General features: G+C 61.7%; 56 protein-coding genes, 1 tRNA gene and 3 pseudogenes (2 of these 60 running past the window's edge). 23 read left to right on the top strand and 37 right to left on the bottom strand.

Annotated elements, in window-relative coordinates; genetic code table 11:
* A protein-coding gene (locus V8P77_RS05605) for a glycoside hydrolase family 2 protein (protein WP_335911169.1) crosses the window boundary here: on the top strand, positions 1-2,295 show its 3' portion. The gene continues 162 nt to the left of window position 1, outside the view; the window shows 2,295 of its 2,457 coding nt (coding positions 163-2,457); its start codon lies beyond the left edge, outside the window; it ends in the stop codon at positions 2,293-2,295.
* 227 nt (positions 2,296-2,522) lie between these two features.
* Here the strand turns inward: V8P77_RS05605 and V8P77_RS05600 are convergent, their stop codons facing one another.
* On the bottom strand, positions 2,523-2,915 hold the full coding sequence (locus tag V8P77_RS05600; protein WP_168283781.1) for a PRC-barrel domain-containing protein: 393 nt from the start codon (positions 2,913-2,915) through the stop codon (positions 2,523-2,525).
* 248 nt (positions 2,916-3,163) lie between these two features.
* Between V8P77_RS05600 and V8P77_RS05595 the strand changes: the two genes are divergently transcribed.
* The 3 genes from V8P77_RS05595 to otsA all read left to right on the top strand — a co-directional run bounded on the left by V8P77_RS05595 (position 3,164) and on the right by otsA (position 8,588).
* Complete coding sequence (locus tag V8P77_RS05595; RefSeq protein ID WP_335911200.1) at positions 3,164-4,864, top strand: long-chain fatty acid--CoA ligase; 1,701 nt, start codon at positions 3,164-3,166, stop codon at positions 4,862-4,864.
* 142 nt (positions 4,865-5,006) lie between these two features.
* Entirely contained in the window at positions 5,007-6,632 is a 1,626-nt protein-coding gene (pgi, locus tag V8P77_RS05590) for a glucose-6-phosphate isomerase (RefSeq protein WP_335911168.1), read from the top strand.
* A gap of 549 nt (positions 6,633-7,181) precedes the next feature.
* On the top strand, positions 7,182-8,588 hold the full coding sequence (gene otsA / locus V8P77_RS05585; RefSeq protein WP_335911167.1) for an alpha,alpha-trehalose-phosphate synthase (UDP-forming): 1,407 nt from the start codon (positions 7,182-7,184) through the stop codon (positions 8,586-8,588).
* Positions 8,589-8,670: 82 nt separating this feature from the next.
* Here the strand turns inward: otsA and V8P77_RS05580 are convergent, their stop codons facing one another.
* Complete coding sequence (locus tag V8P77_RS05580) at positions 8,671-9,633, bottom strand: acyl-CoA desaturase (protein ID WP_335911166.1); 963 nt, start codon at positions 9,631-9,633, stop codon at positions 8,671-8,673.
* A 152-nt stretch (positions 9,634-9,785) separates the two neighbouring features.
* Between V8P77_RS05580 and V8P77_RS05575 the strand changes: the two genes are divergently transcribed.
* Positions 9,786-10,166 (top strand): metalloregulator ArsR/SmtB family transcription factor, encoded by a 381-nt coding sequence (locus tag V8P77_RS05575; protein ID WP_041935453.1) that lies wholly within the window; start codon positions 9,786-9,788, stop codon positions 10,164-10,166.
* 172 nt (positions 10,167-10,338) lie between these two features.
* Here the strand turns inward: V8P77_RS05575 and V8P77_RS05570 are convergent, their stop codons facing one another.
* The 3 genes from V8P77_RS05570 to V8P77_RS05560 form a co-directional block, all read right to left on the bottom strand.
* Positions 10,339-11,265: a carbohydrate kinase family protein gene (locus V8P77_RS05570; protein WP_335911165.1), complete on the bottom strand. Its 927-nt coding sequence runs from the start codon at positions 11,263-11,265 to the stop codon at positions 10,339-10,341.
* A 62-nt stretch (positions 11,266-11,327) separates the two neighbouring features.
* Entirely contained in the window at positions 11,328-12,017 is a 690-nt protein-coding gene (locus V8P77_RS05565; RefSeq protein WP_335911164.1) for an orotate phosphoribosyltransferase, read from the bottom strand.
* Between the two features lie 71 nt (positions 12,018-12,088).
* A complete protein-coding gene (locus tag V8P77_RS05560) occupies positions 12,089-12,745 on the bottom strand; it encodes a TetR/AcrR family transcriptional regulator (RefSeq protein ID WP_222040817.1) in 657 nt (218 codons plus the stop codon).
* Between the two features lie 101 nt (positions 12,746-12,846).
* Here V8P77_RS05560 and V8P77_RS05555 point away from each other — a divergent pair, with 101 nt between their 5' ends.
* Complete coding sequence (locus V8P77_RS05555) at positions 12,847-13,671, top strand: NmrA family NAD(P)-binding protein (protein WP_335911163.1); 825 nt, start codon at positions 12,847-12,849, stop codon at positions 13,669-13,671.
* Positions 13,659-14,156 carry an anthrone oxygenase family protein gene (locus tag V8P77_RS05550; protein ID WP_335911162.1) on the top strand — a complete coding sequence of 166 codons (498 nt, stop codon included), beginning with the start codon at positions 13,659-13,661 and terminating at the stop codon, positions 14,154-14,156. Before V8P77_RS05555 ends, V8P77_RS05550 begins: the two co-directional genes overlap by 13 nt.
* A 691-nt stretch (positions 14,157-14,847) precedes the next feature.
* Here V8P77_RS05550 and V8P77_RS05545 read toward each other — a convergent pair.
* The 7 genes from V8P77_RS05545 to V8P77_RS05515 all read right to left on the bottom strand — a co-directional run bounded on the left by V8P77_RS05545 (position 14,848) and on the right by V8P77_RS05515 (position 21,705).
* Positions 14,848-15,384, bottom strand: coding sequence for a glyoxalase superfamily protein (locus V8P77_RS05545; protein ID WP_335911161.1), 537 nt, complete (start codon positions 15,382-15,384; stop codon positions 14,848-14,850).
* 190 nt (positions 15,385-15,574) lie between these two features.
* Positions 15,575-16,753 carry a GGDEF domain-containing protein gene (locus V8P77_RS05540; protein WP_335911160.1) on the bottom strand — a complete coding sequence of 393 codons (1,179 nt, stop codon included), beginning with the start codon at positions 16,751-16,753 and terminating at the stop codon, positions 15,575-15,577.
* A gap of 180 nt (positions 16,754-16,933) precedes the next feature.
* Positions 16,934-17,980 carry a dihydroorotase gene (gene pyrC / locus V8P77_RS05535; protein WP_335911159.1) on the bottom strand — a complete coding sequence of 349 codons (1,047 nt, stop codon included), beginning with the start codon at positions 17,978-17,980 and terminating at the stop codon, positions 16,934-16,936.
* Positions 17,981-18,052: 72 nt separating this feature from the next.
* Entirely contained in the window at positions 18,053-18,685 is a 633-nt protein-coding gene (locus V8P77_RS05530) for a nucleoside triphosphate hydrolase (RefSeq protein WP_179038681.1), read from the bottom strand.
* Positions 18,682-19,464 carry an ATP-binding cassette domain-containing protein gene (locus V8P77_RS05525; protein WP_335911158.1) on the bottom strand — a complete coding sequence of 261 codons (783 nt, stop codon included), beginning with the start codon at positions 19,462-19,464 and terminating at the stop codon, positions 18,682-18,684. The genes V8P77_RS05530 and V8P77_RS05525 overlap by 4 nt, the downstream gene beginning before the upstream one ends.
* Positions 19,465-19,466: 2 nt before the next feature.
* Entirely contained in the window at positions 19,467-20,531 is a 1,065-nt protein-coding gene (locus V8P77_RS05520) for an ABC transporter permease (RefSeq protein WP_168337641.1), read from the bottom strand.
* A 154-nt stretch (positions 20,532-20,685) separates the two neighbouring features.
* Positions 20,686-21,705, bottom strand: a complete 1,020-nt coding sequence (locus tag V8P77_RS05515; RefSeq protein ID WP_017958798.1) for a sugar ABC transporter substrate-binding protein — start codon at positions 21,703-21,705, stop codon at positions 20,686-20,688.
* A 225-nt stretch (positions 21,706-21,930) separates the two neighbouring features.
* Between V8P77_RS05515 and V8P77_RS05510 the strand changes: the two genes are divergently transcribed.
* Positions 21,931-23,178: an ROK family transcriptional regulator gene (locus V8P77_RS05510; protein ID WP_335911157.1), complete on the top strand. Its 1,248-nt coding sequence runs from the start codon at positions 21,931-21,933 to the stop codon at positions 23,176-23,178.
* Complete coding sequence (locus V8P77_RS05505) at positions 23,162-23,632, top strand: RbsD/FucU family protein (protein WP_335911156.1); 471 nt, start codon at positions 23,162-23,164, stop codon at positions 23,630-23,632. The genes V8P77_RS05510 and V8P77_RS05505 overlap by 17 nt, the downstream gene beginning before the upstream one ends.
* 108 nt (positions 23,633-23,740) lie before the next feature.
* On the opposite strand, the gene V8P77_RS05500 is transcribed toward V8P77_RS05505, so the two are convergent.
* On the bottom strand, positions 23,741-24,223 hold the full coding sequence (locus tag V8P77_RS05500; protein ID WP_335911155.1) for a RidA family protein: 483 nt from the start codon (positions 24,221-24,223) through the stop codon (positions 23,741-23,743).
* Positions 24,224-24,242: 19 nt separating this feature from the next.
* The gene (locus tag V8P77_RS05495) at positions 24,243-24,689 is read right to left on the bottom strand and encodes a cupin domain-containing protein (protein ID WP_335911154.1); all 447 of its coding nucleotides are present in this window, start codon (positions 24,687-24,689) and stop codon (positions 24,243-24,245) included.
* A gap of 118 nt (positions 24,690-24,807) precedes the next feature.
* On the opposite strand from V8P77_RS05495, the gene V8P77_RS05490 reads away from it, so the two are divergent.
* From V8P77_RS05490 to V8P77_RS05480, 3 genes are all read left to right on the top strand, one after another.
* A complete protein-coding gene (locus V8P77_RS05490) occupies positions 24,808-26,340 on the top strand; it encodes a winged helix-turn-helix domain-containing protein (RefSeq protein WP_335911153.1) in 1,533 nt (510 codons plus the stop codon).
* Positions 26,341-26,439: 99 nt separating this feature from the next.
* Positions 26,440-26,565, top strand: coding sequence for an RbsD/FucU domain-containing protein (locus V8P77_RS05485; RefSeq protein WP_373694651.1), 126 nt, complete (start codon positions 26,440-26,442; stop codon positions 26,563-26,565).
* Between the two features lie 166 nt (positions 26,566-26,731).
* Positions 26,732-27,394 carry a hypothetical protein gene (locus tag V8P77_RS05480; protein ID WP_335911152.1) on the top strand — a complete coding sequence of 221 codons (663 nt, stop codon included), beginning with the start codon at positions 26,732-26,734 and terminating at the stop codon, positions 27,392-27,394.
* An 81-nt stretch (positions 27,395-27,475) separates the two neighbouring features.
* On the opposite strand, the gene V8P77_RS05475 is transcribed toward V8P77_RS05480, so the two are convergent.
* Together V8P77_RS05475 and V8P77_RS05470 are read right to left on the bottom strand one after the other, a co-directional pair.
* On the bottom strand, positions 27,476-28,444 hold the full coding sequence (locus tag V8P77_RS05475) for an SDR family NAD(P)-dependent oxidoreductase (RefSeq protein ID WP_335911151.1): 969 nt from the start codon (positions 28,442-28,444) through the stop codon (positions 27,476-27,478).
* Between the two features lie 50 nt (positions 28,445-28,494).
* Positions 28,495-29,253: an SDR family NAD(P)-dependent oxidoreductase gene (locus V8P77_RS05470; protein ID WP_335911150.1), complete on the bottom strand. Its 759-nt coding sequence runs from the start codon at positions 29,251-29,253 to the stop codon at positions 28,495-28,497.
* A 152-nt stretch (positions 29,254-29,405) separates the two neighbouring features.
* On the opposite strand from V8P77_RS05470, the gene V8P77_RS05465 reads away from it, so the two are divergent.
* The 4 genes from V8P77_RS05465 (at position 29,406) to V8P77_RS05450 (ending at position 31,468) form a co-directional block, all read left to right on the top strand.
* On the top strand, positions 29,406-30,014 hold the full coding sequence (locus tag V8P77_RS05465) for a TetR/AcrR family transcriptional regulator (protein WP_222421289.1): 609 nt from the start codon (positions 29,406-29,408) through the stop codon (positions 30,012-30,014).
* A gap of 140 nt (positions 30,015-30,154) precedes the next feature.
* Positions 30,155-30,736: a TetR/AcrR family transcriptional regulator gene (locus tag V8P77_RS05460; RefSeq protein WP_335911149.1), complete on the top strand. Its 582-nt coding sequence runs from the start codon at positions 30,155-30,157 to the stop codon at positions 30,734-30,736.
* Positions 30,733-31,095 (top strand): nuclear transport factor 2 family protein, encoded by a 363-nt coding sequence (locus V8P77_RS05455; protein WP_335911148.1) that lies wholly within the window; start codon positions 30,733-30,735, stop codon positions 31,093-31,095. Before V8P77_RS05460 ends, V8P77_RS05455 begins: the two co-directional genes overlap by 4 nt.
* Positions 31,088-31,468: a TfoX/Sxy family protein gene (locus tag V8P77_RS05450; protein ID WP_335911147.1), complete on the top strand. Its 381-nt coding sequence runs from the start codon at positions 31,088-31,090 to the stop codon at positions 31,466-31,468. Before V8P77_RS05455 ends, V8P77_RS05450 begins: the two co-directional genes overlap by 8 nt.
* Before the next feature lie 89 nt (positions 31,469-31,557).
* Here the strand turns inward: V8P77_RS05450 and V8P77_RS05445 are convergent, their stop codons facing one another.
* Positions 31,558-32,298: an SDR family NAD(P)-dependent oxidoreductase gene (locus tag V8P77_RS05445; protein ID WP_025392972.1), complete on the bottom strand. Its 741-nt coding sequence runs from the start codon at positions 32,296-32,298 to the stop codon at positions 31,558-31,560.
* Between the two features lie 81 nt (positions 32,299-32,379).
* Between V8P77_RS05445 and V8P77_RS05440 the strand changes: the two genes are divergently transcribed.
* On the top strand, positions 32,380-33,048 hold the full coding sequence (locus tag V8P77_RS05440; RefSeq protein WP_335911146.1) for a TetR/AcrR family transcriptional regulator: 669 nt from the start codon (positions 32,380-32,382) through the stop codon (positions 33,046-33,048).
* Between the two features lie 291 nt (positions 33,049-33,339).
* Here the strand turns inward: V8P77_RS05440 and V8P77_RS05435 are convergent, their stop codons facing one another.
* The 10 genes from V8P77_RS05435 to V8P77_RS05390 form a co-directional block, all read right to left on the bottom strand.
* Positions 33,340-34,377: a 4-hydroxyproline epimerase gene (locus V8P77_RS05435; RefSeq protein WP_335911145.1), complete on the bottom strand. Its 1,038-nt coding sequence runs from the start codon at positions 34,375-34,377 to the stop codon at positions 33,340-33,342.
* 15 nt (positions 34,378-34,392) lie between these two features.
* Positions 34,393-35,103 (bottom strand): SDR family oxidoreductase, encoded by a 711-nt coding sequence (locus V8P77_RS05430; protein WP_335911144.1) that lies wholly within the window; start codon positions 35,101-35,103, stop codon positions 34,393-34,395.
* Positions 35,104-35,112: 9 nt separating this feature from the next.
* A complete protein-coding gene (locus tag V8P77_RS05425) occupies positions 35,113-36,363 on the bottom strand; it encodes an NAD(P)/FAD-dependent oxidoreductase (protein WP_335911143.1) in 1,251 nt (416 codons plus the stop codon).
* Positions 36,364-36,545: 182 nt separating this feature from the next.
* Positions 36,546-37,823: an alpha/beta hydrolase gene (locus V8P77_RS05420; protein ID WP_335911142.1), complete on the bottom strand. Its 1,278-nt coding sequence runs from the start codon at positions 37,821-37,823 to the stop codon at positions 36,546-36,548.
* 597 nt (positions 37,824-38,420) lie between these two features.
* Positions 38,421-39,317, bottom strand: coding sequence for an aldo/keto reductase (locus tag V8P77_RS05415; protein ID WP_335911141.1), 897 nt, complete (start codon positions 39,315-39,317; stop codon positions 38,421-38,423).
* A 309-nt stretch (positions 39,318-39,626) separates the two neighbouring features.
* Positions 39,627-40,262 carry a TetR family transcriptional regulator gene (locus V8P77_RS05410; RefSeq protein WP_335911140.1) on the bottom strand — a complete coding sequence of 212 codons (636 nt, stop codon included), beginning with the start codon at positions 40,260-40,262 and terminating at the stop codon, positions 39,627-39,629.
* Between the two features lie 19 nt (positions 40,263-40,281).
* Complete coding sequence (locus tag V8P77_RS05405) at positions 40,282-40,953, bottom strand: class I SAM-dependent methyltransferase (protein ID WP_335911139.1); 672 nt, start codon at positions 40,951-40,953, stop codon at positions 40,282-40,284.
* 331 nt (positions 40,954-41,284) lie between these two features.
* Positions 41,285-41,590, bottom strand: coding sequence for a hypothetical protein (locus V8P77_RS05400; protein ID WP_335911138.1), 306 nt, complete (start codon positions 41,588-41,590; stop codon positions 41,285-41,287).
* A 154-nt stretch (positions 41,591-41,744) separates the two neighbouring features.
* The gene (locus V8P77_RS05395) at positions 41,745-42,116 is read right to left on the bottom strand and encodes a cell surface protein (RefSeq protein ID WP_335911137.1); all 372 of its coding nucleotides are present in this window, start codon (positions 42,114-42,116) and stop codon (positions 41,745-41,747) included.
* A 188-nt stretch (positions 42,117-42,304) separates the two neighbouring features.
* Positions 42,305-42,625, bottom strand: coding sequence for a hypothetical protein (locus V8P77_RS05390; RefSeq protein ID WP_025392960.1), 321 nt, complete (start codon positions 42,623-42,625; stop codon positions 42,305-42,307).
* Positions 42,626-42,823: 198 nt separating this feature from the next.
* On the opposite strand from V8P77_RS05390, the gene V8P77_RS05385 reads away from it, so the two are divergent.
* Positions 42,824-43,546, top strand: a complete 723-nt coding sequence (locus V8P77_RS05385) for a class I SAM-dependent methyltransferase (RefSeq protein WP_020048253.1) — start codon at positions 42,824-42,826, stop codon at positions 43,544-43,546.
* A gap of 46 nt (positions 43,547-43,592) precedes the next feature.
* On the opposite strand, the pseudogene V8P77_RS05380 reads toward V8P77_RS05385, so the two are convergent.
* Positions 43,593-44,084: pseudogene (locus V8P77_RS05380) on the bottom strand (LysR family transcriptional regulator); the annotation flags it as partial.
* A gap of 131 nt (positions 44,085-44,215) precedes the next feature.
* On the opposite strand from V8P77_RS05380, the gene V8P77_RS05375 reads away from it, so the two are divergent.
* Positions 44,216-45,631, top strand: coding sequence for an FAD-binding protein (locus tag V8P77_RS05375; protein ID WP_335911136.1), 1,416 nt, complete (start codon positions 44,216-44,218; stop codon positions 45,629-45,631).
* A 136-nt stretch (positions 45,632-45,767) separates the two neighbouring features.
* On the opposite strand, the pseudogene V8P77_RS05370 reads toward V8P77_RS05375, so the two are convergent.
* A pseudogene (locus V8P77_RS05370) lies at positions 45,768-46,357 on the bottom strand (hypothetical protein).
* Between the two features lie 211 nt (positions 46,358-46,568).
* Here V8P77_RS05370 and V8P77_RS05365 point away from each other — a divergent pair.
* On the top strand, positions 46,569-47,033 hold the full coding sequence (locus tag V8P77_RS05365; protein ID WP_335911135.1) for a hypothetical protein: 465 nt from the start codon (positions 46,569-46,571) through the stop codon (positions 47,031-47,033).
* 177 nt (positions 47,034-47,210) lie between these two features.
* The gene (locus tag V8P77_RS05360; protein WP_335911134.1) at positions 47,211-48,689 is read left to right on the top strand and encodes a preprotein translocase subunit SecD family protein; all 1,479 of its coding nucleotides are present in this window, start codon (positions 47,211-47,213) and stop codon (positions 48,687-48,689) included.
* Between the two features lie 105 nt (positions 48,690-48,794).
* Here the strand turns inward: V8P77_RS05360 and V8P77_RS05355 are convergent.
* Positions 48,795-49,090 (bottom strand): annotated as a pseudogene (locus V8P77_RS05355) (hypothetical protein).
* Between the two features lie 27 nt (positions 49,091-49,117).
* Positions 49,118-49,300, bottom strand: coding sequence for a hypothetical protein (locus V8P77_RS05350; protein ID WP_131715503.1), 183 nt, complete (start codon positions 49,298-49,300; stop codon positions 49,118-49,120).
* Between the two features lie 197 nt (positions 49,301-49,497).
* Here V8P77_RS05350 and V8P77_RS05345 point away from each other — a divergent pair, with 197 nt between their 5' ends.
* Together V8P77_RS05345 and V8P77_RS05340 are read left to right on the top strand one after the other, a co-directional pair.
* The gene (locus V8P77_RS05345; protein WP_335911133.1) at positions 49,498-50,019 is read left to right on the top strand and encodes a hypothetical protein; all 522 of its coding nucleotides are present in this window, start codon (positions 49,498-49,500) and stop codon (positions 50,017-50,019) included.
* A 176-nt stretch (positions 50,020-50,195) separates the two neighbouring features.
* Entirely contained in the window at positions 50,196-50,441 is a 246-nt protein-coding gene (locus V8P77_RS05340) for a DUF982 domain-containing protein (protein WP_012755837.1), read from the top strand.
* A 94-nt stretch (positions 50,442-50,535) separates the two neighbouring features.
* Here the strand turns inward: V8P77_RS05340 and V8P77_RS05335 are convergent, their stop codons facing one another.
* The 6 genes from V8P77_RS05335 to V8P77_RS05310 all read right to left on the bottom strand — a co-directional run.
* A complete protein-coding gene (locus V8P77_RS05335; protein WP_335911132.1) occupies positions 50,536-50,760 on the bottom strand; it encodes a hypothetical protein in 225 nt (74 codons plus the stop codon).
* 7 nt (positions 50,761-50,767) lie between these two features.
* Positions 50,768-52,639, bottom strand: a complete 1,872-nt coding sequence (locus V8P77_RS05330) for an adenylate/guanylate cyclase domain-containing protein (protein WP_335911131.1) — start codon at positions 52,637-52,639, stop codon at positions 50,768-50,770.
* A 269-nt stretch (positions 52,640-52,908) separates the two neighbouring features.
* Positions 52,909-53,130, bottom strand: coding sequence for a hypothetical protein (locus tag V8P77_RS05325; RefSeq protein WP_335911130.1), 222 nt, complete (start codon positions 53,128-53,130; stop codon positions 52,909-52,911).
* Between the two features lie 71 nt (positions 53,131-53,201).
* A tRNA-Arg gene (locus V8P77_RS05320) sits at positions 53,202-53,278 on the bottom strand.
* Positions 53,279-53,400: 122 nt separating this feature from the next.
* A complete protein-coding gene (locus tag V8P77_RS05315; protein WP_335911129.1) occupies positions 53,401-54,921 on the bottom strand; it encodes an ATP-binding protein in 1,521 nt (506 codons plus the stop codon).
* 365 nt (positions 54,922-55,286) lie between these two features.
* Positions 55,287-55,748: the final stretch of a methyl-accepting chemotaxis protein gene (locus V8P77_RS05310; RefSeq protein WP_335911128.1), read on the bottom strand. 1,536 nt of this gene lie beyond the right edge of the window; 462 of the gene's 1,998 nt are visible here — the last part of the coding sequence; the start codon falls outside the window, past its right edge — the gene reads right to left on this strand; it ends in the stop codon at positions 55,287-55,289.

Here is a 55,748-nt window from a genome sequence, read left to right as displayed (position 1 = left end):
ATCACCAATGACTGGATCGGCAAGACCGACTGGACCTATCGCTGCAGCTTCGAGGCGATGCCTGGCGATGGCAGGGTGCAGGAACTGGTCTTCGACGGGCTCGATACGGTTGCGGTGATATCGCTCAACGGCGAAGAGATCGGCCGTACCTTCAACATGCACCGCACCTATCGTTTCGATGTTTCGGCACTGCTGAAGGCCGGCGCCAACGAACTCACCGTCACCTTCCGCTCCGCTTACGCCTATGGCGCGGAAATGGAAAAACATTACGGTTACCGCCCCAACAACTATCCGGGACCGGGCAATCTGATGCGCAAGATGGCCTGCAATTTCGGCTGGGACTGGGGGCCGACGCTGGTAACAGTGGGCCTCTGGAAGCCCGTCCGGCTGGAAAGCTGGCACCGGGCGCGGCTTGCCGAAACCAGGGTGTCGGCAACACTTGCCGGCGGCGACGGGCTGGTGAAGGTGCATGCCCGGTTGGCACGGCATGGCGACAAGAGGCCGTTGAGGCTCGTCGCCGAAATCGGCGGCGTGACCACAACGGTGGCCATTCGGCCTGACGAAGACGCCGTTTCCTTCGAGCTTGCCCTCCCCTCGCCGCAGCTCTGGTGGCCGCACCATCTCGGCGCGCAGCCGCTCTACCCGATGGCCGTCAGGCTCATCGACGATGCCAGCGACGATGTGCTCGACAGCTATCAGCGCGAACTCGGTTTCCGTTCGCTGCGGCTCGATACTTCGGCCGACGAGCATGGCTCGGCCTTTACCTTCGTCATCAACGACGTACCGCTCTTCATCTGCGGGGCGAACTGGATTCCGGACGATTGTTTTCCCTCGCGGGTGACGGCCAAGCGTTATGCCGCGCGGATCGAGGAGGCAAAGGCCGCCAATATTCACATGCTGCGCGTCTGGGGCGGCGGCATCTTCGAGGCCGACGAGTTCTATGAGGCCTGCGACCGCGCCGGCATGCTGGTCTGGCAGGATTTCCTCTTTGCCTGCGCCGCCTATCCCGAGGAAGAGCCGCTCAGAAGCGAGGTCGAGGCAGAGGTGCGCGACAATGTCGTGCGGCTGATGCCGCATGCCTCGCTCGTCCTCTGGAACGGCAATAACGAAAACATCTGGGGCTTCGACGAATGGGGCTGGCGGCCGATCATCAAGGCGGGCGAAAGCTGGGGGCTTGGCTACTATCTCGACCTGCTGCCGAAACTCTGCGCCGAACTCGATCCGGACCGGCCCTATTATCCCGGTAGTCCCTATTCCGGCTCGATGGAGATCGAACCCAATGCCGACCGCCATGGCTGCAAACATATCTGGGACGTGTGGAACGATGTCGGCTACGAGATCTACCGCAACTATATCCCGCGCTTCTGCTCCGAATTCGGCTGGCAGGCGCCGGCCGCCTGGGCGACCATCGAAGAAAGCGTGCACGACGCGCCGCTGACGCCGCAATCAAACGGCGTCTTCCACCATCAGAAGGCGACGGAGGGCAATGACAAGCTGATCCGCGGCCTCTCCGGCCATCTGCCCGAGCCGAGGACGATGGACGACTGGCACTTCGCCACCCAGCTCAACCAGGCGCGCGCCATCCGCTTCGGCGTCGAGCACATGCGCTCGCATCGCAATATCTGCAAGGGTGCGGTGGTCTGGCAGTTCAACGATTGCTGGCCGGTGACCTCCTGGGCCGCCCTCGATTCCGCCGGGCGCCGCAAGCCGCTCTGGTACGCGCTGAAGGCGGCCTATGATCCGCGCCTGCTGACGATCCAGCCGCGCGGCAGCGGACTTGCGGCGGTGGCCGTCAATGAACGAACGCTGTTCTGGCGGGCGAAGATCGGCGGCAAACGCATGAAGCTCGACGGCACCGTGCTTGCCGAATTCGAATTCTGGCGCCTGCTCTGCGACCGTTTCGAGGCAAAGGAATTTCCGCTGCCCGAGGATATCGTTACCGCCGACTTACCGAAGGACGAGGTGATCGTCGTGCAGATGCTGGACAGGCGGGCCTTCCATTATTTCGTCGAGGATATCGAGCTTGCCTTACCAGCACCGCGGCTGACGGTCGATGTCGTCGGGATCGATGGCGGGTACGAGGTCAAGGTAACGGCGCAGAATTTCCTGAAGGATCTCTGCCTGATGGTCGACCGGCTGGATCCGGAGGCCGTCGTCGACACGATGCTGGTGACGCTGCTGCCGGGCGAGAGCCATGTGTTTACTGTGAGGACGGCAAGGGCGATTGAAGCAGGTGACATTGTCGTCGGCACCGTATTGCGCTCGGCCAACGATCTTGTTGTCGGTTCGCGCTAATGGGCTGCCCCTCACCCTAACCCTCTCCCCGTAAAAAACGGGGAGAGGGGACGTGCCCTGCGAGAGGCTGGCGAGGGACGGAGAGCTTACGGCATGGTCCCTTCGCCCCGTTTACGGGGAGAAGGTGGCGGCAGCCGGATGAGGGGCGCGAGCGACGACGTTTGTCGCCAAACACCAAAAAGGCCCCGCATCCGCGGGGCCCTTCCAGCTCGGCCTATCGGACGACGTTACATCCAGTAGGGCGGCACGCCGTAGTAATCATAGACCCGGCGGCCATTGTCGTTGTACCAGGTGTCGTCATCGTCCGAATAGCTCGGGGCGCCTTCGATCTGTTCCTTGGTCAGGTCGATGCGATAGCCATCCAGCTGGGTGTCGTAGTTCAGCTTTTCCCAGGGAAGCGGATAGTGATCGTCGCCGATGCCCAGGAAGCCGCCGAAGCTCAGCACGGCATAGGCAACGCGGCCGTCGCGCTTTCCAATGATCAGCCGTTCGATCGAGCCGATATGCCTGCCATCGGCGCCATAGACGCGGGTGCCTTCGACACGGTCGCTGGCGATCAGCGACGGTGTATCCTTGACATTCGGGTCGCGGCGATTGGCGTCGGTATCCTGGTTCAACATTGTGCACCTCCTTCTTGGTGTTCCTCATGATGAGTGTGCAGGATCAACGCCATGGCGAACGCAAAGTTCCCACTCTTCCCAAGATCGCGCGACACCACAATGTTGACGTTTACGTCAAGGTTAGTATAGCGTCATTCGGCTTGAACCGTTCAAGCAATGGCATAAGCTGCCGGACTGGAAGATGGAGGATGCTTCTGGTCGATTGCCGGCTCGGCGCCGGCGGTGACAGCAAGGGAGAGAGGACAAAGATGAACAGCATTTCCGTCCATCCGAACGGAGCCAAGCCCGACAAACCGTGGCTTGCCGCCTATCCCGATATCGTTCCGGCAGAGATTCCGCCGCTGGAATATGCCTCGCTTACAGAACTGCTCGAAAAGTCCTGCGCCCGTTACGCCGACCGGACCGCCTTTTCCAGCATGGGCAAGGCGATGCGCTATCGCGAGCTGGAGAGCCAGACGCGCAAGGTCGCCGCCTGGCTGCAAAGCACCGGCCTTCAGAAGGGCGACCGCGTCGCCGTGATGATGCCGAACGTGCTGCAGAACCCGATCGCGACCTACGCCATCCTGCGCGCCGGCCTCGTCGTCGTGAACGTCAACCCGCTCTATACGCCGCGCGAACTCGAACACCAGTTGCGGGATTCCGGCGCCAAGGCGATCTTCGTGCTGGAGAATTTCGCCCGCACCGTGGAGCAGGTCCTCAACAAGACGGATCTGCGCCATGTCGTCGTCACCTCGCTCGGGGAAATGCTGGGGCCGAAGGGGCTGATCGTCAATTTCGTCGTGCGCAAGGTGAAGAAGCTCGTTCCCTCCTGGTCGATCCCACAGCACAAGAGCTTCGGCCAGGTGCTGCGCGAAGGTGCGGGAAAAGAGCTCCAGCCGGTCACGCTTGCGAGTGGCGATATCGCCTTCCTACAATATACCGGCGGCACGACGGGCGTCGCCAAGGGCGCGGTGCTGACGCATGAAAACCTGCTCGCCAACAAGCTGCAGCTGTCGCTCTGGCTGCGATCGGCCTTTGAGCGCAAGAAAGAGCCGGAGGTGCTGAATTTCCTCTGCGCCCTACCGCTCTACCATATCTTCGCGCTGACGGTGAATTCGCTGATGGGCATGTCGCTTGGCGCCCATAATATCCTGATCGCCAATCCGCGCGACATTCCCGGCCTCGTCAAGGAATTCGAAAAATCGAAGGTGCATATCTTCCCCGGCCTCAACACGCTGTTCAACGCGCTGATGAACAATGCCGATTTCGCCAAGCTCGACTTCTCCTCGCTGATCATGTCGCTCGGCGGCGGCATGGCCGTCCAGCGCCCGGTCGCCGAACGCTGGCTGAAGATGACGGGCACGGCGGTGACGGAAGGCTACGGCCTTTCCGAGACATCGCCTGTTGCCACCGCCAACCGCTTCGATTCGCCTGAGTTCACCGGCACGATCGGACTGCCGCTTCCCTCCACCGACCTCGATATCCGCGACGAGGAGGGCAATTCACTGCCATCAGGCCAAGTCGGCGAGATCTGCATCCGCGGGCCGCAGGTGATGGCGGGCTACTGGCAGAAGCCGGAAGAGACGGCGCGGGCGATGACCAATGACGGCTACTTCCGCACGGGCGACATGGGTTTCATGGACGAACGCGGCTATACCAAGATCGTCGACCGCAAGAAGGACATGATCCTGGTCTCAGGCTTCAATGTCTATCCGAACGAGATAGAGGAAGTCGCCGCCATGCATGCCGGCATTCTCGAGGCCGCGGCCATCGGCGTGCCGGATGGACATTCGGGCGAGGCTGTGAAGCTCTTCGTGGTCAGGAAGGATCCGAACCTGACGGAAGCCGAGGTGAAAGCCCATTGCATCGCCAACCTCACCAACTACAAACGCCCGCGCTTCATCGAATTCCGCACCGAGCTGCCGAAGTCGCCGGTCGGCAAGATCCTGCGCAAGGACCTGCGCGGCTGAATCTGACGATTTGGAGCCTTTCCTAAATTGGCCATCCGCTCGCCGCGGGTGGCTTTTTCTATTTTGGCAGGTGGCTGAACTTGATTTGCGGGTGAGAAAGCGAATAGTTTCCGCAACCTTTCCGCCTCCAAAGGAGCCTCCCATGAACGCCATCGTCGAACAGCTGAAAAGCACCGCTGATGCCACCAAGGCAACCGATATCCGTGCCGCCTTCGCCGCCGATTCGCAGCGCTTTTCGCGCTTTTCCGTTTCGCTTGACGACCTGCTGATGGATTTTTCCAAGACGGCGGTGAATGACGACATCCTCAAGCTCCTGGTGAAGCTCGCCGAAGAAGGCGGCGTCGAGGCAAAGCGCGAGGAAATGTTTTCCGGCAAGGCGATCAACTTCACCGAGGATCGCGCCGTTCTGCACACCGCGCTGCGCAACCGTTCCAACACGCCGGTTCTGGTCGACGGCAAGGACGTCATGCCCGACGTCAATGCGGTGCTTGCCGCCATGGGCAAATTTGCCGACGACGTCCGCTCCGGCACGCTGAGGGGCGCCACCGGCAAGGCGATCACCGATGTCATCAATATCGGCATCGGCGGCTCGGATCTCGGGCCGGTGATGGCGACGCTGGCGCTTGCGCCCTTCCATGACGGCCCGCGCGCGCATTTCGTCTCCAACATCGACGGCGCCCATATCGCCGACATCCTGAAGCTGGTGCAGCCGGAAACGACGCTGTTCATCGTTGCCTCGAAGACCTTCACCACCGTGGAGACGATGACCAATGCGCAGACGGCGCGCAATTTCATCGCCAAGGCGCTCGGCGAAGCGGCCGTGCAGCACCACTTCGCCGCCGTTTCGACGGCGCTCGACAAGGTCGCCGCCTTCGGCATCGACAGCGCCCGCGTCTTCGGCTTCTGGGACTGGGTCGGCGGCCGTTATTCGATCTGGTCGGCGATCGGCCTGCCGCTGATGATCGCCGTCGGGCCTGACAATTTCGGCAAGTTCCTCGACGGTGCCCATGCCGTCGACAATCATTTCCGTAAGGCGCCGATTACCGAGAACCTGCCGATGCTGCTCGGCTTGATCGGCTTCTACCATCGCAACGTGCTCGGCTATCCCACGCGCGCCATCCTGCCTTACGACCAGCGCCTGTCGCGCTTCCCGGCCTATCTGCAGCAGCTCGACATGGAATCGAACGGCAAGGGCGTCACCATCGACGGCACGCCGGTCGAGGGCAATTCCGGCCCGGTCGTCTGGGGCGAGCCCGGCACCAACGGCCAGCACGCCTTCTACCAGCTCATCCATCAGGGCACGAGCATCATCCCGGCCGAGTTCATGATCGCCGCCAACGCCTTCGAGCCGGAGCTGCGGCATCAGCATCAGCTCTTGATCTCCAACGTTCTCGCCCAGTCGGAAGCGCTGATGAAGGGGCGCACTTTCGCAGAAGCCAAGAAGCAGCTGACCGACAAGGGCATGGACGACAAAAAGGCCGATTTCATCGCGCCGCACCGCGTCTTTACCGGCAACCGGCCGTCGATCACCTTCGTCTACGACAAGCTGACCCCTTATGCGCTCGGCCGGCTGATCGCGCTTTACGAACACCGCGTCTTCGTTGAAGGCGTGCTCTTCCGTATCAACTCCTTCGACCAGTGGGGTGTCGAGCTCGGCAAGGAACTGGCGACGGGCCTGCTGCCGGTCGTCGAAGGCAAGGAGAGTGCAGCATCGCACGACTCCTCGACGCAGGGCCTGGTTGCGGCGCTGGCGAAGCTTGCGAAGTAAGCGATCGAGATTGCCCCTCACCCTAACCCTCTCCCCGTTCTGACGGGGAGAGGGGACGTGCCCTGAGAGAGGCGAGTGAGGAACGGAGAGGTCACGGCATATTCCCTTCTCCCCGTCAGAACGGGGAGAAGGTGCCGGCAGGCGGATGAGGGGCGGACGCTGGCTCCCATCTCAAAGGCCGATCCCACGCGCGCAGTGCCGACTGCCGCCAACATCGTCATTGCGGCCGCAAATGATGCACTGATATCAGCGGGCCTGGTGCATCCGCACAATGGGCTTCGTCGTGCGAAACAGGATTGAACGTTCTCCTAATCAAAAATTGTAGAATGAATTCTTTCAATTCGTTGGAATCGCCCTAGATTCAAGCAAAATCTGTGCGGAAAATGCTCCGTTCGTTGTTCTTGTTGGCATCTGCACCGGCCCGCTCGCGTCCGGGTCGGCTCTGTCGATGTCGGCGCCTTCACTGCATGGTCCCTGCCCAAGTTCAGGAGATGCCTCAAGACGCTTGTCACACAGCGTTTTTATGGCCCATCTCACCAAAGGAAGCTCATGAGCCGTCTTGTCGTCGTTTCCAATCGTGTTCCCATGCCGGCCAAAGATGGGAGCGCCGCTGCCGGCGGTCTGGCCGTCGCGCTGCAGGCAGCCCTGCAGGAGCGTGGCGGCATTTGGATGGGATGGTCGGGAGAATCGAGCGGGGACAGGGAACCTGGCCCGCTGTCGCAACTGCAGAAGGGCAACATCACCTATGCGCTGACCGATCTCACCGACACCGACGTCGAGGAATATTATCGCGGCTTCGCAAACCGCGTTCTCTGGCCCATCTGCCACTATCGACTGGACCTCGCCGAATATGGCCGGAAGGAAATGGCCGGCTATTTCCGCGTCAACCGCTTCTTCGCACACAGGTTGGCGCCGATGATCGAGCCGGACGACATCATCTGGGTTCATGATTACCACCTCATTCCGCTGGCGGCCGAACTGCGCCAAATGGGGCTGAAGAACCGGATCGGCTTCTTCCTGCACATTCCCTGGCCGCCGGCCGACATTCTGGTCACGATGCCCGTCCATGAGGAAATCATGCGCGGGCTCTCGCATTACGATCTCGTCGGCTTCCAGACCGATTACGACCTCCAGAACTTTGCCGGGTATCTCAAAAGGGAGGGAATTGGCGACGACCTTGGAAATGGATTGTTTGATTCCCATGGGCGGATATTCAAGGCCGGTGCCTATCCGATCGGGATCGAAACCGCGGGCTTCGCCGAATTCGCCGAGAGGGCCGCAAACAATATCATGGTACAGAAGACCAGGCGCAGCATTGAAGGCCGGGACATGATCATCGGGGTCGACCGCCTCGATTATTCAAAGGGCATCATTCAGCGGCTGGAAGCGTTCGAACGCTTCCTCATCAGCAATCCTGGCTACCAGAACAAGGTCACCTATTTGCAGGTCACGCCGAAGTCGCGATCGGAAGTTCCCGAATACGAGCATATGCAGAAGATGGTCGCCGAACAGGCAGGCCGCGTCAACGGCGCCATCGGAACGGTCGATTGGGTGCCGATCCGCTATGTCAACCGATCGATCAGCCGCAACGTGCTTGCCGGCCTCTACCGGCTGGCGACGATCGGGCTGGTCACGCCGTTGCGCGACGGCATGAACCTCGTCGCCAAGGAATATGTCGCCGCTCAGGATCCCGATCGCCCAGGCGTATTGGTGCTATCGCGCTTCGCCGGCACGGCTCGCGAGTTGAAGGGTGCGCTGCTGGTCAATCCTTACGATGTCGAAGGCACTGCCAATGCCATCGCCCGGGGCCTCTCCATGTCGCTGGAGGAGCGCCGCGACCGCTGGAGCATGATGATGGAGCATCTGCTGTCTCACGACGTCTCACTTTGGTGCAAAAACTTCTTGCGGGATCTGGTGCCCGCTCCCGAGCTTCGCTCGGAGCGTGACCCCGGATAGTCTCCTGATCGATCGACGTCGACCCGTCCTTCGGACCCGAGGAAGAAGAGGGAATCGAGACGTTGCCGCAAGGAGGAGGCATTCACGGGCGAGATTCCGCGTGACCTGTTGCGTGATGCGGCGGATGACCGTCACCCGCCGTTTCAGTTGCGTTGACGCGTCTCAACCCTCGCCTTTGCACGATCGTGTGTGGGAGCTTGATTGACGAAGCCAGACCGAGCCTTGCCAGCAGCCGGATGAAATACCAACCGAGATCCAGCTGCCCCGGCTCGATGCCGAGCCGCGCCGAATCCGGAAAGGCGTGATGGTTGCCATGGAAGCTCTCGCCAAAGGTCACCAGCCCGAAACGCGGCAGGTTATAGCCCTGTACAGCGACATCATCGACACTCCAGCCCTGATGGCCGCTCCGATGCGCGAAATGACCAACCAGCCAGTGTCCGGTCAGCGACACCGATATCCGCACGGCAACACCCCAGACCACCCATGGCAGTCCGCCGAGCGCAAAAAGCGCGAGTCCCAAGGGAATCTGCTGCGCCATCCATGTCGCCTCCAGGAAACGATAGAAGCGGTCGCGCCGCTCGCGCTCCTCGGGGACGAAACGCGGCGGATGGTCCAGCGCCACGATGCAATGCATCTGCCAGAAGGCATCGATGAAGAAAGACCGCCGATGGGCATAGAGGTCATGGCAGTCTCGCTGCCGTTGCGCCCAGTCGCGAATGTCGTGCGCGTAGATCATGCCGAAGGGGCCGGCCATGCCGACCAGCGTGCCGAGATAGACGAGAAAGTGCTCGATCCAGATATGAGTGCTGAATGAGCGATGGATCAGCAGCCGGTGCATGCCGACCGAATGACCAAGGCAGATCGTGATGGCGGTCAAGAGGATAAAGACGGCAAAGGCGCTCCAGGTGAAGGTCAGCGGGCCGCCAATGACGGCAATCAAGGTCATGGCGGTGATCCAGATCGACTTTGCGGGCATCCAGACCACTCTGCCCTTCACCGGATCGCTCCCATTGTCGATCATGCGTCCAGTGGAAATACTGCTCATGGCAAACTCCTTCCCATCGGGCGCATATTCCACTTGAATATCGCCCACCGATTCATTAATTAAGCAATTACCTAATTACTTTGCATGAACGGAATCAATTAAGCAATACATTAATTGCTTAATTGATAATGCCGCAGGCACGGAGACCGGACTTGGACGAAGAGACTTTCGATGACGCCGTAGAAGGCCGCTCCGTCAGCGCCGCCCAGCGGGTATTCCACGCGCTTTCCAGTGCGCCGCGCCGGAAAATCCTCGCCTATCTCTCGGCATCGGGTCTGACCGCTGGCGAAATCGCTGACCGCTTCAGCATGTCCAAGCCAGCCGTTTCGCAGCATCTTTCCATTCTCGAAGCTGCGGGTCTGATCAGACGGGAGAAACAGGGCCAGTTCGTCCACTATTCCCTGATCGAGAACAATCTCGTCAACACGCTCAACGGCTTCGTGCAGGAAGTCTGCCCGGTCGGTCGGCCGATCAAGAAGGAAAGCCAGGCGCGCACCCGGGGCGGATTGGTGCCGGCGAAGCCCGCGAAATAAGCGTTCGAGATTTGCCCCTCACCCTAACCCTCTCCCCGTGAAGAACGGGGAGAGGGGACGTGCCATACGGGACGTCAAGGGGAACGGAGAGGGCGCGGCACATCCCCTTCGCCCCGTGTTTACGGGGAGAAGGTGCCGGCAGGCGGATGAGGGGCGGAGGCTTGCTCGAGTCTTAAAGCCCGATCTCGCGCGCCCAGGGCGGGTTGGCGCCGGCGCGGGAGACGGTGACGGCGGCGGCTTTGGCGCCGAGGGTCAGGGCGTTGCGCAGCGCCTGCTCATCCAGCGAAGCGACTTGGCGCTTGGTCAGCAGATTGTCCATCTTCAGCGACGCCAGGATGCCGGCGTCGAATGTATCGCCGGCGCCGACCGTGTCGACGACGGTGACGCGTTCGCTCGGCACCGTCACCTTGCGTTCCCTGGTATAACCGGAAGCGCCTTCCGCGCCCTTGGTGATGACGACGAGCTTGGCGCCGTGGTTCAGCCAATGGGCGGCGAGCGCATCATGGTCGCCCTGCAGGCCGAACCAGTCGAGATCTTCGTCGGAAAACTTGACGATGTCGGATTTCGCAGCCATGCGCTTGATGCGGGCCATGTGCGACGGCTTGTCCTTGATGAAACCGGGACGGATATTCGGATCGAGCGAGATGACGCGGTGAGCGGCTTCGCGGTCGAGCAAGGCTTCGTAAGTTTCGCCGCAGGGGCTCGGGATCAGGCTGATCGCGCCGAAGTGCAGCGCTTCGCAATCATCGCCGAGATCCGGCAGGTCGGCCGTGGTGATCATCCGGCCGGCCGTGCCTTCGTCATAGAAGGCATAGGTGGCCTGACCGTTGACCAGCTTGACGAAGGCGATCGTCGAGGGACGCGGCGTGATGGCGCATGGGCTGTAATCGACATTGCTCGCCTTCAGCGTCTCCAGCAGGATTTCGCCCATCATGTCATCGGCGATGCCGGTGAAGAAGGCCGTGGGAATGCCGAGGCGGCCGAGCGCGATGGCGGTGTTGAAGATCGCGCCGCCGGCATAGGGCGCAAAGCCTTTTTCGCCCAGCGTCGTGTCCCTCGGCAGCATGTCGATCAAGGCTTCGCCGCAGCACAAAATCATCGAATTCCTCCCAACAGCACTGATATGTTCATCAACCGATTAAGCGAGCTTTTGTCAACTAGCTAGAGCGAAAGCTCACTAACCCCGCCATTTCTTCCCGACCACACCAGCGGCGCATCGAGGAAGGCCTCGACTTCCGATAGCGTCTTATCGTCGAAGAGCTTCTGCTCCCTGGCGACGGCCAGAACATTACGCCAAGTGGCGATGTGATGCAGCCTGACCTTGCCGTCGGAAAAGCGCTGTTCGCCAAAAATGCCGTAGAAGAACAGCGCGATGCCGTGATCGACGATGCCGCCGGCGGCACGGATGGCATCGATGAACTTGAACATGCTGCCGCCTGCTGTCGTCAGGTCTTCAATGACCAGCACCCTCGACCCTTCCGGCATATTGCCTTCGATCTGGGCATTGCGGCCATGGCCTTTCGGTTGCTTGCGGACATAGATCATCGGCAGGCCGAGGCGATCGGCCAGCAGGGCGGCGAAGGGAATGCCGGCGGTCTCGCCGCCGGCGATGCAATCGAACTGCTCGAAGCCGGCATCGCGCAGCAGGGTGCTGGCGGCGAAATCCATCACCGTTGAGCGGATGCGCGGGAAGGAGAGCAGCTTGCGGCAATCGATATAAACCGGGCTCGCCATGCCGGAGGAGAGTTTATAGGGCTGAGCGGCATTGAAATGCACCGCCTTTATTTCCCAGAGCATCTTGGCCAGCAATTCGGCCATCACGGCGCGGTCGGGAAATGTGGTCTGGATCATGCGGCTCTCCTTCGGCTTGGATCCTTGCGGGAATAGCAGCAAGAGCGCGCCGTTTCCAGACGAAAGGCGGGCTATTGCTGCAGCAGGCGGCCGATATCAACGATCTGCATCTTCTTGAACAGAGCGACTGCCTGGGCGCCCTCCTCCGCATCCAGCGAAACGGCATAACGCACGGCGGCGGCAAGCAGCTGCATCGTCAGCCGGGCGATGGCGAGCAGCTCCTTGCGGTCGCGATCCGGCCATAGGCGGATAAGCACCGCGAGAAATGCCTGGGCATGGAATTCCATGTCCTCGGCATCGACCTGTTGCAGCAGCTTGTCGGTATGGGTCGCATGCCAGATGTCGCGCATGACAGGCTCGCGGCGGAAGAAGGCGTAATATTCGTCGACGATAGTGGCAAGCGCGCCCTGCAGGGCCGCAGCGTCGGCCACCTTCGCCAGTTCCTCTTCGACGCACCGCCGGCCCTCTTCATTGAAGCGCTCGGCCAATGTGCGGATGATCGAGGTCTTGTCCGGGAAATACTGGTAGAGGGCGCCGAAGGAGAGACCGGCTTTCTCGACAATCTCGCTCATCTTCAGGCCGTCGCTGCCATGGCTCTCGATCAACTGCGATGCAACGGCGAGGATCTTTTCGAAGCGCTCGCGGCCGCGCTGCTGGCTGGGAATGCGGCGCAGCTGGCCGGTAGACTCCTGTTGGCGTCTGCGCGTTGCGACCGGCTGTTCCGACATGCTCTCTCCTTTTCCACGTTGACAAACAAAATAAGAGAGATTATCTCATTTTGCAAATAAGAGAGTTTCTCTTGTTTCTAAAGTTTGGGAGGAGTTTTGACATGCAGACTTCCGAAATCGTCCTCGTCGGTGGATCGGGAAAGACCGGCGGCCGCATCATCAAGCGCCTGGAAGCGCGGGGCCTCGCTGCCCGCGCGGCATCGCGCTCCAGCGCACGGCCCTTCGACTGGGAGGACAGGTCGACCTGGCGCGGCGCGCTTGAGGGGGCATCGAGCGCCTATGTCGCCTTCCAGCCGGACCTTGCCGTCGCCTGGGCGGCGGAAGCGATCGAAGCGCTCGCCAAGGTCGCCAGGGAATGCGGCCTTGAGCATATCGTGCTGCTCTCCGGCCGCGGCGAAGAGGGCGCGCAGCGGAGCGAAGCGGCGCTCAAGGCGTCCGGCATAAACACCACCATCCTGCGCGCCTCCTGGTTCTGCCAGAATTTCAGCGAGGGTGCCTTCCTGGAGCAGATCCTGAGCGGCCGGCTGCAATTGCCGGCGGGCGAGATCGCAGAACCTTTCATCGATGCCGACGACATCGCCGATGCCGCGGTCGCCGCCTTGACCGATCCGCGCCACCGCAACAAGATTTACGAACTGACCGGCCCGCGAGCGCTGACATTCCGCAAGGCGGTCGCCGAAATCGCCGCAGCCTCCGGGCGGCCGATCGAATACGACCAGGTGTCGATGGCGGATTTCACTGGCGGGCTTGCGGCCGCCGGCCTGCCGCAGGGCCTGATCGATCTTCTGGAGGAGCTTTTCGGCCAGGTGCTCGATGGGCGCAACTCCGGCACCACGGGCGGTGTCGCCGAAATTCTTGGCCGCCCCGCCACCGATTTCAGCGAATATGCCCGCCGGACCGCGGCAACCGGAATATGGAGCGTCTGACCATGCAGATCTTTCTCACCCTCTCCCTTGTGGCGGCGGCGATCGGCAGCGGTCTCGTCGCCGGCATCTTTTTCGCCTTCTCGACCTTCATCATGACCGCCTTCTCGCGGATTCCGGCGGAACAAGGCATCGCGGCGATGAACTCGATCAACGTGACGATCGTCCGCTCGCCCTTCATGGGCCTCTTCGTGCCGACGGCGATCCTCTGCCTCGTCATCGCCGTGCTCGCCCTGATCGACTGGCGCGGCGGGGCCTCTGCTCTGATGCTGGCGGGTGCAGCCCTCTACATTTTCGCCTCCTTCCTCTCGACCATCATCTTCAACGTGCCGATGAACGATTCGCTGGCAAAGGTCGGCGGCAACGGCCCGGAAGCGGTTCAGCTCTGGAACACCTATGTCAGGGACTGGACGTGGTGGAACCATGTAAGAACGATCGCGTCGCTGCTCGCCTCCGTCGCCTTCGTGCGGGCGCTGATGATCGTTTGAGAAGCAAGTGGAGGCATTCAAGGAGCAGCGTTGCGGCGTGTCCTTCGAGGCGATCCTGCGAACCGCACCTCTGGATGAGGTAGATTGGAGGGCGCCGCAGCCTCGCCTCCGCCTCGGTCACCGGCTCCGGCTCCGGCTCCGGCTCCGGAAAGCGCGCCAGGCGGAGATCACGGCGAGCAACAAGAACAATCCCGCGAAACCAGCCCAGAGAGAACCGCCTTGCGTCAGGTTGTCACCGTCGGGAGTGAGGCAACTGGATAGGGCTTGCGATATGCAATCTCGGAACTTCCAGTACCTTTCATAGAATAACCATCCGAAAAAATCGACAGAAGCGTTAAGACGAGGGCTGGAAGGTATTTCATTTTGTTCCTCTCGGCAGGCATGTCCACGCGACCTCATGGCGCCGTCCTACGCCAACCGCCCCCGGGGCGCCGGCATTCAAGAGAGCCTCATCCTGAGGTGCCCCGCAAGGGGCCTCGAAGGACGAGGCGGGCGTTCCCGCGTCGGATCTATGCAAGAAGCAGCGTTCTGGCGTGTCCTTCGAGGCTTCGCCCTGCGGGCTGCGCACCTCAGGATGAGGTACGTTGGAGGGTGCCGCGGTTTCCCTCTTCTCCCCAGCGGGGAGAGGAGACATGTGGCAGCGCCTTGGGTCTCCCCTTGGCCGACGCGTGGCGAAAGAGGAGTCGACCGACTATGTCTGTTCGCAAAAGGCGATGCGGTTGCTGAAGGGGTCGGTGACGGTCATCTCCAGCCCCCACGGCGCTTCCTCGACGCCGGGCTTCATGTAGCGGTAGTCCTTGCCTGAGAGTTCGGCGTGATAGGCCCTGATATTGGCGACGCGGACGAAGGCCTTGGCGCCGGGGCTGGCGTCGCCGGAATGTTCGCTCAGATGCAGCGCCATGCCGTCGCGCGAGACCTGGCAATAGAGCGGGAAGTTTTCGCCGAAGCGGTGCTCCCAATCGAGATGGAAGCCCAGGAAGCCGCGATAGAATTCCATGGCCTTTTCGACCGAGAAGATGCGGAAGATCGGCATCGGCGGCTCGATGCCGATCGCGGAGCGGGAGGTGCCCGCCTCTTCTATCTTTGCCGAGAGAATATTCCATTGATCGAGCCCGAACTGCCGGGCGACGATTTCGAGCGTCTCGCTGTGGGTGAGAGAAATGTCGCGGTCGGCAAGGGTCTGCCGCAATGTCTTTGCCATGAGCTTGGCATCGCGAAAATCGCGCATGATGTCATCCTTCCGTTGGCGGCAAACAGGAAGATCAGTGCCCGCGTCTGCTGACCCGTTCGCCATCGATCGCCAAACGGCAAGGGATGTGAAGGATGTTGTCTGGATGCATTCACAATAACGCCGAAGCGTCGCGGGGCGGCTGGCCGCATCCGGCCGAGGGCGACAATATGAGAGGGTCGGTCAGGAATCAAGACGCGGTGCGCGTTGCCTCGACGGGAACCGCCTTGAGGTAGCTGGCAAGCTCGACCCGGTTGCGGCCGGCGCGCTTGGCGACATAGAGTGCCTTGTCGGCGGCACTCAGCATGGTGTCGAAATCCAAGCTCTTCGACCGGCCGGGGGCGACGCCGACGCTGACCGTGCAGGTCAGCACCTCGTCGTCGATATGGATCTCGCGCGCCTCGAACGCCCGGCGGATGCGCTCGGCTGTCAGTTCCGCCCGGCCGGGCATGATCTCCTTCAGCACCAGCACGAATTCCTCGCCGCCGAGCCGGGCAGCGGTGTCGCCGGTGCGGCAATGGGCCGAAAGTTCGCCGGCGAAGACATTGAGCACGCGGTCGCCGGCGGCATGGCCGAAGCGATCGTTGACGGATTTGAAATGGTCGATATCGAAGACGATGACGGCGGTGGTGGTTCCCATCGGGCGCGTGCCGTATTGGTCGAAAAGGGCGCGGCGGTTGAGCAGGCCGGTCAGCGGATCGGTGATTGCATCGAGACGGTGGCGGGCCGCAAGCCGCCATTGATGCAGCGCCAGCGACAGCGCGCCGATCCCGGTCATGCCGGCGATGCAGACGGCAAGGCTCAGATCTTCGGCCCAGTTGCTGGGGGCGTGACCCAGCACCAGCTTACCGTCTGCTATCAGCACGGCGGCGCAAAGCACGAAAGAGATCGCCGTCAGCGTATAGAGCGCGGTAATGCCGAGGATCGGCGCCGGCGCTTCCGCCCGGGCGAGCCAGTATTGCCGAGCGGTGGCGAAGAGCAGCAAAGCGATGGCGAGGTTGTCGGCGATGAAGGCCAGCCCGTCATAGCCTGACAGCATTGGCACAATGGAGAAGACCATCGCCGCGAGCGCGCGGACCGCAATGGCTCGTATGGACAGGTGGCCAGTGAGGAACTGTCTGCCCGCACCCCATATGGTGGCGAAACCGGCATGAAACAGCACGAAGTTGCCGACGCCGAACCACTTCTCAGGTGTCGTCACATAGGCGCTGTAGACAAAAATGCCGCTGACGACCAGGACCAGGCCGACGGTGGCGGTGAGCAGCACGGTTTCCGCCCGGCGGACAAGCCAGCTGCCCATCAGCGTCACCGCAAGGCAGGCCGCGGAAACGCCGAGCGCCAGCAAGAGGGAGTTATAGTCAAGCATCATGCTTTTCAGCCTCCGCGACTGCAGCCGCGCCGGATGATCTCGGCAGCTCATGGGGTCGGTGCTGAGGAATGTCTTATGCATCCGTTAACAAATGATGCACCGCACAATACAAATGTTACGCGTTTAACGTTACGCCGAGATTTAGGATAAAAAATCTATTTAAAATTGAATTCTGCGAGCTTACGTCTGCTGAACCACCTGCCAATGCAGGGGAAACATCGGATCGAACACCGTCACCGGGCCTGCGCCGGTTTCTATCCTGGCGGGAAAGATGATCGGGTCGGCCTGCCGTGACAGGGTGATGCGGTCTTCGTTCGGCTGAAGCCCGTACCAGGCGGGTCCGTTCAGCGACACGAAGGCTTCGAGCCGCTCCAGCGCGCCCTCCTGTTCGAAGACATGGGCGAGGCAGCTCATCGTATTGACCGAGGTGTAGATGCCGGCGCAGCCGCAGGCGCATTCCTTCAGCGGGTCGATATGCGGGGCGGAATCCGTGCCGAGGAAGAAGCGCGGATCGCCGCTGGTGGCGGCGGCGCGCAAGGCCAGCCGATGGTTTTCACGCTTGGCGACGGGCAGGCAGTAATAATGCGGCCGGATGCCGCCGACGAGGATGGCGTTGCGGTTGATGATCAGATGGTGGGTGGTGATCGAGCCGGCGAGATTGCCCTTGGCCGCCTTGATGTAATCGACGCCATCCGATGTCGTCACATGCTCCATCGTCACCTTCAGCTCCGGCAGGCGCTGCCGCAGCGGATCGAGCACGGTTTCGATGAAGACGGCCTCGCGGTCGAAAATATCGACGTCAGGCGTCGTCACCTCGCCATGGACGCAGAGCGGCAGGCCGATCTTTGCCATGCGCTCCAGCACCGGCATCGCCTTTTCCATGTCGCGGACGCCGCCATGCGAATTGGTCGTGGCGCCGGCGGGATAAAGCTTGACGGCGGTGATGAGGCCGCTGTTCTTCCCCTCCTCCACGTCATCGGGACTGGTATGTTCGGTCAGATAAAGCGTCATCAGCGGCTGGAAACGATGGCCGTCCGGCAAGGCCTTGAGGATGCGCTCACGATAGGCCTTGGCGTCAGCTGACGTGACGACCGGCGGCACGAGATTGGGCATGATGATGGCGCGGGCGAAGGTGCGGCTCGTGTCGGCGATCACGCCCTCCAGCATGGCGCCGTCGCGCAGATGCAGGTGCCAGTCATCAGGACGGCGGATGGTGATCGATTGCATGGCAGGCCTCCGAAGCGATGCGTCTGCGGCCTCGATAGCACTATCTTTTACATGAAAACAATCGCTGCCGCATCACGCCAGCGCGATCTCCAGCGTCACATCGGCCGGGCGGCGGTTTTCGAGGATCAGCCGGCCGTTCGGCAGGTCATTGCCGTAGACCTTGGCGTTGGCGGCCTCCTCGGTCAGGTTGTAACCGCGCCAGCGCGCCCAGAGCCGCTCCTCGAGCACCTCGATCGGCGGCGCCAGCATGATCGAAAAGTCGAAGATGCCTTCGAGTTCGGCCCATTTGCCGAGCGAAAAGAGCAGATAATTGCCCTCGACGATGATGAAGCGGTGATCGGGGGAAACAGGCCGGGCAGACGCAATGGCGAGTTCGCGCGAGCGGTCGAAGACCGGCACCAGAACCTCCTGATCGGCCAGCCGGACGGCGCGGATGATATCGAGGAAACCGCGGACATCGAAGGTCTCGGGGATCCCCTTGCGCGCCAGCAGGCCGCGTTCGATCAGGATGGCGTTGTCCATGTGGAAACCATCCATCGGCAGAACTTCGGCACTTTCGCCCCTGGCCTTCAGCGCTTCCGCCAGATTGTCGGCCATGGTCGATTTGCCGGCACCCGGCGGTCCGGCGATGGCAACCAGGAAACGCCTGGAATGGCCGGCGCGATCAAGCACCTCGCCGGCGATTTCATCGATGCGTGCGTTCATGCGGCGACGGGCTCCGTCGGCACCGCCTTGGCGCCGGTCATGAAGGCGACGGCGTCGGACATGGTGTATTCCTTCGGATCGATCACCGTCAGCCGCCGGCCGAGGCGGTGAATGTGGATCCGGTCGGCCACTTCGAAGACATGCGGCATGTTGTGGGAGATCAGCACGATCGGCAGGCCGCGGGCGCGCACGTCGAGGATCAGCTCCAGCACGCGGCGGCTTTCCTTGACGCCAAGCGCTGCCGTCGGTTCGTCCATGATGATGACCTTCGAGCCGAAGGCGGCGGCACGGGCGACCGCGACACCCTGGCGCTGACCGCCGGAGAGCGTTTCCACCGCCTGGTTGATGTTCTGGATGGTCATCAGGCCGAGTTCGGTGAGCTTGTTGCGCGCCAGCTTTTCCATGGCCGGCCGGTCGAGCATGCGGAACATCGAACCGAGCACGCCCGGTTTGCGGATCTCGCGGCCGAGGAACATGTTGTCGGCAATCGACAGCGCCGGCGACAAAGCGAGATTCTGATAGACGGTCTCGATGCCGGCCTCGCGCGCTTCCATCGGCGAGCGGAACTGCACCTGCCGGCCTTCCAGCGTGATCACCCCCTCGTCCGGGGTGACGGCGCCCGATATCGCCTTGATGAGCGAGGATTTGCCGGCGCCGTTATCGCCGATGACGGCGAGGATTTCCCCCGGATAGAGGTCGAAATCGGCATTGTCGAGCGCGGTCACGCGGCCATAACGCTTGACGAGACCGCGGGCGGTGAGAAGGGGTTCGCGATCCATGATTACACCGAAACCTTTCTGATCCACTGATCGATGGCGACGGCGGCGATGATCAGCACGCCTGTCAAAAGGACTTTCCATTGCGGGTCGGCGCCGAGCATGTTGAGGCCCATCGAGACGACGCCGACGATCATGGCACCGAAGAGCGTGCCGAGAATGGAGCCGCGGCCGCCGAACAGCGAGATGCCGCCGATCACCGTCGCGGTGATCGCCTGGAGGTTAAAATCGGTGACGGCAGAGGACGGCGAGATCGAGCCGTTGCGGCCGATCGAGACCCAGGCGGCCAAGCCGGCAATGACGCCCGATATGGCGTACACGGTCAGCAGCACCTTCTTGGTCTGAATGCCGGAGAGCTTGGCCGCCTCCGGATCGTCGCCGACGGCATAGACATGCCGGCCCCAGGCGGTGTGATTGAGGACATACCAGAGCACCAGGACGAGCAGCACCATGGCGATGACGCCGAGGGTCAGCACGGCGCTGCCGAGCTTGAAGCTCACGGCGAAAAGATGCAGCAGCGGCGCCTTTTCGTCGACGTCGGTATCGCGGATCGTCTCATTGGCGGAATAGATGAAATTCGTCGCCATGACGATGTTCCAGGTGCCGAGCGTGACGATGAAGGGCGGCAGCTTCATGTAGGCGACGAGGAAGCCGTTCAGCAATCCGCAAAGGCCGCCGACGACAAGCCCGGCGACCACTGCAATCGGCGTCGGTATGCCGTAAGTGATGGCGACATTGCCCATGATAACCGCCGAGATCACCATGATGACGCCGATCGAAAGATCGATGCCGGCGGTCAGGATGACCAGCGTCTGGGCGGCGCCGAGAATACCGACGATGGCGATCTGCTGCAGGATCAGCGTCAGCGTGTAGGACGAGAAGAACCGTCCGCCGATGGTGAACCCGAAGATGATGATCGCCAGCACCAGCACGATCAGCGGCACGGCGGCCGGCGTCGAGTGGAGAAAATGCTGCGCGCGCTTGATCAGCGAGACATTCTCGTGCTCGAAGGAGGCAACGCTCTTGTCGCTGCCGTCGAGGACACGTTCAAATTCCTGTGTTCCGGTCATGGTTCCTCCTCCGCATCCGCGCGCCGAACTCGCGCGGGGGCCGTCACCGATATCCATCCGGTCTTTGATTAGCCGGTTCGTGAGGCGACGGCACATCGTCCGTCGAAAACGGCCGGGGATCAAGCCCCGGCCGATCTGCTTCAATAATCAGGGCTCAGCCCCAGCACTTGTCCGTGCCTTCCTTGGTGTCGATCGACTTGACGCCGGAAACCGGCTTGTCGGTGACGAGCGAGACGCCGGTGTCGTAGAAGGACTTGCCTTCGGTCGGCTTCGGCTTTTCACCATTGTCGGCGAACTTCTTGATCGCCTCGACGCCAAGGGCAGCCATCATCAGCGGATATTGCTGCGAGGTGGCGCCGATGACGCCTTCCTTGACCGACTTCACGCCCGGGCAACCGCCGTCGACCGAGACGATCAGCACGTTCTTTTCCATGCCGACGGCCTTCAGCGCCTGATAGGCGCCGACAGCGGCCGGCTCGTTGATCGTGTGGATGACGTTGATGCTCGGATCCTTCTGCAGAAGGTTTTCCATGGCCTTGCGGCCGCCTTCTTCATTGCCATTGGTCACGTCATGACCGACGATACGAGCATCGTCCTCGTCGCCGATCTTGTTCGGGTCCTTCGGATCGATGCCAAAGCCCATCATAAAGCCCTGGTCGCGTAGAACGTCGACCGTCGGCTGCGACGGGGTCAGGTCGAGGAAGCCGACCTTGGCATCCTTGGCCTTGTCGCCCATCGTTTCCTTGGCCCACTGGCCGATCAGCTTGCCGGCGAGCAGGTTGTCGGTGGCGAAGGTGGCGTCGGCGGCATCGGCCGGTTCGAGCGGCGTGTCGAGAGCGATGACCAGCAGGCCGGCTTCACGCGCCTTCTTGACCGAAGACACGATGCCCTTGGTGTCGGAAGCGGCAATCAGGATGCCCTTTGCGCCGTCGGCAATGCAGCTTTCGATCGCGGCCACCTGGCTTTCGCTGTCACCGTCGACCTTGCCGGCATAGGACTTCAGCGAGACGCCGAGTTCCTTGGCCTTGGCGGTCGCACCTTCCTTCATCTTGACGAAGAAGGGGTTGGTGTCGGTCTTGGTGATGAGGCAGGCAGCCACGTCAGCCGCCATGACAGGAGCGGAAAAGGTGACACCAAGCGCGAGCGCGCCGAAAGCGAGAACAGATTTCTTCATGGAACTCCTCCCAGAGTTTGCCGGCGCCGCCCGTGCGGGGCCGGAATTTAAAGAACGACACTTTGCCGTGGATCGCAATGCCTCCAGCGGTCCCGTGCCCTTGACGACGGCAATTAAGAGCGAAAAGAAATCGCCTTGTCAATAAATAAATCCAATTGAATTATTAATCCGATGTGGCATGCTCCATCGAATTAGGGCATAGGCCAACAATCGGGAGGAGCGGCCATGTCGTCCTTGGATGGACCGGCAAACATACCGGTCCCGCCACCAATTCTGAATCCGGCCGGCGGTGCAAACCAGGTCAGGGTGCGAGCCTATAACGAGCGGCTCGTGCTGTCGCTGGTGCGTCTCTATGGCGCGCTGTCGAAGGCCGATATCGCGCGCCGCAGCGGGCTGTCGGCGCAGACCGTCTCCGTCATCATGCGGGTGTTGGAAAAGGAAGGCCTGCTGTCGCGCGGGGATCCGGTGCGCGGCCGTGTCGGCCAGCCGTCGATCCCGATGCATCTCAATCCCGACGCCGTCTATTCTTTCGGCCTGAAGATGGGCCGGCGCAGCGCCGACCTGGTGCTGATGGATTTCGTCGGCCGCATCCGCATGCAGCTGCATAAGACCTATGCCTATCCGCTGCCGGATGAAATCCTCGCCTTCGTCACCTCGGGCATCCGCGAACTCGAAGAGCGGCTCGACGACAAGCAGCGCGGCCGCATTGCCGGCCTCGGCATTGCCGCCCCCTTCGAGCTCTGGAACTGGGCCGAAGAGGTGGGCGCGCCGGCCGGCGCCATGGAGGTCTGGCGGGAGATCGACCTGCAGGCCGACATCGCCTCCCGCGTCTCCCATCCGGTCTTCATGCAGAACGATGCGACGAGCGCCTGCGGCGCCGAACTCGTCTTCGGCGTTGGGCCGTCCTATCCGGATTTCGTTTATTTCTTCATCGGCTCTTTCATCGGCGGCGGCATCGTCTTGAATTCGGCGATCTTTTCCGGCCGCACCGGCACGGCGGGCGCAATCGGGCCGCTGCCGGTGCGCGGCAAGAATGGCGAGACGAAGCAATTGCTCGAAATCGCCTCGATCTTCGTGCTCGAAAACATGCTGCGCGAGCGCGGCATCGATCCGGAGCCGCTCTGGTATTCGGCCGACGACTGGGTGGATTTCGGCGAGCCGATGGAAGCATGGATCCAGGATAGCGCCAAGGCGCTGGCGCAGGCGATCGTCGCCGCCGCATCGATCCTCGATTTCAGCGCAGCTGTGATCGACGGCGGCTTTCCCAACTGGGTGCGCAGCCGCGTGGTGCAGGCAACCATCGACGAAGCCGCCAAGCTCGACCTGCAGGGCGTCGTCATGCCTGAAATCATCGAGGGCGCGGTCGGCGCCCAGGCGCGCGCCATCGGCGGCGCCAGCCTGCCGATCTTCGCGCGTTACCTCACCGACCAGAACGTACTTTTCAAGGAGGTAGACCATGCTGAAAGGACTTGATCCGCTGTTGAGCCCGGAGCTGCTTTTGACGCTTCGCGCCATGGGCCACGGCGACGAGATCGCCATCGTCGACGGCAATTATCCGGGCGTCGAACATGGCCGCCGGCTGATCCGGCTCGACGGCCACCGCCTCATCCCGGTTCTCAACGCCGTGCTCAGTGTGCTGCCGATCGACGATTTCGTGGCGGAGGCGATCTTCCGCTCGACCGTCAAGGCCGAGCGCGACAAGCTCGATCCCGTGCATGAGGAGATGATCGACTGCTGCGCCCGCCACGAGCCGCACCGGCAGGTGGTGCCGCTGATCGGCCAGGATTTCTACGGACGAGTGAAGACTGCCCATGCGGTGATCCAGACCGGCGAGCCCAGGCTCTATGCCAACATCATCCTGCGCAAGGGTGTGATCTATCCGAAGGAGGCGGACGCCCACGCCGAGGTTGATCCCTTCGTCTACTAAAGCATGATGCCGAAAAGTGTGAGCGGTTTTCGGGCGACATCATGCTCTGACGTAGAACAGGATTCAGATTTTAGGCCAAACTGGCCTAAATCATCCTGTTCCGGCGGGTCATCCGTCTATTTCGACTTCCGCTTCACAGTTTACTGGCGCATTCAAAGGGATGGCCATGCCGATGGACGAGCGGGCGTGGGCGCCAACGCTAGAGCCGTACAGCTCCAGTATCAGATCGGAATAGCCGTTTGTGACCAGCGGCGTCTCATTGAAACCCGGAGCAACATTCACCATGGCGAAGACGCGCAGCCAAGCCGTGACCCGATCAAGGTCTCCGACAGCACGTTTGAGACTGGCGAGATGGGCCAGAGCAACGAGCCGGGCTGACGCGTAACCCTGCTCTGGCGAAACATCCGCTCCGACCTTGCCAAGGGGGCCAGCCAATGTGCCATCGCGGTTGCACGCCACGTGACCCGAGATGTAAGCGCGGGTGCCGCGCACCCGAACCCAGGCGAAGGGCATATGGAGCCCCTCGCGAACTTTCAAAGGTTCGGGCAATTCCAGACCCATTTCGGCCAGATGTTGTTCGATGATGGCCATGGTGCACCTCCCGGTGTGGTTAAGGTACGATGTTGTCGAGCTCCGGCATCAGAACGACGCTCTCGTTGGCTGCGGGGTCGTTGCGGGCACCGAGGAACTCGGCGCTTTCGGTGCTGCGATTGACGGCCACGTGGGGAACGCCGGCCGGAATGAACAGATAGTCACCGGCGTGGACCAATTCGCACCGATCGAGCTCCGGCCCGGACCAGATCTCGATTTCTTGGCCCGCGGTCATCAGAAGGGCCGTCTCGTGTCCCTCATGGCGATGGGCCTTGGTTCGCCTGCCTGCCGGTAGCGATATCATCCCCAGCCACAGCATGCTTGATCCGACGCTTTGTGCCGAGACGCCCGAGCGATAGACCGACCCTTGCTCGGCGACATGGCTGCCGCTCCCGCGTACGACTTTCGCGGTTAATCCATCCGGATTTTTCGCCGGATTTTTCGGTTGCGTTGCTTCGTTCTTCATCGCTCTCACCACTTCAGCCGCTGCACTGGAGCAGACTCTGCGCGTTCAGCCGGCGCAAGTCCTGAAGCGGGGCCGAAAAATCCCGAAAAGTTGCGAAATCGGCGTATCATTCCCGACCATGAACACCCAGCACCTTGCCTTCGGCCACTTCGAGTTCATTGCCGAGAACGGATGCCTGTTTCGCGACAATAGGCCTGTCGCTATCGGCGCCCGAGGTGCTTCCCTTCTTGCCGCTCTGCTTTCGGCACAGGGAGGTGTCGTCTCCAAGTCGGCCCTGATGGATGCGGTTTGGCCCGGACTGACTGTCGAGGAAAGCAATCTTTCCGTTCAGATTGCCGCCCTTCGCAAGCTGCTCGGCGCTGCATCAGACGGCAGCGAATGGATCGTCACGGTCCCGCGGGTCGGATACAGATTTTCCGGTCCGGTGGAGAGCCGGACCGGTGCAGCCGAAAGCGGATGGCACGCGCAGACCAGTTCGATGCCGGCAATTGCGGTACTGCCATTCGAAAATCTCGGCGGTGATGCTGAAAGACAGTATCTGGCCGACGGTATCACCGACGACCTGATCATGGCGCTCGTTCGGTTCAGATGGTTCCGCGTCGCCTCACGTGGGGCGAGTTTCACAAGGAAGGATGGCTCGAGGGATCCGCAATCTATCGCGCGCGAACTCGGCGTCGATTTTCTGGTGGATGGAGCTATCCGGTATACCCGCGATCAGATCCGGATATCGGTGCACCTCGCCGATGCAGTGAAAGGCGCCACCGTCTGGTCCGAATATTACGACCTTCAGGTGGCCGAGGTATTTGCAGTGCAAGACGCCATCGCCGAGCGGATCGCAGCGGCGGTGGAGCCCGAGCTGCTGTTGCGTCATGGGCTTCAGATGGCTCCGCACACCGGCAACATCACTGCCTGGAACCTTGTAAGGCAAGGTACATTCAATTTCCACAAGGTCACGCAGCCCACCCACCTTGTCGCACGGCGATTCTTCCGCGAGGCTGCGGAGCTCGATCCCATGCTTCCAGAGGCGCAGATCTGGCGGGCGCGGGTCAATGCGGGCCTCATTGGCTACGGCTGGACTGATAACCCCGCCGCGGACGGGAAGGAAGGATTGGATGCGGCCCTTCGGGCGATCTATCTCGATGCGCGGAACCCGTACTCGCACTATGCGCTGGCGATTGTGTCGGCTTACACAGGCAGGGCTGACCAGGCGATCCTCGCAGCGGAGCGGTCCATCGAACTCGGTTCGAGCTTCGCCTTGGGGTATCTCGTCTTCGGCATGGCCCGTCTCTTTTCGGGGGATGCGGCCGGCGCGCGGCAGCCCCTGGCTCGCGGCCTCGAACTCAACCCCCATGACCCGCAGAATGGGGTCTGGTTCAGCCTCCTGATGCTTGCACTGTTCTTTTCGGGCGACGTCGAGGGCGCACTCGAAACGGGACGTACGGCGCAAAAGGCGCGGCCTGACTGGCCGGCGCTTCTGCGCATTCAGGCGTGCTGCCATATGGCCGCGGGACATCGTGAGCAGGCCCGCCGCTTTGCTGCGGCTGCGAGCGACCTTCCCGAAGCTGCCGGCGATGCGCTTGGTCCGTTCAGGGATGGCAACAAGGAATGGGCCACGCGCCTGGACGAGCTGCTGCGAGAGGCGGAATTTTAAAACGACCGGTTGGCAAACCCATTCAGGATCGGCGCCGAAGAAGCCTGAGGCCTTGCCATAAGGAGGCCTGCCGCTCGTCGACCGGGACTTCGACGGCCGGTGAAGACCGCCTATGCGGTGATCCAGACCGGCGGGCCCAGGCTCTATGCCAATATCATCCTGCATAGGGGTATGATCTACCCAAAGGGGCGGACGCCCAGGCGCCTTTCGCCACTCGTTCGGTAGATGTTATGGTGCGGTCGGGTGCGTTGGCGTACTGTCGGCCGACCGCCAAATCGCTCGTTAAGCCAAGTGCTGCGAACGGCACCCTCAACACCAGGGGCGGACGTCGAACGGCTGCATGGACATGCGCGGGATCAGGCCGGTGAAGCGATGAGGACAGGGATCTCACATGAGCACGACTCCTCGTCGCAGCACCACCGGTCTGCGCAAGTTTCTGGATCCTGAGCAGCAGCGCGATTGGATAGAAGGCGAGGCGGATTTGATCGACGCCGAAGAGCGCTTGGAGTCCCTGGAACAGCGGTTCAAGTACGTCGCACGGTACGAGAAGCTGCTTCGTCGCCCGCAGGCGAAAGACGTTCTGGAAATTCTCAAGGTATACGGGCAAACCTGCATACCCATCCCGCGCAAGACCGAGCGCCACTACTGGTCGGTTTCGTGCCTGCCCTCGACCTCCGACAAGCCGCTCGTCCGCGTCAATGCGAGCTGGATGGAGCTTTTCACGCTCTACGCCGATGGCGAGGGCCTGCGTGCACGATTCCTGGTGCATCTTTCGCATTTCACCACGGACCACTCACCGGCGCAGGGCGATGTGGACGAGGCTTTTCTCGAGGACTGCGTCACGACGCCCGAAGACGTCGGTTACTTTTTTCCGCGCGGCGAGGACATTTTCGGCATCACCGTGCAGGGCTCCGCCTCGATCCGCAAATTCCTCGCGGAGCGCCGCATCTTGCGCGCCATTCGGACTTTCAATGTGACGCACATGAACCGAGGTCGGAACGCCTATCAGGCAAGCCACTGCTATAGCCTGGGCGATATTATGCTAGCGGGTTGATCGGCTCCGGGATGCGCCCCTACCCCGGCGAGATTTGTGGCTCCCGAAAACACGCGCGGCGCTGTAGGTGCACGATGATCTTTAAGACGCAGCTTCTATCAATTCCTCACTTTTCGCCCAGAGCCGCTTGGCTTTGTCGGCGTCGAGCGCATAGGACCTGACGCCATCGGCAAACGGGTTGGGCGTGTCGTTGATCGGCGCAACGGCGCAATCTTCGAGATAGTGTCCGCCGATCTCGTCCTTGTCGGCCACGACTGCGGCCCAGACCGAGGTTGCCGCCACCTGCGGGATGTCTTTCAGCTCTGCCGGCGGAAGACCGGCTTCGGCGCGGGCTTTGCCAACGGTTTCGAAAAGACGCTGCAAATCTTCCTGCCGGAGATGGCGGGGGAGATCGGTGAGGCTATTGCCGGGCATCACCGAGGCGGCTCGAATGCCGCGATCGCGATGCCGCTTGTCGAATTCCGCGGCGAAAAGAGACGTGGCCGTCTTCGATCGGCCATAAGCGATCCATGGGTCATATGCCTGTCGCTCAAAATTCGGATCGTCCAGACCGACATCGGCGACGCGATGCGCCTGGGACGACAGCACCACCAGGCGGCCATTATCGGCAAGCAGCGGGTCGATCCGATTGACCATAGCGAAATGACCGAGATGGTTGGTCCCGAACTGGAGTTCGAAGCCGTCGGCCGTCCGAGCGAACGGCGTGGCCATGACGCCGGCGTTGGCAATGATGGAATCGAACCGCCGGCCGTCTGCCAACAGCCTGTCCGCACCGGCGCGAACGCTTTGCAGGGATGCCAGGTCGAGCTCGATCAGTTCTAGACTGCCACCGCCTTGCGACGCGGCGTCACGCACCGAGGCCGTGGCGCGCTCGGCTTTGGCCAGGTCCCTGACGGCGCCGACGACACTTGCGCCGTGGGACGCCAGTGCGCGAGCGGTTTCAAGCCCAATACCAGACGATGCGCCGGTAATGAGAAATCGCTTTCCCTTGAGATCAACGCCGGACAGCACCTCGTCGGCGGTCGACTTTGCACCAAATTTCTCGGTCATTTCTTTTCCTTCAATTGCGTGAGTCAGAGTTTCGCCTTGGTCTCCGACGTTCAGATCGCCAGGCCACCGGCCACGTCGATAACGCCGCCGGTGATGTAGCCGCCGTTTGGCCCCGCCAGATGACAGACGAGGGCGGAGACTTCCTCAAGTGTTGCGATCCGGCGGATGGCGTGCAGGTTCATGAGCGCGTCGGGGACACCGTCGCCCAGCACCTCTGCCGCCATGTCGGTCGGCATCACACCCGGCTGGATGACGTTGGCAGTGATATTGCGCCCGCCGAGATCGCGGGCGACGCCCTTGGCATATCCGATGATCGCCGCCTTGGTTCCCGCGTAGTCGGCAGCGCCGGTGAACGGGACGTGGGTGCCGAGAGCCGAGCCGATGAAGATGATCCGGCCGCCATCCGATAGCACCGGCGCTGCCGCGCGCGTGGTCGCCACCGCGCCCATGACGTTGATCTGCCACTGGCGATCGAGATTGACGGTGTCGAGATCGGGGGCGTCGACCGTCTTGCCCTGCACGGCGATCGCCGCATTGTTGACGAGGATATCGAGCTTGCCGAAGTAGGCCACCACCTTCTCGACCAGCGGCCTGGCCGCCGCCATGTCGGCCTGGTCGCTTTGGATCGCCAGAGCCCGCACGCCCCTCGCCCTCAGCGTCTCGACCACGGCTTCGGCCTTTTCGGCAGAGGTGACGTAGCTGATCGCAACATCCGCCCCCTGGCCGGCAAGCGCCTCGGCCGTCGCCGCGCCGAGTCCGCGCGAGCCACCGGTCACCAGGGCGACCTTGCCCTTCAGTATGTTCGACATGAGAATCCTTTCGGGTACTTGATCCGGTCGCCATGTCCTGACGAGCGATATCTATTTCATAATGGTTATTACGATAACGATCGGTATGAAATTTGACATGGACTGTCAACCGGTTTAATAACGGTCATTACGAAAAAAGCTGGATTGACCTTTTGGGACGCCATCGCGAATTCGATGTGGAGAAAGCGCTCGACGCCGCTTTATGCGTCTTCTGGCGCAAGGGCTACGAGGGTGCCTCCTATGCCGACCTGACCGAGGCTGCCGGCATAGAGAGGCCTGCCTTCTATTCTGCGTTCGGCAACAAGGAAGCCCTCTTTCGCCTGGCGCTCGATCGGTACTCCGAGCGATTTCTGCACTATATTCCGGAGGCGCTTCAACTCCCCACAGCGCGCCAGGTTGCTGCGCACATCCTCTTCAATGCAGCCGATCTCAATACGCGTTATCCCGACCATACGGGATGCCTCGGCATCAACGGCGCCGTGGCGGGATCGGATGACGCGGAACCTGTGCGGCAAGCGTTGATCGATTTCCGTGCGGCCGGCCAGGCGCAGCTTCGTGAACGCTTCGAACGGGCAAAGGCCGAGGGCGACTTGCCGGAGACGGCCAAAGCCGATGCCCTTGCAGCCTTTGTGATGGCTCTCACCCATGGCATGGCGGTGCAGGCCAAAGCCGGGTTCAGCCGCGAGATGCTCGAGGCTGTCGTCGAACAAGCGCTGTCCACCTGGCCGACCGGCCGTTCGACCTCCGAAACGTCATCGTAAACCTTAAGTGACAGCTGCCCACGCGCTTGGGATGACCGAGGTCGTCCAGGCGAGAATTTTCGCCGAAAATCACGGGTGCCCGTTGCGTTCTTATTCTTTATCAGTCATTCTAGAACAATTGATAAAGAATCGGAGCGACGATGGGCCGAACGCGGGAATTCGATGAGGAGGCGGTGCTGAAGGGGGCGATGCACATCTTTCGCAAGCACGGCTATCAAGGCGCCTCGATCCGGGACCTCGAGGAGGCGACCGGGCTCAAAGGCGGAAGCATCTATCACGCCTTCGGCGACAAGGCCGGCCTCTTCGACGCGGCGTTCGGACATTACAACCGGACGGTACTGGAGGGACGCATCGAGCGGTTTGCGCCGCCGGGAAGCGGACTTCAAGGCTTGCGCGAATTGTTCCTTTCACTCCTGCATGAGCCCGATAATGGCTCCCTCGGCTGCCTGATCACCAATATGGCGGTGGAATTCGGCGGTGGTGCCGATCGGCATCCCCGTGTCGAGGCGGCGCTCGGCCTCCTTCGCACCACATTCCGCTCAAGGCTGACCGAGGCATCGACCTTCGTTCGGGACGCCGATGGCGCCAAGGCGGACAGGACAGCCACCCGCCTTCTGGCCTTCTATCAGGGCCTTCTCGTGCTCATTCGCGGCGGCGACGACAAGGCCGGCCTGCGGCAGGCGATAGAAGACGAATTCAATCAATTGGAGACGATGTCATGACACCTGAGGCCCTCTGGAATCGATATGCAGCCATCTGGTCGCTGGATGCTTCCGCTCGTGAGCCGGAAATGCTGGCTTGCCTCGCTGACGATGTGACCTATTGCGACCCGAATGGAACGATCGCCGGGCGCGCCGGTCTCTCGGCTTACATGGCCGGCTTCAAAGAGAGCATGCCGGGAGGCCGGTTCAAGATATTGAGCGTCCTCCACCATAATGACCGTTCGCTGGCGCGCTGGGCACTGCGCCAGGAAGACGAGAGGGTCTTGCAGACGGGCACGAGCTTCGGGGTGATTTCCGATGGCCGGCTCGACGCGATCACCGGCTTCTTCGATCCTCTGGCGGAGCCGCACCATGAGTAGTGAGGCGACGCGCCAGCTGGCGCTCGACTTTGCGAGCCAGATCGCCCCAGCCGGCTGCATCGATATCAGGCGCTTCTTCGGCGGCTCCGCCCTGGTTCGAAACGGCGCGCAGTTCGGGTTCGTCATGAAGGGCACGCTGTATCTCCGCGTCGACGCAGCGATGCGCGCGGAGTTCGAGGCAGATGGCTCAGAACCGTTCAGCTACCGCGCTGCCGGCCGGGAGGTGACGGTTCGCCGCTACTACGCCGTTCCTGCACATGTGATCGACGATCCCGCGCTGCTGCACAGCTACGCGGAGCGCGCATTGCACGCGACCTCCACGCCCGGCCACAGGCTCGCCGATACGCTCCCGGCCGTCACCCCGTCTGGCTGATGCCCACGCCCAGCGCTCCCCATCCGGGCGAAAAGAGGGACCGACATCTCGCCCCCTCTTTGCAGGCGCCGGAGGCTACATATCCCGATTCAGGTATTCAAGCCGCCATCCACCGTGAGAATGGTTCCGGTGATGTGCCTTGCAGCGGGGCTCGCGAGGAAAGCCACAGCAGCAGCCACGTCTTCCGGCTCGCCGTAACGGCCAAGTGGAATCAGGGCACGCTGGAAGTCGGCGAAATCGCCATTGGCGGGATTCATATCGGTGTCGGTCGAACCCGGCTGGACCAGGTTTACGGTGATATCGCGAGATCCGAGTTCCCGCGCGAGGCCGCGGGTAAACGAGTGGAGCGCGGATTTTGTCATGAAATAGACCGTGCCGGTGTCACCGACGATGCGTTCGGCACCGACAGAGCCGATCGTGATGACGCGGCCTCCCGCCTGCAGATAGGGAATGGCGGCCTGCGAAGCGAGCAGAGGCGACCGCACATTGACATCCAGCAGCGCATCGATCTGCTCGACGCTGACGTCGGCGATCGCGCCGTAAAGCGCGATTGCGGCATTGTTGACGAGAATATCGAGACCGCCAAGTGCCTGGGCCGCCTCGTCGACCGAACGCTTCACTGCCGCCGGATCGGCGCTGTCGGCCTGGATGGCAAGCGCCTTGCGGCCCTTGCCCTCGATCGCCCGGACGACTTCGGCGGCGCGGTCGGCCGAACGCTCATAGGTGATGGCGACATCGGCGCCCTTGTCGGCAAGCGCCAATGCGATGGCGGCACCAATGCCACGCGAGCCACCGGTGACGAGGGCACGCTTTCCAGCCAGTTCTGTCATGATTTTCTCTTTCTGTAGTGATCGACACATAAATAGCTAGGCACGTTGCGATGGGGTGTCAATGGGTTTATATAATGATCGATGCAAAAATCGGATGAGAGGTCGAACGTCGATGAAACCCCCGCCCGCAGTCGCGGGCGGCCGCGGGCGTTCGATCGGGAAGCAGCCTTGGCGCAGGCGACCCGGCTGTTCTGGATCAAGGGCTTCGAGGCGACCTCGATCGCCGACCTCACCGAGGCGATGGGGATCGGATCGCCGAGTCTTTACGCGGCATTCGGCTCGAAGGAGGCGCTCTACGCCGAGGCGCTGCGCCACTATCGCGACAACAACGAGGCGTTTGTCTGGGCAGGCTTCTTTTCCGCGGGCACGGCGCGTGAAGCGGTGATGTCGTTGCTGATGGATTCGGCCGCTGCCCTGACCGGCTGTGTCGCGGATATTCCCCGCGGCTGCATGGTGACACTTTCCTCGGTCGGTAGCGAAGGCCACGTGGAACTCGGCGAACTCGTGCGAACCGCCCGCGCCATCACGCTCGACCGCTTAAAGGCGCGCCTGAACCAGGCGATATCAGAAGGCGAAATTCCAGCCTCGACCGACGTCCACGCGCTTGCCCGCTTCGTCCAGACCGTTCAGAACGGCATGTCGATCCTGGCCCGCGACGGAGCAACCCGCAGCGAACTGGAGGCCGTCGCCGAGTTGGCCATGCTGGGTTGGGACACTCGAACCGGGGCTGCTGAACGCAGGCAAGGTTGATCGCGTTTCGAATATCGTTACGCGGATGCTCATGTGTCACCTTTGGTCAGTCGGTCGCGGAAGCTTGGTAGGATCGCTGGAGCGTGTAGCTGCCCCTCATCCGGCTGCCGCCACCTTCTCCCCGCAAGCGGGGCGAAGGGGATATGCCGCGCCCTCTCGGTTCCTCTCCCGCCTCTCGCAAGGCACGTCCCCTCTCCCCGTTTTTACGGGGAGAGGGTTAGGGTGAGGGGCAGCCATTCGCGCCAACCGTCCGGAAACCGCTCGCACTTTCCGGCATCATGCCCTGAACGTTCAAATCTCTCCCGCCGCCGGCCCCCAGACATCCGTCAGCGCAAAACCGTTCGGATGCGGGTCAAAGGGGTCGAGCGCCACCTGGGTCAGGCCGAAGGTGAAGCCGCGGCCGGTGATGGTGGGGATGACGGCGGGGCGGCCGGCCACCTCGGTCACCGCCTGGAGGCCGACTTCGAATTCGGAGCCGATGATCGATTTCGAGGTGAAGGTGTCGCCGACCTTGGCCTTGCCGCGGGCATAGAGGGTCGCGAGATTGGCGGAGTTGCCGGTGCCGCAGGGAGAGCGGTCGGCCCGGCCCGGCCACATGGTGGTGCAGGTGCGCACCGTGCCATCGGCTTCCGTATCGCGGAACATGACATAGGCGACGCCCGAGATCGCCGGGATTTCGGGATGAACGACCTTGATGTCGCGGTTGATCAGCTCCTTGAGGATCATGCCGGCCTGGACGAGGCCGGCGGCATTGGCCTTCTCGATCGTCAGACCGATCTGGCCGACATCAACAAGCGCATAGAAGATGCCGCCATAGCTGATATCGGCCTTGATCTTTCCCCAATGCGGCGTGTCGATTGCGACATCGAGCTCATGCACGAAGGAGGGCACCATGGTCAGCCGGACCTTTTCGCAGCGCCCGTCGCGGCAGGTCGCCGTCGCCTTGACAAGGCCGGCGGCTGTTTCGAGTGTGACGATCGTCTCCGGCTCCTTCATCTCGACGATGCCGGACTCGAGAAGCGCCGTGGTGACGCAGATCGAGTTCGAGCCGGAACTCGCATGCGCCTGGTCGGGCTGCAGGATGATGAAGGCGGCGTCGGCCTCCGGGTGCCGTGCCGGCAGCAACAAGTTGACCGAGCCGATCGGCGCACCGCGCGGTTCCAGGCAAAGGAAGCGGCGCAGTTCGTCACCCTTCGGATCGGTGTTCAGCCAGTGCAGCTGGGCGGCGATGGTATCGCCGGGGATCTTCGGCACGCCGCCGATCGCGACGCGACCGATCTCGCCTTCGGCGTGGACATCCAGCAGCTGGATCGTGCGCTTCCATCTCATATCGAAAACTCCAGATCAGACGTGACGGGTGACGCCGCCATCGACGCGGATATTCTGGCCGGTGATGTAACCCGCGCCATCGGACAGCAGGAAGGCCGCGGTCTTGGCGATCTCCTCCACATGGCCGATGCGCTTCATCGGCACTTTATCGGCGGTCTCGGGCTTGTGGTTCAGGCTATCGATATAACCCGGCAGGATGCAGTTCATGCGGATATTGTCGGCCGCATAACGATCGGAATAGAGCTTGGTGAAGGCGCCGGCAGCGGCGCGGTAGGTGCAGGAAACCGGGAAGACCAGCGTCGGCTCGTAGGCGGCGAAGGTGGTGATGTTGACGAAGGCGCCCTTGCCCTGTTTCAGCATGACCGGTGTCACCAGCCGCGCCATGCGCACCAGTGACAGGATCATCATGTCGGAACCGAGCGTCCAGTTTTCGTCCGATATATCGAGCAGGTCGCCCTTCGGCGGATGGCCGCTCAGGTTGACGACGGCGTCGATGCGGCCATAGGTCTTCATCGTCAGGTCGAAGATCGCCTTGAGATCCTCGGCCTTTTCGGCCACGCCACGCGAGGCGACGCCGCCAAGTTCGGCAGCCAGCTTCTCACAACTTTCCGACGGCGACATCAGCGCCAGCCGATAGCCCTGCGCGGAAAGCTCGCGGGCGATTGCCTCGCCCATGCCGCGGCCGCCGCCGGTGATCAGCGCTACGGGTCTGGTGGTATCGGACATCGGGGCCTCCTAATAACGATCTATGCGGAACGGGGTCATATCGACGGATGGTTTGAGCCCGGTCACCATATCGGCGATCACCAACGCTGTCGTTGCCGAAAAGGTCAGGCCGAGATGGCCGTGGCCGGTCGCATAAAAAACGCCGGGCAGTTTAGACGACGGCGAAATGATCGGGATCGTATCGGGCAGCGCCGGACGATGACCCATCCATTCCGTCGTCTCCTCGACCTTGAGATCGGGCAGCGCACGCTGGGCGTGGCGCACCAGCACCCGCGGACGGCGGAAATCCGGCGCGGCATCAAGACCGGCGAGCTCGACATTGCCGCCGACCCGGATACCACCCGCCGTCGGCGTCACCATGAAGGCGCGATGCGGCCAGATCACCGAATAGCGCATCGCGATGCCGGGCTTCATGATCTGCGTGTGATAGCCGCGCTCGGTTTCGAGCGGGATCGGCTCGCCGAGCTTTTCGGCGAGGAAGCGGGTGTGGACGCCAGCGGCGAGCACCACCGAACCGGCCTCGATGCGCCTGCCATCCTCGAGGAGAACGACGGCGGTGCCATCGCCCCGGCGCTCGATATTCCGAACAGTGCCGGAAACGAAGGCCGTGCCCGCAGCTTTTGCGGCGTCGGCGAGTTTGACCACCAGCTTATAGGGATCGCGGATCGATTTGTTGTCGGGGAGCAGCACGGCTTTGGCGATCGCCGACGACAAAGTGGGTTCGTAATATTGGATGGCGCCGTTGCTCAAAACCTCGAATTCGAGGCCGTAGCGCTGCATCATGGCGAGATGGCCGCGATCGGCGGCAAATTCCGCCTCCGTCTCATAGATCGCTAGACAGCCCTCCTCGGTCATCAAGTCGGGTGCGCCGATCGCCTCGAGCATCGCCCTGAAATCGCCGAGCGCGCGATGCGACAGGCTCATGCCGGCATCCTCGATCTCTCGGAGACGCGAGGGCCGGCCGGCGGCGAGGAAGCGCAGGAACCAGGGCAACATCCTGGCGGCATAGGAAGGCCGCAGCCAGACCGGACCTTCCGGATCGAGCAGCCAGCCGGGAATCTTCTTCCAGGTCGAAGGGCCGGAGCCGGCGGCAAAATCGAGCGCGATACTTGCCATATTGCCGAAAGAGGTGCCGCGTCCCGGCTCGCCCTTGTCGATCAGCGTCACCTCAAACCCGCGCCGCTGCAGCTCGAAAGCGATCGAGGCGCCGATCACGCCTGCGCCGACGACGGCCACCCTCTTCTGCGTCTCATCCGCCATGCCATCAACCCATCGCACGGCAGACAGAATTGCCGTTGTGGACCTGATATATCACATTAGCATGCGATGCCTAGAGAATTTCCGTTTTCTCCGAATCACGGAAATTCTCTATCTCTTTGTTTTTTCGCAATTCCGAAACGCTAAACCGCTGTGCGCTTTGCTTGAATTGCTCTGTGGAATTTTTACTGGCTTTCCGGCAGGCCGGCGCCGACGCTGTCGCCGACCGAACCGACGGTGTTGTTCATCGACTGGCCGAGACGCTTCAGCTGGGCGTCGTAGTTGCGCCGGGTGCGCGGATCGAAGATCGCAATCGGCGTGCTGACGGCGACGCTGACGGCACTTCCGGCGGTCTGGGCAGCGCCCATCGCAACGGCACCGACGGCCTCACCGAGGCCGACATTGGAATCGGTGATCGTCTGGCCGGCAATCAGCCGGTCGCCGATCAGCTTCACCACCTCCGGGCTTTCGGCGAACTTGCCGTGGTTCAGCCGGTCGCCGCCCTTGAGCTTGGTGAGGTCGAGCACGGTGATGCCGGCGGCCTCGAGCTTGCTGCGATAGGGCTCGACGGAGGGATCGATCTGGCCGAGCCGGTCGACATTGCCGGAGATGCGCCGCGACAGCGCCAGAGCCCGATCGTCCTGCGAGACGAATATGGTGAAGTGCGGCCTTTCCTTGCCGAGGCTCGCGAACTGGCGGCCGAAGACATCGACATCGAGATCCGGCGAGGCAAGGATGACATTGTTGATCTTCGGTGCGACATGACCTTTGCGGATCGCCATCTGCCTGAGCGCTTCGACGGTCAGCCAGGTGCCCATCGAATGGGCCATGATGGTGATGTCGCTGACAGCCGGATTGGCGGCGGTGCGGGTCAACAACTCCTCCAGCGCGTCGCGGGAATAGTTGGTGCTTTCCTTGTCGTAATTATAATCGAAGATGCTGCCGCGCGACGGCCAGGTGAAGACGACAGGGGCGACGTCGGCATGCGAATCATGGACGATCTGCGCGAAGCGGTAGACGGCATCCTCGTAACGATTGTTGAAGCCGTGCACGAAGACGAGCACGCGGCGGCTCTTCGCCATATGGGTCTTCAGCCAGGTCTCGCCGGCCCGCTCGCCTTCCAGCGGATCGACCGAAACGGTGACGAAATCGCGCGACGGATCGGCCGGCAGGCGGCTTGGCCACTGCACCTGGCCGACCTTGCGATTGGCTTCCGGCGGGATCGAGACGTCAACGGCATTGACGGCGAGCCCGGTGCCGCGCTCGCCGGAGAAAAGCACGGCGGGATTGTCATCGGCGGCGCGCGTCGTCGCGACGAGCAGGTCGACCTTGGAGGTGCCGGGCGGCACGGTGCCGGCCGCCTGCATGACACCGACCGGCCTGCCGCCGCAGCCGGAAAACACCATCATTGCCACCAGAAGACCTGTCAGGGCCGCGCGCGGGGCGCGTCTTTTGCCGATCATGACCAACTCCAATCGGTTCACGCACCGGACAGGCGGCGCCCGTTCAAATAGTCCGACGAGGCTTGCCGAGTCAAACCACGGGAGGTGGAAGCCTTTTGGGCTGGAGAGAAAAGAGTCTTGGGAAAAAGAAAAAAGCCCGACGCGGGAGGAGGTGCGCCGGGCTCTTGATCCTGACTGACAACTGGGAGGAGGAGTGTTGTCAGTCCGATGTAAGAGCGCTGGGAGGAGGAGTGCGCTGCTTACGAAGATAGTAATAGCCAATTCTTTTGATTCGGAACAGCGAAAATACCGCAATGCAGCAATGCGCTGCATGCAAGGCTTGCCCTCAAAATAACAGGTCGCCGCCTCATTTTGCAGCAAGTTTGACCGGATGGTCAAATTATGCCGAAAATTGCGGCCTCGGGGATTGCCGATGGGCTTGCCCCTCATCCGCCTGCCGGCACCTTCTCCCCGTAAACGGGGCGAAGGGGATATGCCGCTACCTCTCGATCCCCATTAGCTCTCGCAGGGCACGTCCCCTCTCCCCGTCAGAACGGGGAGAGGGTTAGGGTGAGGGGCAGCTACTAGCGCAAACCAGAAAGCCGTGGGACAAGCCCATCAAGCAGCCTTGAAGACCTTGCTGCCCTCGGCGTCGAGGGCGGAGAATTCTTCGTTCGAGAGAGTGATCTCGACGGCGGCGACATTTTCCTCGAGATGCTTGACCTTGGAGGTGCCGGGGATCGGCAGCATGACCGGGCTGCGCTTCAGCACCCAGGCGAGCGCGATCTGGCTGGGTGCTGCATTGTGCTTTTTGGCGATCGTATCGAGCAGCGAGCCCGGCTTGGCGAGATCGCCGGCGGCGAGCGGATACCACGGGATGAAGCCGATATTGTGCTTGGCGCAATAATCGAGCACGTCCTCGCTGGTGCGGTCGACGAGATTGTAGCGGTTCTGGACGGTCGCGACCTTGAAATGCTTCGAGGCGGCCTCGATGTCGGCAACGGATACTTCGCTCAGACCCGCATGGCGGATGAGGCCGGTATCGAGCAGCGATTTGATCGCATCGAATTGTTCCTTGGCCGGCACTTTCGGATCGATCCGATGCAGCTGCCAGAGATCGATCTGCTCGACGCCGAGATTGCGCAGGCTCTTATGCACTTGCTGGATCAGATATTCCGGACGTCCGACGGGCAGCCAGATATCGGGGCCGTGGCGGGTCAGGCCGCCCTTGGTGGCGATGACAGACTTGCCGCCATAGGGATGCAGCGCTTCCTTGATCAGCCATTCGGAGACATCGGGGCCGTAGGAATCGGCCGTATCGATGAAGTTGACGCCGAGTTCCGGCAAGCGCTTCAGCGTGCGGATGGATTCGGCATGATCGGAAGGCTCGCCCCAGATGCCCTTGCCGGTGACGCGCATGGCGCCGAAACCGAGACGGTTGATCTCGATATCGCCGCCGATCTTGAAGGTGCCTGACTTTGCTGCGTTGTATTGGGCTGCGTTGTGACTGGACATGGTCTTTCCTCTCTTATCAATCAAATATTGAAATCGGTGGAACGGTCGGAGGCGGTTCAACAGCCGCGGCACGGATGCCGAGGCTTTCGGAGATGCCTTCGAGCGCGAATGTCTGCCCTGATCGAAAGCGGTGCCCGGCATGGTGAAGATCTGCCTATCGCGGGGATCATCAGAATGTGGCCGCTACAACGCTTGCAGATATAGGACGGCCCGGTTCCGATAACAGGGCCTGATCACAGGATGGAGCGGAAACATCGGCATCGAGCTGATCTCGTCGGAAGTGCACACGGAGGCGCAGGCGGCCCCGCGTCAACGCCTGGTCTTTGCCTCGTCGCCGAATTCCGCCAGCATCTTCCAAAGGTCGGTGAAAATCTCCCGGGCGAAATCCTGCGGCGAAGTACTTGGCGGGCGCTGCTGCCAGAGCTCAGCCCCGACGCGCAGCGCGCCGATGACGATGGCCGCAAGAACGCGCATGCGGGGCCGCTCAAGCGGATCACCTCCCTTGCGCAGAAGCAGCGCCTCAGCGAGCTTCTGTTCGAGCTTGGCGTATTTCAGCTGGTCGCGGGCCTTCAGCACCGGCGTGCGGTGGATGAGTTCGCCAAGCGCCAGGCCAGGCTCGTCAACCGAGGCGATGACGGTTGCGGTGATTGCCGCCTCAACCGTCACGACGGAGGATTCTGGCGCCGGCCTTGCCGCGATTGCCGCCATCAGGCGATCGGCGAAGGAATCCTGCCAGGCGAAAACCACCTCTTCCTTGGAGGGGAAATAATCGAAGAAACTGCGTTTGGAGACATCGGCCGCCTCGGTGATGTCCTCGATCGTCGTGGCGTCGAAGCCGCGCTGCAGAAAGAGGGTCATCGCCGCCTGCTCGATGCGCTCGCGCGTCTGCCGCCGCTTGCGTTCCCGCCGGCCTTCGGTCGTCTCCGTCCGCTTGTTCTCAGCCATTCCGTCCCGGCATCATCGTTCAGCCGCCGGTTTCGTTGGAAAAGGCGGCGACATCATCGATGTCAGCCGAGCGCTCACGATAACTGAAGCGCTCGCGCGACAGTTCCAGCGGCTTGCGGCGCGAAATCCGATAGACGGAGGCCGGCGGCAGGTTGCGCACCGTGCCGCCGATGCGCACCGCCTTCAGGCCGAGACGGTCGAGGATCGGCCGCGGCACCGGGCAGCGCGGACCATAGGTAAACTGGTAGACGGCGCCGCCCGGCCGCATATAGGCGAAGGCGCCGGCCAGGATCGAGGCGATCTTGCGCGGCGACATGGACAAAAGCGGCAGACCGCTGACAACCGCGCCGACCGGTTCACCCTCGAAAATATCGGCATGGGCGAGATGGGCGGCATCCATCTGCAATACACGCGCCGTTGGGAAGCGCGCCTGCAGCGAGGTGATGAATTCCGGACCGTACTCGATCAGGGTCAGATCCTCTTCGCTGACCCCGCGCGCCAGCAGCGCCCGGGTGAAGACGCCGGTTCCCGGGCCGAGCTCGATGATCGGCCCGTCGAGTGCGGCAATTTCACTGGTCATGATCCTGGCAAGCGAATCCCCCGACGGCGCGATGGCCGCGACCCGAAGCGGGTTGCTGACCCAGGAGCGAAAAAAATGCAGGAAATCGGAGCATGCGGCCTTTGCAGTCATGACTATCCCACCCGTCTGAAATTCGATTGATTATGAAATGCGACCATCGCGGCGAGCATGGCAATTCCAAGGCAGAGGCGTCAATCGCTCGTCGCTGCGGCTTTTCGCAACACCACCGTCAACAGTTTGCGTGATTTTGTACTTATTGCATTTTTGCATTCAATGCAACATTGTACGAACGACAATTGGGGAAGGACATGCCGCATCCGGCTAGCAAGGCCGAGGATGGCGCCGAGGGAAGAGCAAGGTTTGCCAACAAACTGAGGGCGGCTCGGAGGCCGCCCTTCAGCTCAGACGGGCCGATCGCGATGGCGAACGGCCGGGCGTCTCGTCAGTAATTGCAGCTGGAGCCGCTCCCCGGGTTGAAGCCGAGCTTGCAATCCATCTTGAGGGGCTTCTTCGGGCTCATCATGTAAGGCGTCATCCGACCTGAAGTTTCCGAGCCGCGCTCACCGATCGAACCGGTGGTGCGCCTGTCATGCTCAACCGTTGTTTGTTGTTGGGCAACCGGACGCTCGGCTGCACCTTGCTCTGTCGCGCTCGACTGGAGGGGATCTGCCATGGCCGAGAAGGCCGAAAGGCCGAGGATTGCGCCGAAGGCAGCGGCCATCAGGCCGTTCTTGAAAGTCGTGGTCATAATCGTCTCCTTGGGAGGATTCGTGGAGTTTACGCCCCGGAGTTAGGAAGGCGATCTGTCACATACTACGGTGCCAAAGCAGAGGTCACGGATATGTGAGCGGCGGCTCGATCAAGAAAAAGGCGGCTCATCGCCGCCTCTTTCATTTGCCGGCTCAATAGCCGTTATCGCAAGGCATGCTGCCGGGACCGATCGATCCGGAAAACGTAGGGTTGCACATTTTCGGAGCTGCCGGCCTGTTCACCGGCTGGCGGACGACGGAGCCCGTGGTATTGGCCTCAACGCCGAAGGCGGCAAGCGGATACCAGTAACCATCGGAATGGCGGCGGGTGCCGGGGCGCTCCGTGCGAAAGCCCTGATAGCCATGCCAGGACCCGGCATGTGGTTTATATTGCACCATTTTTACATCCGAGACAGCAGGCGGCCGAGCCGTCTGAACGGATGCTGCCTGCGCGGGGATGATCGACGTGAGGGCGAGAAGGACGCCGAGCGCGGCGGTGGATGGGGCAAGCCTGAACATCTTCATGATAAACCCTCCTTATGGATTTATCTTAAGAAAATGCCTTTCGGACGAGCGGAGTTCCGCGACTCGACCGCAATTCCAAAACTCGTGATTGCAGGCGATCCGGCGTGACTAAATCGCCGAAAACGTGAAAAGTCGCGATCAGGAAAGAGCTCAAACGGCGCTGGTGACGAAACGTGAATTCTCTGTTCTCAATTCGCGTATAATGTCCGGTAGCCCTGCCCAGAGAGGCAGGCGACATATTGGCGATGGGCGGCGGCGCGCGCCGTGGTTTCGGCTTCCAACTCATCGGCCCCGGCATAGCCGGTCAGCTGGGCGCGCAGCTGATACTGCTTTCTCGCCTCGTCATACATGGCGTTGCCATCGGTCATGCAAAGGCCGTGCGCAACGACCGGCGGATTGACCGGCACGCCGACCGCCAGGAGCACGGGATCATTGGCATGGTCGATGCAGCCGCCAAGGGCCGTCATCATCGCCAGGGCAGCCAGAGCCCGAAAAATTCCCACCGCCATGCATTCCTCCGGCTGAAGCGCCTTAAAGATCATCAGACCTGCGGATACATCAGGAAGGTTGCGCGAAACTAGGCTGAGGGGCTTGCCTGCCATTCCGGCTGGACGCGCCACTTGACTAGTCACGTTGAAATATTGCTAAAATATTATATTAATGTTTACTTATAGTCGTAAACGCTAATCTTTCGGGAGGGAAAGATTATGGCTTCGCCGTGGGTAAACGACGCGCTCTCGCACGCACAATCAGCATTCTCCAGCAAGACTGATACAAATATCCTTGAGGTCGGAGGCGGCTCTCGCACGCATATCCCCTTGAAAGGAGCGCGATATACCGTTGTCGACATCTCCAAAGAGCAACTCGAAAAGAACCAGGACGCCGCCGAAAGAATCCTCGGCGATGCTCAAACCATCGACTACGGAGATCGTCACTTCGACGCCTGCGTCTTCTGGGACGTTCTCGAGCATCTGGAAAGCCCGCGCTCGGCCTTGTTGAGAGCCCATGATACCCTGTCTCCCGGTGGTCTGGTGTTCGTCAAGGGTCCGATCCTGAATTCAGCCAAAGGGATCTTCACCGATCTGACACCCTGGTGGACACACGTCTTGTTCTATCGCTACGTTCTCAGGCAGAAAAACGCCGGAAAGCCGGGTTATGCCCCATTCCGCGTCGAGCACGCCGCAGAGGCATCCCATTCGGAGATTGCCGGGACATTGAAAGACCTCGGCATGGATGTCGTCTTCGTCGGCGAATATGTGTCGACGCAGGTGCATGCGCTCAAGGATAGAATTCCCCCGCTTTATTGGCTCTATGAAGCTTTCGGTCTTCTGCTTCGCACGACTTCGGCCGGGAAGATCGGGGGTCGGGAGACGGAGTTTCTGATCGTGGCCAAGTGCCGTGGCCAAAGCAGATCGGTATCTTCGCATTAAGTCTCTTTATTGGATGACCGCTGCAGACTTTTGAGCGACATGCATTAGAAGTCTGCGCTTCGCCGATGCGTCTGGCCTTGAGCGTGGAGTCTGGCATCTCCCGGATACGCACGGCGAGATCCAGTCCCTGCTCGAGCAGATCGACCTGGCGATCCGAGACCTTGAGCTCCACTTCGACCGCAGGATAACGCTCCAGGAAATCGCAAACCACCGGCGCTACGAAGGCGGGCGCGAACAGGACCGGGACTCCGACGCGCAACAGGCCTGAGGGTTCGGCGCGCTTGTCGGCGGCTTCGCGTTTGGCATCGTTGATCTCGATCAGGGCCGGCTTGACGCGGCGATAGAAGGCAAGCCCGGCTTCGGTGGGGGTCGACTGGCGCGTCGTGCGGTTTATCAAGGCGATCCCCACGCCGCGCTCGAGCGCCGTCAGCGACCGGTTGATCGATTGCAGCGACCGGCGCAAGTCGCGGGCAGCGGCCGTCTGGCTGCCCTTCTCGATAATCGCCACGAAGGCTGCAAGATCATCCAACCGGTCCATCGAAACTCTCCCGATCTTCGGAAGAGTCTATGTCAATCACAGCCGGTTGTCTCGGCTGGCGGTCACCCGATATGGAATGGAAGGTTGGTGCCGACGCGCTTTTTGCCTGTCATCCAAGAGAGGAGCGCATCATGACCACGAACAAACGGACACTGCTGCGTGCAGGCCTCACCGCGACCGCAGCGCTGGCGGCAAAGGCCACCGGTCTGGCGGCGGCTGCGAGGGCGGGAGAGGCTCCGTCCATCGCCGGCGATGCCGTCACCGCAGCGGCAGAGGATTTCGGCCACCTCATTCACAGGAAACCGCAGGCCGTTCTCAGACCGGCGTCGGCGGCTGATATCGCTGAGCTGATGCGGTGGGCAGAAAGCCGGGGCTTGAAGGTCGCGGCCCGTGGACAGGGCCATTCGGTCTTCGGCCGGGCGATGGCGGAGGGCGGCGTCGTGCTCGACATGACAGCGATGTGCACGATCCATGATGTCCAGCCGGATCGCATCAGTGTCGATGCCGGCGCGACATGGAGCGCCGTTCTCGACGCGACCTTGCCGCACGGGCTGACGCCGCCGGTGCTCACAAACTATCTCGAACTCTCCGTGGGCGGCACGCTTGCTGTCGGCGGCATAGGCCCGACGACGTTCCGACACGGCATGCAGACCGACAATGTTCTCGCCCTCGATGTCGTGACCGGTGACGGTCGTCACCTCACATGTTCCCCAAGCTCAAATCCGGATCTTTTCGACGCCATCCGTGCGGGGCTCGGCCAATGCGGCATCATCACGCGGGCCACCTTGCGTCTGGTGCGAGCCCCGGAACGGGTTCGGCGGTTCAACCTGTTTTACGCCGACTTGCGCTCCTTGACGGCCGATCAGCGGACGGTGCTCACCGACGGCCGTTTCGATCAACTGCAGGGCGCCATTCTACCCGACGGCGCCGGCGCCTGGCGATATCAGCTCGAGGGCGCCGTCCAATACGACGGCCAGGCGGCTCCCGACGATGATGCCGTGCTCGCAGGCTTGTCGGATCAGCGCAGCGCGGCGGTGATTTCCGATCTGACCTATATCGAGGATCTCAGCGCCTTTGCGCGCCTGGAAAGCCTGCTCCGTTCGAATGGCCAATGGTTTCATCCTCACCCGTGGCTGCTGACATTCCTGCGCGGCTCCAACGCCGAGCAACTTGCCGGCGACATTCTGGCCGAGCTCAACAACTCGGATGTCGGTCCTTTCGGACGGATTACCTATTATCCGATGACGACAAAAGCGTTGTGCACGCCCCTTGTCCGGATGCCGGATGAAAGCATCGCCTTCCCGTTCAATCTCATTCGCATTCCGGCATCGAAGGATGCGGCCAAGGCGGAACACATGGTCATCAGCAACCGCGCGCTTTACGAGCGCCTTCGCGACGCGGGCGGCGTCCTCTATCCGGTGAGTGCGTTTCCCATGTCGCAGAACGACTGGAAGGATCATTTCGGGCCGAGATGGTCGCTGCTCCATGACGCCAAGCAGCGCTACGACCCGCTCGCCACACTGACGCCTGGCTACACAATGTTCTGACGGCGGCTGGATGTGTCCCAGGCAATGCTTCCTTGGTTCATGCCGGGCACTCCCCCACCAAGATCTATATAGCACTTCGGAATCCCGAAATTGGTTGCGGCATTGAAATCATTCAATGTTTCCTCATGTCGGCATCTCACGAAGCGCGACGAATTTCGGAATCCCGAAGCGGGGGGGATTTCGGGATTCCGAAGTGGGACTTTTTTCTTCCTGCCGACGCGACCGCGTTTGTCGGCGGCAATCTTGCGGTCGGTCTCGGACCATTTCCGGCACCTTTCCGCCGTGCACAGTTTCCACTCATCCGTCGGTGGCGCACCTTCATGGTCACCGACAAAAGTCAGCGTGAACCGGTTGGGATGCGCGACGCCGCTGCCCGCCCGGCCGCGGCGAACTTTTATCAGCCCCTTATATTCGAGCTCATCGATCGCATCGGCCACATATTCGCCGGTCACGCCGTAGGACACGAACTGAGGATGGGGTCACGATCAGCTTGCCGTTTTCCAAGGCGGCGTGGGCCGTGTGCTCGATGACGATGCGGAAGAAGGCGCGGCAGGCATTCGCACTCAAGGTCGTGAAGGCCGGGGATTCCAGCAACTGAATGGTGAACCATTGCCAGCGAAGACTGCCGTCATCCGCCGCGCCCGGCGGAGCGGTATGCTTGCGCACCATCGCCCGCGTCTTTCCGGCACTGGTTCGGCTTTTGTCACGAGGGTTGAATTCCGCCATCAGCCTCTCGCCCGTGTTGTCGGTCGGTATCCGCCCGCCCTCCCGAGCCTGTTGCGAAAACTCCGTTCTTGCAGCGCGTGACGGCCAAAGCTCGTCCGCGCCATCACCTCATCCTTGAGAAAAAATTTGCTCAGCATCTAACAGTCCGTGGTTGCAATGGCGGCAAACCTAGCGCAAGAACGATCCATGAACTAGGAAAATATTCTTAGTTGTGATCTTCTATTATCCAGTCCCTTCTGCTAGGATCGCTGCAATGAATCTCGGGGGTAGAAGCGCGATGCGAATAAGCGGTATGGCGGGGAAGAGCGTGGTCGTTTGCATCAGGCGATTGTTGGCATTGTTTTCGATCTTATTGGCAAGCGCCGTCCAAGCCTTTCCCTGCGATCAGACCATCGTGCTGTCCAACTGGAAGTCCTGCCAGGTCGCCCCCTTGAGCGATGAGGGTGGCGCCGCTGATTGGAAGGCGGTGCCTGAATGGACCCGCGACAAAGCCATAAGTCCGTATTTCTTGAATGATCCGCGTGCGCTGGCAAACCACGGGCTTTGCAACGCCAAATTCCATCGCGTTGTGATCTGCTGGCCGGGATGGGACGAGGGCAATAAGGACGAATGCTCCTATCTCATTTGCAACGGCGCGTCGTGGAAAAGAGAATCCGAGGGGGGAGAGACACTTTAGCCGAAGAAAGACGCTGAGGCTTGATCTCCCGATCTCAATCTTGAAAACCTGAAGCAGTTTCGCGCAAAACGATTATTGCGGCAACGGGACTACCCATCCTCTTCATCAGCCAATAAGCTCGCGGCCCGGCAGCCGGACGGCGCCCCACAACCTTCAATGTTCAGAGGCCCCGCCCGCATGACATCACCGCACTGGAAGAGATTTGTCTGGTTTTGCCTGTGCCTCACACTCTCCACTCCGGCATGGTCCGCCGGCGGCGTCACGATCCCGGGCTATGCGCCAGCGACCGGCGTCGAGCGCAGCTACCGCGTTCAAAAAGCGACCGAGACCGATATGTCGTTCTGGTTCGACAAGCCAGGCGCCTCGGCCATGACGGTGCGCGGCGCGTTTCGCCAGGCTATGGCGGTCCTGTCGCGGGATGAAGACAGCATGCGGGTCCGCTGGTCCCTCAGCGCCGATTTGCCGAAAGGCATGGCTGGCCTTCCCGACAGCTACCAGATGAACCAGCTCTATCGGAATTCCCTCACAGCCTATGGCACCGCTACGCTCGAACTCGAAACCGACCTGAACGGCAACCCGCGCGATCTCTCCGGTGTCGATCAGATCGTGGCGCGCATGCGGGCGATGGCGGCCAATGAATCGGGTGGAGTTCCCGCGGCACCGCAAAACGGGCTCCATGAGATCATCAACAACATCGAGGCAAACCCTCTTCAGATCGTTGCCGCCTTGGTGCCGGAGGCGCAGCTGCTCGCCACGGGACAATCCAATCACGCAGAGACCATGGAGATTGGTCAGGCCTCGGCGGCCTTGCGGGACGAAGATTATGACGGCGTCAGTGTTCCGGTGACATCGACCTGGACCCTGGAATCCACTGACGCAACCGCACGCACGGCAACCTTTTCCCTGTCGGAGGAAGCCGACGCCGCAGCGTTCAGCCAGTCGCAGCAGCCGGCGATCGAAAATTTGATGACCGGCTTTGCCGAGCGGGCAAAGGACCTCACGGCCGATCAGCTGGCTTCCCTCAAACGCGCCAGCAAGAGCCGAAGCGTCGAGCTCGTGGTGTCCCTGAACGATGGCTCGACGCTCGAAGCGTCGGAGATCGTCACCGTTGAGGCAGGAGGGACGACGTTGCGCACATATACCCACATCCAACGCGAGGACATGCCGGCCAGCCTGCCGCTCCCCGCCGTGCTGACGGCAAAAGACCTGCAGACGCCCGATTTGCATATCGAGCCGCTGCCATCGGCCAAGGCCGGGCCGGGCATCCTGGATGAGCTTTCGACACCGCCTGCCCCGCCAGCGGCATCGCAGGATACGACCGTTGCGACGGGCGATGACGCTGCCACGGAGATCGCGCCCGTCTCGCTTGAGGTGAAGAGTGCGGAGGTAAGCCTGTCCCCCGTGTCCCACGACCATGGCCTGAATATCGTGCTCACCCCGGAAAGCGCCGCCACATTCCGCGATTTCACGCAGGCGGCATTGGGCCGACAAACGCAGATGCTGATCAACGACAAGGTCGTCATGGAACCCTGGATGAGGGAGCCGATCATGGATGGTCGCATCGTTCTGGCGGGAACGGATAGGAGAGATTTGGAAGCGCTGGCCGAACAGTTGAAGGTTCCTGGGGCCAAGATTCTCGTCCGGTTACGCCCATGAGGGCGCCAGCTGTGTAGTCCGCATTCCCCCTGGTGAGCTGCCCTTCATCTCAACCGCTGGGGTCGGTCGCTGACGGCAAATAAACGGGTGAACCGACGCGGGACTTCAATCCTTTGCTTCGGGGATCAGACGTATCAGCGTTCCGTCACTCGCCGCAGCGCTGATTGCCGTTGCGATCTGCCGGAGCGGTCCACGCGCAACGAGCGTCTCTGGCGGAGGGTGTTTTCCGGACCCGGGTCGATAAAGGCCGAACACTCATGCTCCAAGTCATGCATCGCCATGAATGATGTGGCGACAATCGTTTCGCCGCAGGCGGCGCAGCGAAGAATGTACGAACCGCGGTGGACGATCGATTCTGTTTTGTCCAATCTGCAAGACGGGCAGGCCAACATATTGGTCATTGCTTCACCCCAGCGTGAACACGCGGCTTATGAGGCGGCGGCCAGAACGATGGCGATCGCCAGCAGCAAGGGACCCATCCACTTGAAATGGCGAACCAATGGCGGCCGGCTGGCCGGCTGGCCTGGATATGGCAGATAACCAAAGCCGACGGATGTCATCCATAGGCCGGCGCAAAACATGATGATTTCATCGATATAGGCTGCGATCATGACTTTCCTGCCCTCGGATCGGCCTGTGATATCTCCGTCTCGGCGTCCGATACCACTCATCCTATCCATCAGTGCGGCCAGACGGAAGAGAAGAGTGGAGCTGAGAGATTAAACTTCAGGTAGCATAACTACTTCGAATTCCCTAGGCATTCGCAAAACACGCGAATCCACGACAGCCACTTTCTCGGGAATGTTTCATGCACAACGCCAAATTCATTCGCTACGCCGCCTTCTCTGCGTGCGTCGCTTTTGCGACATTTCAGGCCGGACAGGTTCTTGCCGATTCGGCCGATGACAAGTTCTTTGACGCAGCCCTTTGCAAGCCACCCTATACGATGACATCGGCAATGAAGATCTATGATGTCGTGGAAGCTCTGGCCAAGCCGGACACATCATCCTTGGGCGCGGCGATCTACAAACTCCCGAACCAGATAGGCCGCGACGGCTTTAAGTCGACCGAGATTTTCTTTGCTAGCAACGCTGTTGGCGTCTTGATCGAAGGCGAGCGCGCCGACGATCTGGCCGCGAAATACGGTTTGAAGCCGGAGACCTCGGACCTGTCGGGCACGTCCACCAGGGGCTATTCGCTTGAATTTCCTGCAGATCTGCAGCCGGAACCCGGAATAGCCGGGCCTGGGAAAGTCTCTATCGTTGCGCGCCAGGGAGACGCTCTTCCCGGTAAAACCTTGCCGGCGTGCGAATTCGTTCAGCAATTCTAAGCGGCGTCGCATAAGCGCGCAAAACGGCGGCACGAAACCCTTTTCGAAAGGCACATCCCAGCAGTTCACTGCTCGAGAAAAGCATCTCGCTCATCCTGCGCCTCGCCACACCGGATGAATCGCCCTATGTGTGCAGGCTGCAACGGCAGAGAGCACGCAGCGGAGATCCCGAGATCATGCAAACCATTTGGAAGAAGCCGGTAACGCTCGCCCTTGAAGGCCCGGATCAGTGGGTAGTGATCCAGACGACCCAGGCCGCGACATGGGCACTGGTCGAAGATTGGCCAACCGAAGAGGGGCCTGCCCTGGATAGAGCCTGCGCGGTTTGCGCCGATGTCATGTCGGGAAAACGAAACCGGGAAGAGGCGCGACAGGCGTTCATCGACGCTGCGATCGAAGCCGGGATCCCGATTAAGGAATAAGGCCACGACCCGTGCGGCGCCTATTTGGCGCTGGACGGCGAGCGGTCATCTCTCGGCCCGTCATCCAGCGTGATGACGCAGAGATTATACGCGATCAGCCATCATGATGGCCCAACAATGCTGCCTCCGCTGACTTGACGACCACGGCCAGATTGACGCCCTTCGTCACAATTGACCTGGTCGCGCGAAGGTCGGTCACCGCTTTCAGCCCGCCCGACTTGGGAGACGGAAGAGGCACTACCGTGCCGGCGTCCAGATCAGCGACCCAGAGATCATCGTCGCCTTCAGTCCACGATCGTTCTAAAACCGCGACGCTCATAGGAACGTCAAGCCGTCTCCGGGGCTTTGGCTCTTGCCAGGTCCTGCAGGAACTCTTCCATCAAGGGCTTGTCGCCAAAACGGCGATAAGCCCTTTCCGCTTCCAGCGAGAATGCCGGGTGGGCTTCAACAAGGCTCGCCATGGTAGCCTGCGCCTTTTCAAGCTCTCCGCTTCCACCCTGCAACGCGGCCTGGATGAGAAGGCAATTCTCATCGCGGGGCGCCCTGACAAGACACTCGCTGATGACCGTGGCCGCCTCTTCGCGGCGGCCATCGGCATAAAGCGCCTGACCATGCACGTAGGCATAGTATTCCGGTGCCATGGGGTGCAGTCGGCGCGCCCGCTCCGCGTTGGCGACAGCGTCCGGATAGTCTCCGAACCGGACCTGCGCTTTGGCCAGCGCAATCATACTGTCGGGATCGTTGGGGTTCAGTTCGACCGCACGCTGCGCCGCCTGAAGTCCGCCGGAATAGTCCGCCTGCAGCGCAAGTCCGAAACTGATTACCTGATATCCAAAACCGAGATTGGGATCGAGCCGCACGGCCTGCCGCGCCTCACTGAGACCCAAATCCAGTTCGGGCGCGGCGGCCTGACTGCCGGGCCTTTGCGCCACTTCGCCGATGTAGGTCAACGCAAGGCCTGCGCGGGCCGCGGCATAAGCCGGGTCCATTTCGAGGGCGCGCTGATACAGGCCACGGGCGGCGAGAATAGCGTTATGGTCAGCGGCGCCGTGCCGGTAACGGTCGCGGGCCTGCAAGACGAGATCATAGGCCTGCAGACTATCCGTCGGCCGCAGCGCCGCCGCTGCCGCTTCGCTTCGGCCGATATAGGGCGCGAGTTGCGCGACGATTTCCGTGGTGAGCTCGCTCTGGACGGTGAAAACGTCAGCAACCTTCTTGTCGAAGCTGCGCGACCATAAGTGCGCGCCCGTGCCTACATCGATGAGCTGTGCCGAAACGCGGAGCTGGTCGCCTTCCCGGCGCGCGCTGCCTTCAACCACGTAGTCGACGCCAAGCTTTGCCGCGAGCTTACGCACATCCGTCTCCTGACCGCGCACGGCATAGGTGGAATCGCGAGCGATGACCTGAAGCTCGGGATTACGAGCGAGCGCCGTGGTGACGTCCTCGGTCAGACCGTCTGCAAAATAAGGCTGGTTATCGCTGCCGCTCATGGTAGCGAACGGCATGACGGCAATCGAGGGTCTGGGGTCTCCACGGGTCTGGTCCAGAGAGAGTGCAGCCGGGATGCCGCTCACCATCGCGGCCAGCGGAAGAGGTGAAATCTGGGTGCCGATGAGAATGAGAGCGATGGCAGCAATGCCATAGGACCAGCGCGCCGCGCTGCAGCGCAGGACATGTGGCACCTGCCGCCAGATCGACCAGGGAGAGCCCGCCCGCCTTACGCGGTATACTTCAAGCAGCTCGGGAATATTCTTGGCGCGCCGGCGGCCGACTCGGGCGAACAGATCGCCGCGGTTGCGCTCGGCGGCCATCACCACAGCGCCGCTGACGAATATCTGGCCGGGCTCGGTCATGGCCTCAAGCCGGGCCGCGACGTTCACCCCATCCCCATAGACATCGCCATTATCCTCGATGACATCACCGAGGTTGATGCCGATACGCAGCTTGAAAGGCCCGTCGTCAAAACCTTGCTGGATGGCAAGTGCCGCATCAACGGCTGCGTTGACGCTCGGGAACATCGCAAGGAAGCCGTCACCCGTCGTTTTGAAGGTGGTTCCGCCATGGCGGGCGACAGTGGGGTCGATCAGGTGGTCAAAAACGGTGCGCAGCTCCGCATAGGTGGAAGACTCATCCTCAGCCATCAGCCGGCTATAGTCGACGATGTCAGCGGCCATGATTGCCGCGAGCCTGCGTTGCATTTCAGTCTCCCAACGGAGTGGCTTGGCACACGGCCGACATGCTAACAATTAGTGTACAGCGATCATTCAGACTAGTCCTGCAATTCGGGAAGCGGTAATCAATACAGCTCATAAATGCGTGAATATTGAGACGGTCCGTCAATTGGCGACCGATGAGGGCGACAGCAATACACGGCAGCCCTGCTTTGGGGTATATTCCAGAACCCGCTTTTCTCGCGCAAGCGATCGTCACTCTGTAAGATGCTTTTTGTGAGGCCGGCTGACGGTTCTCAAAGGGCCGCATCGCTTCGCTGAAGGACGAGCGCGATTGCAAGGCCGCGCTGGAGCGAGCGCTCGCCGAGTTGCGCCCCGACACGCGCCTGACTGAGGAGAAGGTCCACGCGTTCGCCCCGCCTCATGCGGAAGAAGTCGACGCAAGGGCGATATCTTTCCGCCGCGCCTATCTTCGCTCCGTAATCGATCAGGTCGAAGTCGATGAAATCCGCATCCACGGAAGGCGGGACGTTCTGGAGCGTCTCGTCATGAGCGGAGCGGCTGCGGCAGTACCGAGTTTTGATGGAAATGGCGCACCCGAAGAGATTCGAACTCCTGACCCCCAGATTCGTAGTCTGGTGCTCTATCCAGCTGAGCTACGGGTGCGTGCAAAATGCGGCGGTGCCGCTTGCGTGGCGATCCTCTAAAACGTCCTTCGGGACAATGCAAGAGCATTTCTGAAAAAATCGCGTCTTTGTCTGCCCGCAGCCGCACCTTGCCAAATCCCGTCACTTTTCAATATGCGTCCGGCTGCGGTAATCCTCCAGCGAAACCGGGCGATCGGGGATCTCGATGCGGAACTGCGTGCCGACCGTCGGTTTTTCCACCAGCGCGATCGTGCCGCCATGGGCGAGCACCAGCTCGCGGGCGATGGTGAGGCCGAGGCCGGTGCCGCCGGAGCGGGCCGAGCCGCGGAAAGCGGCAAAGAGGTTCTGGCGCGCCTTCAGCGGCATGCCGGGGCCGGTATCATCCACGGTGATGCTGACGACGCTGCCGACGCGCTGGGCGGAAACGGTGATCCGCCTGACGGAGCCCGGGCCGCCCTCACCCGGCGACGTCAGCGCCTGCAGCGCGTTGCGGCAGAGATTGTGGATGACGCGGAAAAGCTGCTCGCCATCGGCATCGACCTCAAGCTCGGCGCCGATCTGCTCTGCGAATTCGATGCCGCTTTGCGGATCGATCGCCAGCATGTCCTTGACGTCATGGGTGAGTTCCAACAGGCGGATATGGCGGCGGCGGGGCGCGGATTCGCTCGCCTTGCCGTAGGACAGCACCTCGGTGGTGTAACCGACGGCGCGGTCGATGGTACGCAAGAGTTTCGGGGCAAAGCTTTTCACCATCGGGTCGTCGACATCGACCAGCCGGTCCGACATCAGCTGCGCCGAGGCCAGGATATTGCGCATGTCGTGATTGATCTTGGAGACGGCGAGGCCGAGAGCGGCAAGGTTCTTCTGCTGCTTCAGCGTCTTTTGCAGTTCCATCTGCATCGAGGTGAGGTTGCGGCCGGCGACCGCCAGTTCGTCGCGGCCGCCGTCGCCGATATAGATATGGGCGGGGTTCTCGGGATCGGAGGAGAATTGCTGCATGCTGCCGGTCAGGCGGCGGATCGGGCCGATGAGGATGCGGTTGATCGCAAAGAAGATCAGCGTCGCCGTGAACAGCGAGATCAGCACCGACAGCAACAGGACGTTGCGGGAATAGGCGAACATCGCCCTGCGCAGCGGCCTGTCCTTCATCACCACCTCGACGCCGGTGTTGGTCTCGCCGACGGGGCCATAGACCCGAATTATCCTGCTGCCGCCGAAGATCAATGTGTCGAGCGCGTCGCGTATCGCCGTCACCGGCGGCACGTCAGTGAGATCATAGGCTTCATCGACGGAGGCCGGCATATCGGTTGTCGCCAAGAGCCGCGAGGTGCCCTCCTTGCGCAGCACGATCGCCTTGGTGCCGGTCGCCTCCAGCGTCTCCTTCTGCAGCGCGCGCGGCAGTTCGACGGGCTGCAGCCCATCGATGACGATGGCGGCAGCAGCGGCGGTGTTCAGCCTGTCCTGCAGCCAGCGCAACCGCATGCTGGCAACCGAGGGAAAGAAGATCAGGATTTCGGCGAGCATGATAAAGAAGACGGTGAGCCAGAGTAGCTTGCCGGAGAGGCCGCCGAACAGGCGGGCAGGCGGGCACGGCGCCCTTACGGCCTCGCCGGCCGCGGGGATTTCCGCCGAAGGATTGTCGCCCTGGTCTCTCATCGGCATTCTCGTCTCGCCCGATCGGCAGCACTTCAGCCGCCCCTACCGTTGAGCTCTATATTAGACCAAGATGCTCCGCTTTCAAATCTTTGCGAGCAGCGTCACGTCGCCACAAGGAAACGCGCCCGAGAGGAGGAAGGCCCCTCCCCAACCCCTCCCCACAAGGGGGAGGGACTAATTTGCGGCGCCCGCGCAGCAAATACCAGCCTTTCCGCGGATGAAACGATGAAGTGGGAAGCGCCAGTGCGACAGGTTAAGCCCCTCCCCCTTGTGGGGAGGGGTTTGGGGCGGGGTCTTTGCCCGGCGCGGACCGGGCAGAAAAAATAACGCCGCCCGGAGGCGGCGTTAGAATGTCGTGCGATCAGGAAGGATCAAAACTCTTCCCAGCTCTGTTCGGCCGGGGCTGCATTGCCGCCGAAGGCGCGGGCGACCTTGGCGATCGCCCGGCGGGCGGGCGAAGCGACCGGCCTTTGCGGCTCGTTGCGGACGAGCGCCACAGGTGTCGGCGCATCATCCGACAGCTTGAAGCGGGCAATGAGGCGCACCAGGCCACCGGCTTCGGCCGAAAGCCTGTGCGTGGCGGCGGAGGTTTCTTCAACCATCGCAGCATTCTGCTGGGTCACCTGATCCATCTGGTTGACGGCGGTATTGACTTCCTTGAGGCCGGTCGACTGTTCGGTCGCAGCGGTGGCGATCGAATGGATATGGTCGTTGATGGCGATGACGCGGGTGCCGATTTCGGCCAGCGCCTCGCCGGTCGCCTGGACGAGCTTGACGCCAACCTGCACCTCGTTGCCGGATTTGGTGATCAGCGCCTTGATGTCCTTGGCAGC

Source organism: Rhizobium aouanii (assembly GCF_037002925.1).
GTDB lineage: Bacteria > Pseudomonadota > Alphaproteobacteria > Rhizobiales > Rhizobiaceae > Rhizobium > Rhizobium aouanii.
This window is presented reverse-complemented; position numbering and strand designations above follow the sequence as displayed.

Coding starts and splice junctions, on each gene's coding strand:
- V8P77_RS05600 (WP_168283781.1), bottom strand. CDS start 2,915: ATGTTGAACCAGGATACCGACGCCAATCGCCGCGACCCGAATGTCAAG.
- V8P77_RS05595 (WP_335911200.1), top strand. CDS start 3,164: ATGAACAGCATTTCCGTCCATCCGAACGGAGCCAAGCCCGACAAACCG.
- pgi (WP_335911168.1), top strand. CDS start 5,007: ATGAACGCCATCGTCGAACAGCTGAAAAGCACCGCTGATGCCACCAAG.
- otsA (WP_335911167.1), top strand. CDS start 7,182: ATGAGCCGTCTTGTCGTCGTTTCCAATCGTGTTCCCATGCCGGCCAAA.
- V8P77_RS05580 (WP_335911166.1), bottom strand. CDS start 9,633: ATGAGCAGTATTTCCACTGGACGCATGATCGACAATGGGAGCGATCCG.
- V8P77_RS05570 (WP_335911165.1), bottom strand. CDS start 11,265: ATGATTTTGTGCTGCGGCGAAGCCTTGATCGACATGCTGCCGAGGGAC.
- V8P77_RS05565 (WP_335911164.1), bottom strand. CDS start 12,017: ATGATCCAGACCACATTTCCCGACCGCGCCGTGATGGCCGAATTGCTG.
- V8P77_RS05560 (WP_222040817.1), bottom strand. CDS start 12,745: ATGTCGGAACAGCCGGTCGCAACGCGCAGACGCCAACAGGAGTCTACC.
- V8P77_RS05555 (WP_335911163.1), top strand. CDS start 12,847: ATGCAGACTTCCGAAATCGTCCTCGTCGGTGGATCGGGAAAGACCGGC.
- V8P77_RS05550 (WP_335911162.1), top strand. CDS start 13,659: ATGGAGCGTCTGACCATGCAGATCTTTCTCACCCTCTCCCTTGTGGCG.
- V8P77_RS05545 (WP_335911161.1), bottom strand. CDS start 15,384: ATGCGCGATTTTCGCGATGCCAAGCTCATGGCAAAGACATTGCGGCAG.
- V8P77_RS05540 (WP_335911160.1), bottom strand. CDS start 16,753: ATGATGCTTGACTATAACTCCCTCTTGCTGGCGCTCGGCGTTTCCGCG.
- pyrC (WP_335911159.1), bottom strand. CDS start 17,980: ATGCAATCGATCACCATCCGCCGTCCTGATGACTGGCACCTGCATCTG.
- V8P77_RS05530 (WP_179038681.1), bottom strand. CDS start 18,685: ATGAACGCACGCATCGATGAAATCGCCGGCGAGGTGCTTGATCGCGCC.
- V8P77_RS05525 (WP_335911158.1), bottom strand. CDS start 19,464: ATGGATCGCGAACCCCTTCTCACCGCCCGCGGTCTCGTCAAGCGTTAT.
- V8P77_RS05520 (WP_168337641.1), bottom strand. CDS start 20,531: ATGACCGGAACACAGGAATTTGAACGTGTCCTCGACGGCAGCGACAAG.
- V8P77_RS05515 (WP_017958798.1), bottom strand. CDS start 21,705: ATGAAGAAATCTGTTCTCGCTTTCGGCGCGCTCGCGCTTGGTGTCACC.
- V8P77_RS05510 (WP_335911157.1), top strand. CDS start 21,931: ATGTCGTCCTTGGATGGACCGGCAAACATACCGGTCCCGCCACCAATT.
- V8P77_RS05505 (WP_335911156.1), top strand. CDS start 23,162: ATGCTGAAAGGACTTGATCCGCTGTTGAGCCCGGAGCTGCTTTTGACG.
- V8P77_RS05500 (WP_335911155.1), bottom strand. CDS start 24,223: ATGGCCATCATCGAACAACATCTGGCCGAAATGGGTCTGGAATTGCCC.
- V8P77_RS05495 (WP_335911154.1), bottom strand. CDS start 24,689: ATGAAGAACGAAGCAACGCAACCGAAAAATCCGGCGAAAAATCCGGAT.
- V8P77_RS05490 (WP_335911153.1), top strand. CDS start 24,808: ATGAACACCCAGCACCTTGCCTTCGGCCACTTCGAGTTCATTGCCGAG.
- V8P77_RS05480 (WP_335911152.1), top strand. CDS start 26,732: ATGAGCACGACTCCTCGTCGCAGCACCACCGGTCTGCGCAAGTTTCTG.
- V8P77_RS05475 (WP_335911151.1), bottom strand. CDS start 28,444: ATGACCGAGAAATTTGGTGCAAAGTCGACCGCCGACGAGGTGCTGTCC.
- V8P77_RS05470 (WP_335911150.1), bottom strand. CDS start 29,253: ATGTCGAACATACTGAAGGGCAAGGTCGCCCTGGTGACCGGTGGCTCG.
- V8P77_RS05460 (WP_335911149.1), top strand. CDS start 30,155: ATGGGCCGAACGCGGGAATTCGATGAGGAGGCGGTGCTGAAGGGGGCG.
- V8P77_RS05455 (WP_335911148.1), top strand. CDS start 30,733: ATGACACCTGAGGCCCTCTGGAATCGATATGCAGCCATCTGGTCGCTG.
- V8P77_RS05450 (WP_335911147.1), top strand. CDS start 31,088: ATGAGTAGTGAGGCGACGCGCCAGCTGGCGCTCGACTTTGCGAGCCAG.
- V8P77_RS05445 (WP_025392972.1), bottom strand. CDS start 32,298: ATGACAGAACTGGCTGGAAAGCGTGCCCTCGTCACCGGTGGCTCGCGT.
- V8P77_RS05440 (WP_335911146.1), top strand. CDS start 32,380: ATGCAAAAATCGGATGAGAGGTCGAACGTCGATGAAACCCCCGCCCGC.
- V8P77_RS05435 (WP_335911145.1), bottom strand. CDS start 34,377: ATGAGATGGAAGCGCACGATCCAGCTGCTGGATGTCCACGCCGAAGGC.
- V8P77_RS05430 (WP_335911144.1), bottom strand. CDS start 35,103: ATGTCCGATACCACCAGACCCGTAGCGCTGATCACCGGCGGCGGCCGC.
- V8P77_RS05425 (WP_335911143.1), bottom strand. CDS start 36,363: ATGGCGGATGAGACGCAGAAGAGGGTGGCCGTCGTCGGCGCAGGCGTG.
- V8P77_RS05420 (WP_335911142.1), bottom strand. CDS start 37,823: ATGATCGGCAAAAGACGCGCCCCGCGCGCGGCCCTGACAGGTCTTCTG.
- V8P77_RS05415 (WP_335911141.1), bottom strand. CDS start 39,317: ATGTCCAGTCACAACGCAGCCCAATACAACGCAGCAAAGTCAGGCACC.
- V8P77_RS05410 (WP_335911140.1), bottom strand. CDS start 40,262: ATGGCTGAGAACAAGCGGACGGAGACGACCGAAGGCCGGCGGGAACGC.
- V8P77_RS05405 (WP_335911139.1), bottom strand. CDS start 40,953: ATGACTGCAAAGGCCGCATGCTCCGATTTCCTGCATTTTTTTCGCTCC.
- V8P77_RS05400 (WP_335911138.1), bottom strand. CDS start 41,590: ATGACCACGACTTTCAAGAACGGCCTGATGGCCGCTGCCTTCGGCGCA.
- V8P77_RS05395 (WP_335911137.1), bottom strand. CDS start 42,116: ATGAAGATGTTCAGGCTTGCCCCATCCACCGCCGCGCTCGGCGTCCTT.
- V8P77_RS05390 (WP_025392960.1), bottom strand. CDS start 42,625: ATGGCGGTGGGAATTTTTCGGGCTCTGGCTGCCCTGGCGATGATGACG.
- V8P77_RS05385 (WP_020048253.1), top strand. CDS start 42,824: ATGGCTTCGCCGTGGGTAAACGACGCGCTCTCGCACGCACAATCAGCA.
- V8P77_RS05375 (WP_335911136.1), top strand. CDS start 44,216: ATGACCACGAACAAACGGACACTGCTGCGTGCAGGCCTCACCGCGACC.
- V8P77_RS05360 (WP_335911134.1), top strand. CDS start 47,211: ATGACATCACCGCACTGGAAGAGATTTGTCTGGTTTTGCCTGTGCCTC.
- V8P77_RS05350 (WP_131715503.1), bottom strand. CDS start 49,300: ATGATCGCAGCCTATATCGATGAAATCATCATGTTTTGCGCCGGCCTA.
- V8P77_RS05345 (WP_335911133.1), top strand. CDS start 49,498: ATGCACAACGCCAAATTCATTCGCTACGCCGCCTTCTCTGCGTGCGTC.
- V8P77_RS05340 (WP_012755837.1), top strand. CDS start 50,196: ATGCAAACCATTTGGAAGAAGCCGGTAACGCTCGCCCTTGAAGGCCCG.
- V8P77_RS05335 (WP_335911132.1), bottom strand. CDS start 50,760: ATGAGCGTCGCGGTTTTAGAACGATCGTGGACTGAAGGCGACGATGAT.
- V8P77_RS05330 (WP_335911131.1), bottom strand. CDS start 52,639: ATGCAACGCAGGCTCGCGGCAATCATGGCCGCTGACATCGTCGACTAT.
- V8P77_RS05315 (WP_335911129.1), bottom strand. CDS start 54,921: ATGCCGATGAGAGACCAGGGCGACAATCCTTCGGCGGAAATCCCCGCG.